This window comes from Aliamphritea spongicola, assembly GCF_017051665.1.
GTDB lineage: Bacteria > Pseudomonadota > Gammaproteobacteria > Pseudomonadales > Balneatricaceae > Amphritea > Amphritea spongicola.
Genome location: NZ_JAFIDL010000006.1, coordinates 169540 through 226006 on the forward strand (window position 1 = coordinate 169540; position 56467 = coordinate 226006).

58 protein-coding genes (1 of these 58 cut by a window edge) are annotated in these 56467 nt (G+C 52.0%); 29 read left to right on the forward strand and 29 right to left on the reverse strand.

The features are described from left to right. Window positions 1-128 precede the first annotated feature (128 nt). From pdxR to JYB63_RS17165, 4 genes are all read right to left on the reverse strand, one after another. Window positions 129-1607, reverse strand: a complete 1479-nt coding sequence (gene pdxR, locus JYB63_RS17150; protein ID WP_243432036.1) for a MocR-like pyridoxine biosynthesis transcription factor PdxR — start codon at window positions 1605-1607, stop codon at window positions 129-131. A 187-nt stretch (window positions 1608-1794) separates the two neighbouring features. Beyond that, a complete protein-coding gene (locus JYB63_RS17155) occupies window positions 1795-3186 on the reverse strand; it encodes a cryptochrome/photolyase family protein (protein ID WP_205659131.1) in 1392 nt (463 codons plus the stop codon). Window positions 3187-3205: 19 nt separating this feature from the next. Continuing rightward, complete coding sequence (locus tag JYB63_RS17160; protein WP_205659132.1) at window positions 3206-4201, reverse strand: YbgA family protein; 996 nt, start codon at window positions 4199-4201, stop codon at window positions 3206-3208. A gap of 43 nt (window positions 4202-4244) precedes the next feature. Then, window positions 4245-5207 (reverse strand): NAD(P)/FAD-dependent oxidoreductase, encoded by a 963-nt coding sequence (locus JYB63_RS17165; RefSeq protein ID WP_205659133.1) that lies wholly within the window; start codon window positions 5205-5207, stop codon window positions 4245-4247. A gap of 180 nt (window positions 5208-5387) precedes the next feature. Between JYB63_RS17165 and JYB63_RS17170 the strand changes: the two genes are divergently transcribed. The 5 genes from JYB63_RS17170 (at window position 5388) to JYB63_RS17190 (ending at window position 8359) form a co-directional block, all read left to right on the forward strand. Continuing rightward, window positions 5388-5615, forward strand: coding sequence for a DUF2970 domain-containing protein (locus JYB63_RS17170; RefSeq protein ID WP_205659134.1), 228 nt, complete (start codon window positions 5388-5390; stop codon window positions 5613-5615). 95 nt (window positions 5616-5710) lie between these two features. Further along, window positions 5711-6436 carry a TSUP family transporter gene (locus tag JYB63_RS17175; protein ID WP_205659135.1) on the forward strand — a complete coding sequence of 242 codons (726 nt, stop codon included), beginning with the start codon at window positions 5711-5713 and terminating at the stop codon, window positions 6434-6436. A 22-nt stretch (window positions 6437-6458) separates the two neighbouring features. After that, a complete protein-coding gene (locus JYB63_RS17180) occupies window positions 6459-6914 on the forward strand; it encodes a GNAT family N-acetyltransferase (protein ID WP_205659136.1) in 456 nt (151 codons plus the stop codon). A gap of 192 nt (window positions 6915-7106) precedes the next feature. Beyond that, complete coding sequence (locus JYB63_RS17185; RefSeq protein ID WP_205659137.1) at window positions 7107-7973, forward strand: phytanoyl-CoA dioxygenase family protein; 867 nt, start codon at window positions 7107-7109, stop codon at window positions 7971-7973. Between the two features lie 44 nt (window positions 7974-8017). Next, the gene (locus tag JYB63_RS17190; RefSeq protein WP_205659138.1) at window positions 8018-8359 is read left to right on the forward strand and encodes a Fis family transcriptional regulator; all 342 of its coding nucleotides are present in this window, start codon (window positions 8018-8020) and stop codon (window positions 8357-8359) included. A gap of 117 nt (window positions 8360-8476) precedes the next feature. On the opposite strand, the gene JYB63_RS17195 is transcribed toward JYB63_RS17190, so the two are convergent. Next, the gene (locus JYB63_RS17195) at window positions 8477-8899 is read right to left on the reverse strand and encodes an Lrp/AsnC family transcriptional regulator (protein ID WP_205659139.1); all 423 of its coding nucleotides are present in this window, start codon (window positions 8897-8899) and stop codon (window positions 8477-8479) included. Between the two features lie 398 nt (window positions 8900-9297). On the opposite strand from JYB63_RS17195, the gene JYB63_RS17200 reads away from it, so the two are divergent. Further along, entirely contained in the window at window positions 9298-9735 is a 438-nt protein-coding gene (locus tag JYB63_RS17200) for a universal stress protein (protein ID WP_205659140.1), read from the forward strand. Window positions 9736-9744: 9 nt separating this feature from the next. Beyond that, a complete protein-coding gene (locus JYB63_RS17205; RefSeq protein WP_205659141.1) occupies window positions 9745-11301 on the forward strand; it encodes an alanine/glycine:cation symporter family protein in 1557 nt (518 codons plus the stop codon). Between the two features lie 86 nt (window positions 11302-11387). Here JYB63_RS17205 and JYB63_RS17210 read toward each other — a convergent pair whose 3' ends face one another. Continuing rightward, complete coding sequence (locus JYB63_RS17210) at window positions 11388-13004, reverse strand: ABC-F family ATPase (RefSeq protein ID WP_205659142.1); 1617 nt, start codon at window positions 13002-13004, stop codon at window positions 11388-11390. 185 nt (window positions 13005-13189) lie between these two features. On the opposite strand from JYB63_RS17210, the gene JYB63_RS17215 reads away from it, so the two are divergent. Next, complete coding sequence (locus JYB63_RS17215; protein WP_205659143.1) at window positions 13190-13687, forward strand: DTW domain-containing protein; 498 nt, start codon at window positions 13190-13192, stop codon at window positions 13685-13687. A gap of 137 nt (window positions 13688-13824) precedes the next feature. On the opposite strand, the gene JYB63_RS17220 is transcribed toward JYB63_RS17215, so the two are convergent. After that, complete coding sequence (locus JYB63_RS17220; RefSeq protein WP_205659144.1) at window positions 13825-14211, reverse strand: DUF1425 domain-containing protein; 387 nt, start codon at window positions 14209-14211, stop codon at window positions 13825-13827. A gap of 68 nt (window positions 14212-14279) precedes the next feature. Between JYB63_RS17220 and JYB63_RS23530 the strand changes: the two genes are divergently transcribed. After that, the gene (locus JYB63_RS23530; RefSeq protein ID WP_272873591.1) at window positions 14280-14402 is read left to right on the forward strand and encodes a hypothetical protein; all 123 of its coding nucleotides are present in this window, start codon (window positions 14280-14282) and stop codon (window positions 14400-14402) included. 216 nt (window positions 14403-14618) lie between these two features. Further along, window positions 14619-15548, forward strand: coding sequence for an exopolyphosphatase (locus tag JYB63_RS17225; RefSeq protein WP_205659145.1), 930 nt, complete (start codon window positions 14619-14621; stop codon window positions 15546-15548). 116 nt (window positions 15549-15664) lie between these two features. On the opposite strand, the gene JYB63_RS17230 is transcribed toward JYB63_RS17225, so the two are convergent. The 4 genes from JYB63_RS17230 to JYB63_RS17245 all read right to left on the reverse strand — a co-directional run bounded on the left by JYB63_RS17230 (window position 15665) and on the right by JYB63_RS17245 (window position 19400). Further along, complete coding sequence (locus JYB63_RS17230) at window positions 15665-16738, reverse strand: hypothetical protein (protein ID WP_205659146.1); 1074 nt, start codon at window positions 16736-16738, stop codon at window positions 15665-15667. Window positions 16739-16924: 186 nt separating this feature from the next. Beyond that, window positions 16925-17359 (reverse strand): helix-turn-helix domain-containing protein, encoded by a 435-nt coding sequence (locus JYB63_RS17235; RefSeq protein ID WP_205659147.1) that lies wholly within the window; start codon window positions 17357-17359, stop codon window positions 16925-16927. Between the two features lie 10 nt (window positions 17360-17369). Then, the gene (locus tag JYB63_RS17240; RefSeq protein ID WP_205659148.1) at window positions 17370-17681 is read right to left on the reverse strand and encodes a type II toxin-antitoxin system HigB family toxin; all 312 of its coding nucleotides are present in this window, start codon (window positions 17679-17681) and stop codon (window positions 17370-17372) included. Between the two features lie 162 nt (window positions 17682-17843). Continuing rightward, the gene (locus JYB63_RS17245) at window positions 17844-19400 is read right to left on the reverse strand and encodes a trimethylamine methyltransferase family protein (protein WP_205659149.1); all 1557 of its coding nucleotides are present in this window, start codon (window positions 19398-19400) and stop codon (window positions 17844-17846) included. Between the two features lie 188 nt (window positions 19401-19588). Between JYB63_RS17245 and JYB63_RS17250 the strand changes: the two genes are divergently transcribed. Together JYB63_RS17250 and JYB63_RS17255 are read left to right on the forward strand one after the other, a co-directional pair. Further along, window positions 19589-20446: a LysR family transcriptional regulator gene (locus tag JYB63_RS17250; protein WP_205659150.1), complete on the forward strand. Its 858-nt coding sequence runs from the start codon at window positions 19589-19591 to the stop codon at window positions 20444-20446. Window positions 20447-20592: 146 nt separating this feature from the next. Beyond that, window positions 20593-21231, forward strand: coding sequence for a LysE family translocator (locus JYB63_RS17255; RefSeq protein ID WP_205659151.1), 639 nt, complete (start codon window positions 20593-20595; stop codon window positions 21229-21231). Window positions 21232-21267: 36 nt separating this feature from the next. Here the strand turns inward: JYB63_RS17255 and JYB63_RS17260 are convergent, their stop codons facing one another. Then, complete coding sequence (locus tag JYB63_RS17260; protein ID WP_205659152.1) at window positions 21268-21540, reverse strand: hypothetical protein; 273 nt, start codon at window positions 21538-21540, stop codon at window positions 21268-21270. Between the two features lie 399 nt (window positions 21541-21939). Here JYB63_RS17260 and JYB63_RS17265 point away from each other — a divergent pair, with 399 nt between their 5' ends. Continuing rightward, window positions 21940-23145: a BCCT family transporter gene (locus JYB63_RS17265; protein ID WP_205659153.1), complete on the forward strand. Its 1206-nt coding sequence runs from the start codon at window positions 21940-21942 to the stop codon at window positions 23143-23145. Window positions 23146-23454: 309 nt separating this feature from the next. Here JYB63_RS17265 and JYB63_RS17270 read toward each other — a convergent pair whose 3' ends face one another. Next, on the reverse strand, window positions 23455-24435 hold the full coding sequence (locus JYB63_RS17270) for an NAD(P)H-binding protein (RefSeq protein WP_205659154.1): 981 nt from the start codon (window positions 24433-24435) through the stop codon (window positions 23455-23457). A gap of 275 nt (window positions 24436-24710) precedes the next feature. Here JYB63_RS17270 and JYB63_RS17275 point away from each other — a divergent pair, with 275 nt between their 5' ends. From JYB63_RS17275 to JYB63_RS17285, 3 genes are all read left to right on the forward strand, one after another. Then, window positions 24711-25094, forward strand: a complete 384-nt coding sequence (locus tag JYB63_RS17275) for a VOC family protein (RefSeq protein WP_205659155.1) — start codon at window positions 24711-24713, stop codon at window positions 25092-25094. Between the two features lie 116 nt (window positions 25095-25210). Further along, on the forward strand, window positions 25211-25528 hold the full coding sequence (locus JYB63_RS17280; RefSeq protein WP_205659156.1) for a helix-turn-helix domain-containing protein: 318 nt from the start codon (window positions 25211-25213) through the stop codon (window positions 25526-25528). Window positions 25529-25700: 172 nt separating this feature from the next. Continuing rightward, window positions 25701-26051: a DUF4870 domain-containing protein gene (locus JYB63_RS17285; RefSeq protein ID WP_205659157.1), complete on the forward strand. Its 351-nt coding sequence runs from the start codon at window positions 25701-25703 to the stop codon at window positions 26049-26051. A gap of 58 nt (window positions 26052-26109) precedes the next feature. Here the strand turns inward: JYB63_RS17285 and JYB63_RS17290 are convergent, their stop codons facing one another. The 3 genes from JYB63_RS17290 to JYB63_RS17300 form a co-directional block, all read right to left on the reverse strand. Beyond that, window positions 26110-26571, reverse strand: coding sequence for a hypothetical protein (locus tag JYB63_RS17290; RefSeq protein ID WP_205659158.1), 462 nt, complete (start codon window positions 26569-26571; stop codon window positions 26110-26112). A gap of 95 nt (window positions 26572-26666) precedes the next feature. Continuing rightward, window positions 26667-26960: a type II toxin-antitoxin system RelE/ParE family toxin gene (locus JYB63_RS17295; RefSeq protein ID WP_205659159.1), complete on the reverse strand. Its 294-nt coding sequence runs from the start codon at window positions 26958-26960 to the stop codon at window positions 26667-26669. Window positions 26961-26963: 3 nt separating this feature from the next. Continuing rightward, window positions 26964-27224, reverse strand: coding sequence for a type II toxin-antitoxin system Phd/YefM family antitoxin (locus JYB63_RS17300; protein ID WP_205659160.1), 261 nt, complete (start codon window positions 27222-27224; stop codon window positions 26964-26966). Between the two features lie 398 nt (window positions 27225-27622). Between JYB63_RS17300 and JYB63_RS17305 the strand changes: the two genes are divergently transcribed. From JYB63_RS17305 to JYB63_RS17315, 3 genes are all read left to right on the forward strand, one after another. Beyond that, window positions 27623-29659, forward strand: coding sequence for a HAMP domain-containing methyl-accepting chemotaxis protein (locus JYB63_RS17305; protein ID WP_205659161.1), 2037 nt, complete (start codon window positions 27623-27625; stop codon window positions 29657-29659). A gap of 223 nt (window positions 29660-29882) precedes the next feature. Continuing rightward, entirely contained in the window at window positions 29883-30605 is a 723-nt protein-coding gene (locus JYB63_RS17310; protein ID WP_205659162.1) for a polyamine aminopropyltransferase, read from the forward strand. Between the two features lie 60 nt (window positions 30606-30665). Beyond that, window positions 30666-31274 (forward strand): hypothetical protein, encoded by a 609-nt coding sequence (locus JYB63_RS17315; protein ID WP_205659163.1) that lies wholly within the window; start codon window positions 30666-30668, stop codon window positions 31272-31274. Between the two features lie 384 nt (window positions 31275-31658). On the opposite strand, the gene JYB63_RS17320 is transcribed toward JYB63_RS17315, so the two are convergent. From JYB63_RS17320 to JYB63_RS17330, 3 genes are all read right to left on the reverse strand, one after another. Beyond that, window positions 31659-34514, reverse strand: coding sequence for a valine--tRNA ligase (locus tag JYB63_RS17320; RefSeq protein WP_205659164.1), 2856 nt, complete (start codon window positions 34512-34514; stop codon window positions 31659-31661). 238 nt (window positions 34515-34752) lie between these two features. Continuing rightward, on the reverse strand, window positions 34753-35199 hold the full coding sequence (locus JYB63_RS17325; protein WP_205659165.1) for a DNA polymerase III subunit chi: 447 nt from the start codon (window positions 35197-35199) through the stop codon (window positions 34753-34755). A 126-nt stretch (window positions 35200-35325) separates the two neighbouring features. Beyond that, window positions 35326-36846, reverse strand: a complete 1521-nt coding sequence (locus JYB63_RS17330) for a leucyl aminopeptidase (RefSeq protein WP_205659166.1) — start codon at window positions 36844-36846, stop codon at window positions 35326-35328. Window positions 36847-37134: 288 nt separating this feature from the next. On the opposite strand from JYB63_RS17330, the gene lptF reads away from it, so the two are divergent. Both lptF and lptG read left to right on the forward strand, forming a co-directional pair. Then, window positions 37135-38268, forward strand: a complete 1134-nt coding sequence (gene lptF, locus JYB63_RS17335) for an LPS export ABC transporter permease LptF (RefSeq protein WP_205659167.1) — start codon at window positions 37135-37137, stop codon at window positions 38266-38268. Next, complete coding sequence (gene lptG / locus JYB63_RS17340; RefSeq protein WP_243432038.1) at window positions 38261-39334, forward strand: LPS export ABC transporter permease LptG; 1074 nt, start codon at window positions 38261-38263, stop codon at window positions 39332-39334. Before lptF ends, lptG begins: the two co-directional genes overlap by 8 nt. Before the next feature lie 76 nt (window positions 39335-39410). Here the strand turns inward: lptG and JYB63_RS17345 are convergent, their stop codons facing one another. From JYB63_RS17345 to JYB63_RS17355, 3 genes are all read right to left on the reverse strand, one after another. Beyond that, complete coding sequence (locus JYB63_RS17345) at window positions 39411-39860, reverse strand: RDD family protein (protein ID WP_205659168.1); 450 nt, start codon at window positions 39858-39860, stop codon at window positions 39411-39413. A 48-nt stretch (window positions 39861-39908) separates the two neighbouring features. Beyond that, window positions 39909-41111 (reverse strand): YeeE/YedE family protein, encoded by a 1203-nt coding sequence (locus JYB63_RS17350; protein ID WP_205659169.1) that lies wholly within the window; start codon window positions 41109-41111, stop codon window positions 39909-39911. A 166-nt stretch (window positions 41112-41277) separates the two neighbouring features. Continuing rightward, on the reverse strand, window positions 41278-42081 hold the full coding sequence (locus JYB63_RS17355) for a tetratricopeptide repeat protein (RefSeq protein WP_205659170.1): 804 nt from the start codon (window positions 42079-42081) through the stop codon (window positions 41278-41280). A 507-nt stretch (window positions 42082-42588) separates the two neighbouring features. Between JYB63_RS17355 and JYB63_RS17360 the strand changes: the two genes are divergently transcribed. Together JYB63_RS17360 and fldB are read left to right on the forward strand one after the other, a co-directional pair. Then, window positions 42589-42918 carry a phasin family protein gene (locus JYB63_RS17360; protein WP_205659171.1) on the forward strand — a complete coding sequence of 110 codons (330 nt, stop codon included), beginning with the start codon at window positions 42589-42591 and terminating at the stop codon, window positions 42916-42918. Between the two features lie 78 nt (window positions 42919-42996). Continuing rightward, the gene (gene fldB / locus JYB63_RS17365; protein WP_205659172.1) at window positions 42997-43515 is read left to right on the forward strand and encodes a flavodoxin FldB; all 519 of its coding nucleotides are present in this window, start codon (window positions 42997-42999) and stop codon (window positions 43513-43515) included. Between the two features lie 17 nt (window positions 43516-43532). Here fldB and JYB63_RS17370 read toward each other — a convergent pair whose 3' ends face one another. Further along, window positions 43533-44291 (reverse strand): sulfite exporter TauE/SafE family protein, encoded by a 759-nt coding sequence (locus JYB63_RS17370; RefSeq protein WP_205659173.1) that lies wholly within the window; start codon window positions 44289-44291, stop codon window positions 43533-43535. Window positions 44292-44496: 205 nt separating this feature from the next. Here JYB63_RS17370 and prfB point away from each other — a divergent pair, with 205 nt between their 5' ends. The 6 genes from prfB (at window position 44497) to JYB63_RS17400 (ending at window position 50267) form a co-directional block, all read left to right on the forward strand. Further along, window positions 44497-45591, forward strand: coding sequence for a peptide chain release factor 2 (gene prfB / locus JYB63_RS17375; protein ID WP_205659174.1), 1095 nt, complete (start codon window positions 44497-44499; stop codon window positions 45589-45591). 116 nt (window positions 45592-45707) lie between these two features. Then, entirely contained in the window at window positions 45708-47180 is a 1473-nt protein-coding gene (gene lysS, locus JYB63_RS17380) for a lysine--tRNA ligase (protein ID WP_205659175.1), read from the forward strand. A gap of 165 nt (window positions 47181-47345) precedes the next feature. After that, entirely contained in the window at window positions 47346-47798 is a 453-nt protein-coding gene (locus JYB63_RS17385) for a hypothetical protein (protein WP_205659176.1), read from the forward strand. Then, window positions 47795-48529: a uracil-DNA glycosylase gene (ung, locus tag JYB63_RS17390; RefSeq protein ID WP_205659177.1), complete on the forward strand. Its 735-nt coding sequence runs from the start codon at window positions 47795-47797 to the stop codon at window positions 48527-48529. Before JYB63_RS17385 ends, ung begins: the two co-directional genes overlap by 4 nt. Next, window positions 48530-49408, forward strand: coding sequence for an EamA family transporter (locus JYB63_RS17395; RefSeq protein WP_205659178.1), 879 nt, complete (start codon window positions 48530-48532; stop codon window positions 49406-49408). A gap of 115 nt (window positions 49409-49523) precedes the next feature. Next, a complete protein-coding gene (locus tag JYB63_RS17400; protein WP_205659179.1) occupies window positions 49524-50267 on the forward strand; it encodes a Cif family virulence factor in 744 nt (247 codons plus the stop codon). A gap of 72 nt (window positions 50268-50339) precedes the next feature. On the opposite strand, the gene JYB63_RS17405 is transcribed toward JYB63_RS17400, so the two are convergent. The 6 genes from JYB63_RS17405 to rsgA all read right to left on the reverse strand — a co-directional run. Then, window positions 50340-50906, reverse strand: coding sequence for a hypothetical protein (locus JYB63_RS17405; protein ID WP_205659180.1), 567 nt, complete (start codon window positions 50904-50906; stop codon window positions 50340-50342). Beyond that, on the reverse strand, window positions 50903-51937 hold the full coding sequence (gene ygfZ / locus JYB63_RS17410) for a CAF17-like 4Fe-4S cluster assembly/insertion protein YgfZ (protein WP_205659181.1): 1035 nt from the start codon (window positions 51935-51937) through the stop codon (window positions 50903-50905). The genes JYB63_RS17405 and ygfZ overlap by 4 nt, the downstream gene beginning before the upstream one ends. Window positions 51938-52038: 101 nt before the next feature. Further along, complete coding sequence (gene asd / locus JYB63_RS17415) at window positions 52039-52890, reverse strand: archaetidylserine decarboxylase (protein ID WP_205659182.1); 852 nt, start codon at window positions 52888-52890, stop codon at window positions 52039-52041. Window positions 52891-52983: 93 nt separating this feature from the next. Further along, window positions 52984-53802, reverse strand: coding sequence for a sulfurtransferase (locus tag JYB63_RS17420; protein WP_205659183.1), 819 nt, complete (start codon window positions 53800-53802; stop codon window positions 52984-52986). Window positions 53803-53832: 30 nt separating this feature from the next. Beyond that, window positions 53833-55428 (reverse strand): HDOD domain-containing protein, encoded by a 1596-nt coding sequence (locus JYB63_RS17425; RefSeq protein ID WP_205659184.1) that lies wholly within the window; start codon window positions 55426-55428, stop codon window positions 53833-53835. 101 nt (window positions 55429-55529) lie between these two features. Continuing rightward, a protein-coding gene (gene rsgA / locus JYB63_RS17430; RefSeq protein ID WP_205659185.1) for a small ribosomal subunit biogenesis GTPase RsgA crosses the window boundary here: on the reverse strand, window positions 55530-56467 show its 3' portion. It continues 85 nt past the right edge of the window; 938 of the gene's 1023 nt are visible here — the last part of the coding sequence; its start codon lies beyond the right edge, outside the window; it ends in the stop codon at window positions 55530-55532.

The following is a 56467-nucleotide window of genomic DNA, read 5'->3' on the forward strand; positions in this document are numbered from 1 at the left end:
AGGATTGGCGTGCTTTACAGCGAATCTGAATAAAACTAATAAGGGGTAGAAGAGGGGAAAATCAGCGGGTTTGGTACCAGCAGGCTTCCAGCAGGCAGCCTGCCGGTACCAGACTTGTTAGTAAGTCATTACTCCCCGAGCTGATGGATGATAGCTGCCAGCCGGTCAATGCCGGGGCGGATCCGCTCGGTGGCAATGGATGAATACCCCAGCCGGAAATAATTCAGTGGCGGGTTTTCGGCGTAGTAGTAAATATCACCGGATTCAATGACCACCCCTTTTTGCAGGGCCAGCCGTTTCAGTTCCCGGGCATCCAAATGATCCGGGCCCTTAACCCAGTAGGCCGAGCCGCCGAACACTGGTGGAATTGCTGATTCCGGCAGGCAGTCCTGCAGGGCATCCCCTACCGCCTGCCAGCGGGCTTCATAGGCCTGAATCAGGTTGCGAACCAGTGAGTCGTGATAACCACGGGCCAGAAACAGCCCGATGGAGCGCTGGTTATTCATGGGCGGGTGGCGCAGCATCATACGGCGGAATTCCCGGATTTCCCGGATCAGCTCTTTTGGCCCCACGATGTAACCGACCCGCAACCCCGGCGACAGAGTTTTGGACAGGCTGCCCAGGTAGATCACCCGGTCGTTCTTATCCAGGCTTTTCAGTGCCGGGGTGGGGGTATCCGCAAAGGTAACTTCGCATTCGTAGTCATCTTCGATGATCAGGAAGTCATCCCGTGAGGCCTGTTCCAGTAACTGTCGCCGCCGTTCCAGCGGCATGGTGACTGTGGTCGGGAACTGGTGGCTGGGGGTGGTGAACAGCAGGTTACAGTCACTCAGCTGTTCGCCGACGATCAGGCCGTCACCGTCCACCGCCAGGGGCTTTATACGGGCTTCAGTACTGGCGGCCATCTTGGTGAGATCCGGATAACCCGGTTCTTCAAGGCCAAAGCAGGCGTCACGGTTGAGCAGCAGCCGCAGGATCATGTAAAGGGCATGCTGGGCACCCACGGTAATGAGAATTTCTTCCGGATCAGCCCAGACCCCGCGACGGGGTAGCAGGCGTGAGTGAATCTGTTCGATGAGCAACGGATCATCTTCATCATACCGGTCACCGGACCAGTCACTGATAGCCTGTACCGAAACTGATTCCCGGCAGCATTCCCGCCAGTGGTTGGTGGGAAACATTTTCGGATCCAGCTGGCCGTAGATAAACGGGTAGGGATAATCCTGCCAGCGGTTGACCTTGTTGAGCTTGTGCTCGGTAGGGCGAAATTTCAGAAAGTTCTGCCATTGCGGCGGGTTGCCCTGAATTTCTTCGTTGTCGCTTTGCGGGTTGCCGTTACCGTTGACACTGGCGCGGAGAATTTCTTCGTTGACGTAAAACCCGGCCCGTTCCCGGGAGATCAGGTAGCCGTCATCGATCAGGTGCTCATAGGCCAGAATGACGGTGTTACGGGAAACATGGAGCATTTCTGCCAGTTTACGGGTTGAGGGCAGGGGCACATTACTGGGGATGTGGCCGTCCATAATGGCGGTACTGATCTGCTCCCGGATCTGCTGCTGCAAGCTGGCATCGCTGTCCGGCGATAAGTGAAACAAGTGGTTCAGCATAAGGTTGTTGCTTCCTGATCCGGGTGATACGGCACGTCTTTAAGGCGAACAAATAAGCATAAATATCAGTTTTGTTGCAACTTCCGGTTTTATCCAGATAAGCAGCATAGCAGGTGGATTAGACTTAAGAGGGAAATTTTATCCCTCTTCTGTCAGCCAGGTTGGATGGGGCTGCCGGCAGGTAAAATCAGAGCTGCTTGAAAGCGTCAATGGCATACTGCCGGGCGGACGAATAGTCGATGATCGCCTCAGGATAGCCGCAATTTTGCCGCTGTTCGCGACTCGGGTTGTGAATGGTCTTGTCATCCAGTGATGCCAGTTCCGGTAAAAAACGGCGGATAAACAGGCCTTCAGGATCAAACTTTTCTGACTGCCGCAGTGGGTTGAAGACCCTGAAATAGGGAGCAGCATCGCAGCCAACGGATGCACTCCATTGCCAGCCGCCGTTATTAGCAGCGAAATCACCGTCCACCAGATGTTGCATGAAAAAGGCTTCGCCTCTGCGCCAGTCCTGAAACAGCAACTTGGTGAGGAAGCTGGCGGTGAGCATGCGCAGGCGGTTATGCATCCAGCCGGTTTGCAGTAACTGGCGCATGGCAGCGTCAATGATCGGAAAACCGGTACGGCCGGTACACCAGGCCTGCCAGTGAGCATCATTCTGTTGCCAGCGGATCTGATCAGTGTCGGCTTTAAACGGTTTATGTTTGTTGATTGCCGGAAACTGAATCAGCAACTGCCGGTAGAAGTCACGCCAGGCCAGTTCACGTAACCAGTCGGATTCCAGCCAGTAATCGGCGCCCCATTCAGCGCTGCGCATAGCACTTACAATTTCCCGCGGGCCGATCGCACCCAGAGCAAGATAGGGGGAAATCTGGCTGGTGGCTGGTTCCGAGGGGATGTCCCGTTTGTCACCGTAACCGGCCAGTTTATGCTGGCAAAAATGCATTAACCGCCGGTGGATACTGGCCTGATCCGCAGGCCACAGGTCATCCCGGTATGTGCCGGCCCAGCTGGCCAGAGGGAAAGCTTGTGCTTCTGAATGGCTGACCGTGGGGAAGGTTGTAATAGGTGTCAGATCCTGTTGCTGCAGTATCTGTAACCAGCGTTTGTAAAAGGGTGTAAATACTTTATAAGGCTGGTCCTGCTGGTTGAGTACCACAGTGCTGACTAGCTGATCAACCGGCTGTATATGGCACTGGATATCCTGACTTTGCAGCTGTGTCCGGGTGTGAATGTCACGCAGATTTTCATCCAGCGGGCTTTCTGTCAGCCAATGAATGTTGCGGCAGTTCAGTTCACCGCACAGTTGAGTCAGTAATTCCGGACAACCGGAAAAATCATCGGTTTCCAGCAGGTAAAGTTTTACCCCGTGGGCGTTGAGTTGCTGCTGCAGGTCCTGCAGTAGGGCGGCCCTTAAACCGAGTTTCGCCGGTGATTCATTGTGCTGTTGCCACTGTGCTGGGGTGGCGATGTGCACCGCCGCAACCGGGCTGTCCGGGGTACTCCGTGCCAACGCCAGCTGAAAAGCCGGATGGTCGGTGGTACGTAAGTCATTGCGAAGCCAGGCCAGTTGCGTCATGCAGTTTTATCTCCTTTTTTCATACCTGGTTACGTAGGCCAAGTGCTTTCGGATAGGGGCTCAGGTAGCGTTGGGCCTGCACGTAATGGCTGCCAAACAGGCGCAGGTAATGGTGCAGCAGTGTCAATGCGGTTGCCAGATTGACATAACCCTGCAGGTAATTTTTGAAGGTTTCGAGAATATCCTGCTTTACGTCACCTTCCAGATGGGGTTTCAGGTAACCGAACAGGTGCAGCAGTACATTGTAGTGGTTACCCCGGCTGGCAGGTTTGCTTATGGCCTTCATGAACCGTTGCAGGTAAAGATCACACAGTTCATCAATTGTGTACTGCTGGTGTTCCTGACCTAACAGCCGTCCCAGGCCACGGTACTCAGTCTGGGAGTGTGCCATCAGAATGTATTTGTACTGGCTGTGAAAGGCCAGCAGGTTTTTAACAGAGGGTTCTGCCAGTACCTGCTGACGGAAGGTGTGGTGTGCAAATACCCGCTGCACAAAGTTTTCCCGCAGGTGAGCGTCGTTCAGACGGCCATCTTCTTCAACCGGCAAGTGAGGGTAGCGGGCCATCAGGGCTTTGGCGAACAGGCCGGCCGATTTAATATCGTGTGGATGGCTGTTTGGCTGATATACCTTGACCCGTTCCATGCCGCAGCTTGGGGAGTTCTTTGCCAGAATGTAACCGTCCAGGTGGGCCAGTTTTTCAAGACGGGCTTCATAGCCGGCATGAAACTGTTCGGTAACATCGGTTTCCTGATCACGGGTATAGACCATCCGGGGATTATGGGGATCGCCAATTAAGCGCAGGGTTGCCCGGGGAATACCAAAGCCGGCGGCCACTTCCGGGCAGAACTTTTCAAACCGGAAGTAATCCTGCAGTGGGCCACAGCAATATTTCGACCGGCTGTGTCCTCCATTAAAGCGGACTTCATCCCCCAGCAGGCAGGCGCTGATGCCCACCACGATGCCGGAATCCTGTTGTGCATTTGAGCTGGCAATCAGTTGGCTTGTATTTTTCATGTTGTTCTCCTCTGCCAACTGATGCGGTGATGGGGCGTTTGCGTCAGCTGCGTATCAGTTCACATAATGTTCTGGCGCTGAGGAGAGCACTGTTGATATTTGCTTCTCCGAGCCAGTCGGCAGCGATACCCAGTTTCAGTTCGCTGTCCCACAGGGCGATTTCCCCCGCGGTACGCTCATGCTTTGCCAGATTCCAGCGGTGTGGTGTCTGGCTGGTAATGTCCTGCGGATCAATTTGCATGATGCGGCAGAACTCCTGTTCCAGCTCCTGCTGAACCTGAGCATGATGGGAGTCTGCATACTGTATACTCCATTCGGTGTCTGCCTGGATCATCCAAAGGTGAAAATTATTTGCCCGGCCCGGTTTATGGCTGTCATTAACGATGCGGGTAATGATGCTGTGATCCGGTGCAATATAGCCCGGAGCTGGCAGTTCACGGTTCACTTCAATTGCCATACACCACTGGGCCCGGCTGGTCTGGCTGGAGTTGTGGCTGCGGGTCAGCCAGTCCACTGAACAGGGAGTGCCGGCTAGCAGGGCGCCGGTTTGTCTTGCCGGTGCACAGATAATCAGGCCGCGGGTATAGCAGATGGTTTGTTCGTCGGCATCTTTCAGCTGCCAGCTGTCGCCTAGGTATTCGAGTCGCTCTACCCGTGTCAGGGTATGCATTTCCGCGTCACCGATCAGATGCCGAGTCAGGCTGCTCATTCTGGGGCGGCCCACATACGCAAGAAACGGATCATGATCTGCTTCCGGCCAGCGTTTCAGTACTCCGGCGTTCTGCCATTGCATCAGTTGATCGCCGAACTGCTCAGGATCAAGGTGCAGGCAGGGGGAGCCAAGGTCGTAACTTAGGCTTTGGTAACGTCTGCTGCTGAGTCGGCCGCCGCTGCCGCGGCTTTTTTCCAGTACACAGAGTTTCGGATAATCGGTTCGTAGCAGACTGGCACAAAAACTGCCTGCCAGGCCTGCACCTATGATTGCAAAGTCGTATGAGTCAGACATGATTCCAGCCCCTGTTTTGTATTTCCTTCGCGAAATGCTCTATTGATCTTAGCTGTTATACGAAGAATTTGCTCTTAAGATCAAGGAGTTAAGCGTGAAAAAATCTAATGGCTGGGTTCTGGGAAAAGCTGTTTTTGTCTGAGCGTCTATACTTTCAGACAGGTGGAAAGCAGGAATTTAATGATGCAGAAAGAACAGCAAACTCCCCGGGATATTACCTTCTGGGACATTTTTAAAAGTGTACTGGCTGCATTCTTCGGGGTGCAGAGTAACCGTAACCGTGAACGGGATTTCAGCCAGGGTAAACCTCACCATTTTATTCTGATCGGATTACTGGTGGCAGCGATCTTTGTCATGCTGGTCTATGCGGTCGTCAAACTGGTGTTACTGGCTGCAGCTGCCGCGTAAGTTATTGACGGTTTAACACTTCTTCCGGTTCTCCATAGCCGTCCGGCTGTGGAATAATAGCGGCTCTGAATTTTCATTTCTTAACGGGCTGCTCAGTGACCTTCACCCTGATTGATTTTCTGGCTCTGGCAATTGCGATTGTCGGCAGTACGCTGCAAGGCATGGTTGGTATTGGCTTCGGTTTGCTGGCCGCTCCCTTACTGTTTCTGATTGATCCTGCTTATGTGCCGGTGCCGGTTATTTTCGGCGGTTTCATGCTGTCCGTGCTGGTGGTGTCGTCCCAGCGGCATGAACTGCACTGGCGACGGGTGATGCCGGCAATTCTGGCCAGGATCCCGGGTTCTTATATCGGTGTATTACTGCTGCTGGCGATGCCGCCACACATACTGGCGATCGTGTTTGGCAGCAGTTTACTGGTGGCGGTGTATGTCAGTTGCCGGCGTTTTAATATTACCGCCACGCCTCTGAGTCTGGGGATTGGCGGGTTTATCTCCGGCATCGTGGGCACGGCGACTTCTGTGGGTGGGCCGCCCATTGCACTGGTGTATCAGAATGAAACCCGGATTACCGCCCGTAATGAGCTGGCGGCGTTTTTCCTGATAGGCTCGCCACTGTCACTGGTGTTGCTGTTCCTGCAGGGTACGGTGACCGATGAGCATATAATGCTGAGCCTTAAACTGTTGCCCGGTATGTTTATTGGCTGGCTGTTGTCCCGTTATCTGGGGGGCAAGCTGAAACAGCAGTCTGCCCGGCCGGCGTTGCTCATTATTTCAGCCGTGTCAGCGGTGATGGTACTGAGTAAAGGCTTGATGGCGTTATAACTGAGGGGGAGGTGCTTTGAGCATGGTTACAACTGAATGGCGCTGGCAGACATTCACGCAGTTAAGTAATACCGAGTTGTATGAAATTCTGGCGCTACGTCAGCAGGTTTTTGTATTGGAGCAAACCTGCCTTTATGCGGATATGGATCATAAGGATCAGCAGTGCCATCACCTCAGTGGCTGGTGTGAAGGTAAGCTGCAGGGGTATTTGCGGGTGGTACCACCGGGGCTGGTTTATCCGGAGGTTGCGCTGGGTCGTATTCTGACCGCTGAATCTGCCCGGGGTAGCGGGCTGGGCAGGCAGTTGGTCAGCCGGGCGCTGGATGAAGTGTCTTTACTGTATCCCGGACAGTCGGTGCGGATTTCTGCACAGCTGTATCTGGAACGTTTTTATGCCGGTTTTGGTTTCAGGACGGTGTCTGATCCCTACGATGAAGATGGCATTCCTCATATTGAAATGTTGTTGCAGTCCCCCTGAATAAGGCTGCCCGACAGTCGTTAACAAGTTTGGTTTGTTTATTTACGACGCTTTTTGTATTTACGACCTCTTGTTCATTTACGACAAACTGGCCTGTCTCTATCAAAATTCCCCGCTCTGTTCCCTTGAGCAGAGCTTTTGTGCTGCGCTAAGCTGCGGCCAGTTATTACGGTTAACAGCAGGGTTTCAGGTGTGGATATTATTCAGTTAGATCAGCCTATCAGTGATGCTGAGCGGGCGGCGCTTTTATTTGCCGGTCATTTACTGGTGTATCGCCAGCGTCCTGCTATGCAGCGGATGATTGCCTATACCCGGGAGTTACTGGAAGACGAATTGCAGGGGCTTGATCCGGTGACGGTGCAGAAACATTTATCCCGGGAAGAATTTCTCGAACGGGTTGGCGCCGTGCAAACCCGCTTTCGCACCAGTGAAGATGCCAAGCTGATTTTCTTTGATGTGTTACGTGAGTGTGGTGTGACGACCGAAGAGTGTTATTACGATCATTTTCCGCTGAGGGTGGTCCCGTTTGATGCCACTCATAATGGTGCGCACCGGGCGGCTATCGGCCATCACCGGGATACCTGGGGCAGCAATGTTCAGTGTCAGCAGAACTGGTGGGCACCGGTGTTCAGCCTGGAAGCGGAGCGCACTATCGCCTTTTATCCGGATTACTGGGAAAAACCGTTGGCGAATAACACCGCCACCTGGAGTTTTGAAGAATATCTGGCGACCCGCAAAACCGCACAGCCGGAACGGGGCATTGCCTATCCGTCGGCCCCCCGTCCGTCTGAAACGGTGGATGAATCCGGGGTGGTGAAGGTAGTTATTCAGCCGGGAGATGTGCTGGCATTTTCCAGTGCCCATTTACATGCCAGTGTGCCAAATACCACGGATGCGATCCGTTACAGTGTGGAGATGCGGACTATTCATCAGAGTGATTTAGATGCAGGCCGGGTCGCACCCAATGTGGATAATGCGGCGACTGTACCTATGTATCGCTGGTTCCGGCACGTGGAAAGCCGTCAGCCTCTCAGTCAGTCTTTTAGTGTTGAGCGCTGAACCGGAGTACACTGCCGGTTTTTCTGCGGGTGTAGTGGGTGAGTATGCGTAAAACTGACAAAAAGCTGGATAATCAGATCTGTAAAACCCTGACAGTGGTGTGCGAAACAGCGCTGGAGCATATCTATGGTTTTCAGTGGCTGACCCACCGGGTTAACTATCAGCGTTTTCCTGCCTCTTTAAAGATTGCCTGTGTATTCAGTGATGAGTCTGACCTTGAGCGGATTCGCATGCAGCATGAAGATACCAGCCTGCGTAACCTGATTTGTGATGCCCTGGCGGATATCGGTATTCAGCTGGCACATCCTGAAGAACAGATCTACTTTGACAGCGAAGAGGCCTGTGAGGCATCCCATCAGGGTAACTGGGCCCGGCGGCTGGGCTGAGCTGGATACAGGGCTTACACTAGCCAGCACTATTATTCTTTGATTCGGGAGAATATACCTGAGTACCGGTCAGTAGCTTAAGTTTGTGGCGGGTTATCAGTGAGTTTGTCGGTTATTTCATAAGCACGATTTCAGATCTTTAAGCACCGGGTGGGTAACAAGATAAGACATCTTCGGTAACTCACTCAGCCGAATTCTCACGGTATCCAGCTGTTCCATGGTGTCGGCTTCGGCATAGACAATCAGATCAATGTCTCCGGTAATGGAGCGGCAGTCTTTCACTTCTTCTATCTGGCTGATCAGTGGCAGCAGTTTGTCGTAATCAAGGTGGGTGAAGTTCATCTGGAAATAGGCGGCGACCTGTTTTCCGGGGTTACGCAGTTCTATTTTATAACCGCTGACAATGCCTTTGTCTTCCAGCCGTTTCAGCCGGCCGGCCACGGCTGTTCTTGATAAACCAATTTTACGGGCCACTTCGGCGTTGGATTGCCGCGCGTCTTCGCTCAGGTGCTGGATGATCAGCTGATCAAACTTATCCATATGCTTACTCAGGATTCAGATTGTTCTGACAAACTTTACCATATAAAAAATCATCCTTGGGCGCTGGGCCGTCCGATTGCTGAAATTTGGTAAACCTTGCTAAATCGGCGTGTTTACTGGTGAATTGGTGAATTTTTATTCTCTGATTAAGGCAATTGTAAGGAGGTTTTTTCCGGTATGTAGCTCATAAGCTGCGGTTGATACAGCAGAGCCTGAGCGTAGAAAAATTTGTGCCGCGTCGATTCGAAGGCCAAAAAGATCGTTTCGGGTTTTTAATACGACGAATCGCGCTGTAAAACATCTGTTTGTCAGGGGATCATTGACCGGTCGTGTCTGAGACCGGTCGCAACAGATCGCCGGATACGATGCATCCATACAAAAACAATAAAGGTGCATACATGTCTAATACACTTATCGTTGGCCTTGATGGCAGTGAATCCGGTTCCCGGGCACTGGCTTACGCAAAACGGCTCGCCTCCCTTATCCCTGACTGTACCCTGGAACTTGTCTACGTCATTGAGTGGACACCCTACAGTTTTCAGACCCCTGAAGAGAACGCCTCGCGGCATAAACGCCGTGAACAGGAAATCGCTGTGGCTACGTCGCGGGTGATCGATCCTGCGGTGAATACGCTGAACACAGAAGGTTTTACCGCGAATGGCCGGGTGATGCATGGCGATGCTGCAGAGCTGCTGAATCTGGTGGCGGTTGAAGAAAAAGCCGATCAGATTGTAGTGGCCCGTTCATCCAGAGGTGGACTGACGTCACGTCTGTTTGGCAGTGTGACAGCCAATCTGGTGATGAACGCAAGCGTACCTGTAACTGTGGTTAACTGAGGCAAGGTCATGAATAATAAAAACAAAATCTTCTATGCTCTGAGCGCGCTGGTGCTGTTAATGCACAGTAAAATGGCAATGGCCAGCGTTGATGAAACCGTAAACGAAGCATTCTCCTGGGCGACCGGCTGGTTTGTCGGGCTGATTTTTGCGCCTTTACCGGGCACAAGTTTCCCATGGATCGTACTGTGGCTGGTAATTGGTGCCTCAGTATTTACGCTGTATTTCGGCTTTATTCAGTTCCGGGCGGTGGGTCATTCCATTGCGCTGGTAAAAGGCGAGTATACCAACCCCCGGGATGCCGGTGAGGTAAGCCACTTTCAGGCGCTGGCCACTGCACTGTCCGGTACGGTCGGTCTGGGTAATATCGCCGGTGTGGCAGTTGCTGTCAGCATTGGTGGTGCCGGTGCGACGTTCTGGATGATTCTGGCCGGTTTATTGGGCATGGCGTCCAAGTTTGCCGAGTGTACTCTGGGTGTTAAATACCGGAATGAATACAGCGACGGCACGGTTTCCGGCGGCCCTATGTATTACATTTCCAAAGGTTTTAAAGAACGTGGCCTGCCAGGCGGCAAGATACTGGCGGCGATGTTTGCTGTGTTCTGTATCCTCGGTTCCCTGGGGGGCGGTAACATGTTCCAGGCTAACCAGGCCCATGCACAGATCAGCGGCATCGTCGGTGACTATCCGGGCTGGATTACCGGTCTGGTATTCGCGGCAATCGTGTTTGCTGTGATTGTTGGCGGTATCAAGTCGATTGCCCGGGTGACGGAGAAAGTGGTTCCGTTCATGGGGGTTATGTATGTTCTGGCGGCGCTGGTTATTCTGCTGATGAATGCGGATAAAATCGGCTGGGCGTTCGGTCAGATTATTGAAGGTGCTTTCACCGGTCTGGGCATTGCCGGCGGTTTTGTCGGGGCGCTGATTCAGGGCTTTAAACGGGCAGCGTTTTCGAACGAAGCGGGTGTCGGTTCTGCCGCCATTGCGCATTCTGCGGTTAAGACCAATGAGCCGGTTACCGAAGGCTTTGTGTCTCTGTTAGAGCCATTCATTGATACCGTGCTGATCTGCACCATGACTGCGCTGGTGATCATCATTACCGGGCAGTTAATGACTGATCCTGCCACCGGTCTGTACATGCTGGGTGAGAATGGCCGTATTCTGACGGCTGACGGCTCTTCAGGGGTGGCACTGACATCTGCAGCCTTTGGTTCTGCATTCAGCTGGTTCCCTTATATTCTGGCGGTAGCGGTTGTACTGTTTGCTTTCTCCACAATGATCAGCTGGTCTTACTACGGCCTGAAAGCCTGGACGTATCTGTTCGGTGAAGGCCAGTCCAAAGAGCTGGCGTACAAGCTTATGTTCTGCGTATTCATTGTGATCGGTGCTGCGGCTAACCTTGGCCCGGTGATCGACTTTTCTGACGCCGCGATCTTTGCCATGGCGGTGGTGAACATCATTGGTCTGTACTTCTTACTGCCAGTGATCAAGCGGGAGCTGAATTCTTATCTGTCCCGTCTGAAAACCGGTGAGATCGTGAAGTTCAAAGGGGCTACTGCGAAGTAATCTCTGATTGCCTGAGTTATCAGGTGAAATAAAAAAGGCCGCGACTTTCGTCAGCGGCCTTTTTTGTGGGGGGTTAAAGAACAGAGCTACTTCTTCGATTTAGCCGCTTTTTCTTTGGCGTCCATGTGGGCCAGATATTCTTCATAGGTGCCCTGGAAGCTGAACAGCTTCTGGTCACGGATATCGATGATCTGGGTCGCCAGCGAGGATACGAATTCACGGTCGTGGCTGACAAAGATCAGCGTGCCTTCGTAGTTTTCCAGCGCCAGGTTAAGGGCTTCGATGGATTCCATGTCCAGGTGGTTGGTTGGCTCGTCCATGACCAGCACGTTGGTATCGCTCATCATCAGCTTGCCGAACAGCAGGCGGTTTTTCTCACCACCGGAGCAGACTTTTACTTTCTTCTTGAAGTCGTCTGCGCTGAACAGCAGGCGGCCCAGAGTGGAGCGGACGATCTGGTCGTCGTGGCTCGGTTTACGCCACTGGCTCATCCAGTCGAACAGGTTCAGTTCGGTTTCAAATTCGGCATTGGTATCCTGCGGGCAGTAGCCCAGTGTGGCACTTTCAGCCCACTGGATGGTGCCATGTTCCGGTTGAAGTTCGTCCATCAGACAGCGCAGCAGGGTGGTTTTACCTACACCGTTCTCGCCGATAACTGCCAGCCGGCTGCCGGCTTCCAGAATCAGGTTACCGTCGCTGAATAACTGCTCACCTTCAAAGCCGTGACCCAGTTCTTCCAGTACCACAGCCTGACGGTGCAATTTCTTTTCCTGATTAAAGCGGATGTACGGGTTAGAACGGCTGGACGGTTTGATTTCTTCCAGCTTGATCTTGTCGATCTGACGGGCCCGTGAAGTGGCCTGTTTTGCCTTGGAGGCGTTCGCAGAGAAACGGCTGACGAACTGTTTCAGATCGGCGATCTGGGCGCTTTTCTTCGCGTTGTCGGCCAGCTGACGTTCACGGATCTGGGTAGATGCAAACATGAAGTCATCATAGTTACCCGGGTAGACACGCAGCTCACCGTAGTCGATGTCAGCCATGTGGGTACATACCGCGTTTAAAAAGTGACGGTCGTGAGAGATGATGATCATGGTGCTGTTACGTTCGTTCAGCACGCCTTCCAGCCAGCGGATGGTGTGGATGTCCAGGTTGTTGGTTGGTTCGTCGAGAAGCAGGATATCCGGATCAGAGAACAGGGCCTGTGCCAGCAGTACCCGCAGTTTCCAACCCGGTGCCACTTCACTCATCGGACCAAAGTGTAGGCCCAGTTCGATACCGGCGCCCAGCAGGATTTCACCGGCACGGCTTTCCGCGCTGTAGCCGTCCATTTCTGCGAACAGGGTTTCCAGCTCAGCGACTTTCATGCCGTCTTCTTCAGACATTTCCGGCAGGCTATAAATGCGGTCACGTTCCTGCTTTACTTCCCACAGTTCTTTGTGGCCCATGATTACAGTGTCGATAACACTGTATTCTTCAAAAGCGAACTGATCCTGGTGCAGCTTACCCACCCGCTCGTTCGGGGTGATGCTGACGTTACCTGAAGTCGGCGTCAGGCTACCGTCCAGAATCTTCATGAAGGTTGATTTGCCGCAACCGTTGGCGCCGATCAGACCGTAACGGTTTCCGTCACCGAATTTGACCGAGATGTTTTCGAAAAGAGGTTTGGCACCAAACTGCATGGTGATATTGGCGGTAGAGATCAAGAGAGTTGTCCTGCTGTAAACCGGTGGATTCTGGCCTCAGGCGGGGTATTATCCCGGTGGGCCGCAAAAGCCCGACACTATAGAGTTTTGGCCGCCTGAGGTCGAGTGAATTTGTGTGAAATTTGTACACAGAAGCCGTCTGTAAGCGCCTGCCTGTGTATTCCCTTTAAAAGAACTGAAATATTGTGAAAATTTATCTGCTAACACATCCGCGGGAACTGCCAAAACCGACCAATACCGGCAGGCTGGTGACTGAGGTTTTAGGGGAGTCAGCACGGCTGGTGGAATGGTCCAGAGTTGAGCCGGATGAAGAGCTGCTCAGGCTGGCTGAAAAAGGCGCTCTGGCGCTGATTTATCCCGGAGAGGGCAGTACAGAGCTTTCGACGGCGCTGGCTGACGCCGGTTTATCTGCCCGGCTTAAAGGGCTGGTGGTGCTGGATGGTACCTGGCAGGAGGCCCGCAAAATGTTTAATAAAAGCCCGTATCTGCAAAATCTGCCGCGTATTGCTTTGGAGGCTAGTGAAGCGTCCCGCTATAACCTGCGGCGTAATCAGAAAGCGGAAGGTTTATGCACAGCGGAATGTGTTGTTTATGTATTACAGGTGTTGGGGCAGGAGGTTGAAGCAGACAGGCTTAATGGCAGGCTGGAAGAATTTATTGAGGGTTATGCGAGCCGGAAATAACTGTTCGGAAAAGCCTTTTCTGTTAATTGAGTGTAGGTTGAGTATTGTGGGATCGAACGTTCCTTGCATACGTAACAGGCCCGCCTGGCGAGCCTGTTGTCATTCACAGGGCATTAGATGTGCTGCTATGGAGCTGCTTACATACCTGGCTTATCAGAAATTAATAACCGGTAATCCACTGCGTCAGGGTTGCTGGCAATACGGCTGATCACAAGGGCATCATCCACGCCGGTTGCTACCAGTGTTTCCCAGCGCGATGACAGGCCCTTAACCTGATTACCGTCCTTGTCCAGCCAGATGAAGCGGAAGTAATAGCTGTCTGTCATAACCCTTGAGCTGTGAACGAGTACTGCTACCCGCAGTAAATCACCCTCGGTACGGCCCTGGGTAATATTACGGACCTTCATATGTGTGGCTGTTCCCGGAGAGAACTCAATGTGTGAATAGTCGACCGGCTGAGTTTGCAGCATATGGCAGCCAGTCAGTAGCAGTCCGGCAAGAAGGGTTAAAAAAAGTTTGTTCATGTAGTCTTCCTCAGGCTTTGATGCCAATCCTCTTAAGACAAGTGTGTAATTTGTACCGGTGCCTGTATATGCACAATGGTGAAGCCGGTTTAAGAGATCAGATGGTCAGTCTGCTGCCTGTTTATCGCTATCTGAAACAGCAGTTAATCAATTCTTCTGAACGTCTGAGCGAAACGCGCTTATCCATGTAACAGGTTGTTTCTAAAGTGGCTAGGTTAACTCACTTTGTGTATCGGTTACATCTGTCTGAAGGTTTTTTAATCAGGCATTGTTAGATATTCGAATTGTCTGATTTCAAATACCTGTTTGAACAGGAGTCCACGGGATGGGTATAGGGGTGATTGTACTTTAAGAGGGCTTTCATATACTCGGATGATTACTCTATGACCTGGTAAGGGATGTTACAGATGGAAGATACCCAATATCGACTCGTTACCCGCAGTGATTTTGATGGTTTGGTCTGCGCTGTATTGTTGAAGCATATTAATCTGGTTGATGATATTAAGTTTGTACATCCCAAAGATATGCAGGACGGCACCGTAGATACGTCTGACCGGGATATAACAACGAACCTGCCTTACGTGGATGGTGTGCACCTGGCCTTCGACCATCACCTTTCTGAAACCCTGCGTAATGAAGCCCGCGAAAATCATATTATCGATCCGGATGCCCCTTCAGCGGCCCGGGTGGTGTTCGATTACTACGGCGGTTTCGATACTTTCCCCCGTGCCTGGGACGACATGATGAAGGCGGTGGATAAAGGTGATTCTGCTGATTTTAATATGCAGGAAGTACTGGAGCCCTCTAACTGGGAGCTGCTGAACTTCCTGATGGATGCCCGGACCGGTCTGGGACGTTTCCGGGAATTCCGCATTTCTAACTATGCGCTGATGATGGATCTGATTGATTACTGCCGTCACCACAGCATCGAAGACATTATTCAGTTGCCGGATGTTCAGGAACGGGTAGAGCTGTACTTTGAACAGCAGCATAAGTTCAAGGAGCAGATTGAGCGCTGTTCAACGGTACATGGCAACCTGGTGGTACTGGATCTGCGTAACGAAGAGACCATCTATGCCGGTAACCGGTTTATGATTTATGCGATGTTCCCGCAGTGCAATATGTCGATTCACGTACTTTGGGGCCTGAAGCAGCAGAACACGGTATTTGCTACCGGTAAGTCGATCTTTGATCGCAGTGCCAAAACCGTGGTTGGTACTCTGATGCTGAAATACGGTGGCGGTGGTCATGACGCGGCCGGTACCTGCCAGGTGGCAAACGATCAGGCTTCTGAGGTGCTGGGTGAACTGATTGCCCAGATTAATGCCGACGGCTGACCTCTTTCAGTAAACAGACAGCACAGGCAGGCTTTCTGCTCTTGCTGTCTGTTGATGGCTTTCTTACCCTTTCACCGCTTGCCGGTTTCATCCACACGGGCTGTGCATTGTTCGGCTTACTGTATTCTCAGACCTGCCCGTTCCGCATCTTCCAGTAAATGGCCGACGCATTTTTCCAGGGTGTGGCTGGTGTTAATAAAGCTGAATATCGGTGATGGGCGGTGAACGTACATGGTCAGACAGGCTTCCCGATAGGTATCGATATCCTCTGCACTGAGTTCGTTTTTACGGCTCAGAATTACATCGGCAGGAGCATCTAGCTGAATAAACCAGTGTGTGTTAGGCGAAACGTTCAGCAGTTTTTGCCAGTGACTGCGCAGCGCGGCGGGCTTATCTTCAAAGCGTAAGTTTTCAATGATGTAATCATGGAAGAAGCGGTCACTGAAATAGTAGCTGCCGGCTTTGCGGGCCTGTTTCAGTAAGCCCGGATAACGCCGTCGGGCGATCGCCATCATTTTCAGCCCGTGCTGATCATTATGCTGGTTTTTATCATAGCCTTTCCCTTCGCGCAGCTGCGTCAGAAAGTGGTTCAGCTGATAGCCCAGGCTTCCCCGGAACAGTTTTTTAAACCGGTAATAGTGGCTGTTACCGGCAATCTTTTTTTGTACGGCAGTGATCAGGGTGGTTTTGCCGACGCCGTCCGGGCCTATCACCGGGATGATGTCTGCACTGATTGCCGAGAGCTGTTCACTGTTATCTGCAGCATGCAGCTCAACCCCGGGCAACTGGCTGAACAGGTTTTCTGTTTCCCTGTCAGGCGCTGTTTCGAGTGAGCCCTGCTGAATCAGCGCGGCTATTAGAGGAAGGTTTTTCTGGTCCAGCAACGCCAGATCAATGATGGCTATCTGGCCGTCAGACAGAGGGATTTCCGTATGGATATTCAGGGTTTCTTCTGGCCCTTCAGCAGGTCTGCAACGGATGGTTACCTTGCCGGTGGTACGGGAGTCTATGCAGAAGCTGAAGCCGTTTTGGCTCAGGCAGCGTAGCAGCGACGCCAGAAAATCTGTATAGGCGCTGCTTGCAAGCAGCAGTTCAGTGCTGTGAGGTGCTGTATCAGCTTGCGGCAAAATAATTGCCGTCAGGTGTTGCTGCTGGGAGATATTACGGATGTATTGCTGGATGACCGACATAATAAAAAAATCTGCTAAGAAACTGAGCCCGGCAGCATTTTATCAGGGGGATGTTAAGACGGGTACTTAAAAGCGAGCTTACCGGCCGGGATTTTTTGATATGACGATATGCAAAGTAGTCCCTGTTTTCACAGAGCGCTTCAGGAGTGCACCTTGTCTCTCAGATAAGCACAGGTGCAGGTTTTATCAGCGTTCGAAGAACATTGCTGGCCGGAGTCCAAACCGTGCAGATAGCTTCTCGATAGCCTGACGGCTGAGCACCCGCTTACCATTCAATACTTTGGAAACCATTGTCTTATCGCCGATTTCCGGCAGGTCGCTGCCTGTCAGGTTGTACTGACTCATTAAAGTACGGAGCAGGGCAATATCTGCGGGTATCGCTTCAGCTTCTTCAATAAAAGCGGTGAGTTCATCATCCTTTGCTTCGTATTGCTCAATAGCGTGGCTGATCATATCGATCAGGGGATTCATAGAATCGTCCGGGGTATCAGCAGCGGTCTCCATTATTTGTTCCAGAGTTTCCAGTGCTGCTTCGTACTGTTCGTCTGAATCAATGTTAATGAAAGGATGGGCTGTAGCCATAAATTGCTGGTATGCATCTACAATTGCTAACTGTGCCATAACATTGCCTTTAATCTTTTTCTTTCATGTATTTCCGGGTTAGCTTGTCATAGTCCGCATGATTCACGATATGTTTGATATACATGCGTTTATTCACAAACTGGATAAATGCAACTACCCGCAGGTTGTTGCCTCCCACATCTAATACCCACCATTTATCTTTATATTTAAAGTTGTCTAATGACGGGAAAACAGCTTTCAGTTCTTCAGGGCTGTGGAAATCCGTTTTATGCAGCACTCTGAACATTTCCAGTAATGCTGCCCGGTCATTTGGGTATTTCTTTGCAGCATCATTGAAAGGCTTTTTGGAGATAACATTCATGAGTCGTTCCTTGTTGACTATATGTCAACTGTGAACTCTGGTTGACTTATTGTCAACTTTTGTCTTTTCTACTTGCTATAACCAGCGGGGAACTAATAGAGGTGAGGGCCTGTTTAGCCCGGCGTATTTGCCGGGCTTTTAGCAGGAGGGGAGATAGCTGCTTTAGTGGGTTTCGTTCAGGGCGTCAGCAGCTGGGATTTCTGATTCACGGCGGGCAATGAAGTCCTGTAGTTCGTCATTCTTGGCGTCATCCAGTTTCGGTTCCTGATATTCGCTGAGCAGTTTCTTCGCGTAGTTCAGTGCACGCTCGGTGATTTCCTTGGCGCCTTCTGCTTCCCATTGTTCATAGGAGTTGTTGTCGAACAGTTTCGGCATGTAGAAGGCCCGTTCGAAATTTTCCATGGTGTGGGAGTGGCCCAGGTAGTGGCCAGCTGGGCCTACATCACGGACAGCCGCCAGCGCTTCGTCGAAGTCATCCCAGCGCAGGCCTTCGGCCATGCGGTAACCCATGCCACAGACATCGGCATCAACTACAAACTTGGCCATGGAGCAGTGCATACCTGCTTCGTTCCAGCCGGCGGAGTGCCAGATGTAGTTAGCACCGGACATCAGTACTGCATTCATAGTCATGGCGCTTTCGTAGCCTGACTGGGCATCAAAGGTTTTTGCACCGCCCAGGGTGTTGGAGGTCCGCCACGGGACATCGTAGAAGCGTGCCATCTGGCCGATCATGAAGTTCATCAGGCTGATTTCCGGGGTGCCGGCCATTGGTGCACCGGATGCCATGGATACGGTGGACAGGTAATGTCCGTAGATTGCCGGCGTGCCCTTACGGACCAACTGGGTATAGGCCAGTGCGGAAAGGGCTTCAGCATTCAGCTGGACCACCGTTGGTACAGTGGATGCCGGGGTGTTTGCACCGCCCAGTACGAACGGTGAACAGAGGACCGGCTGGTTATATTTGGCGAAGGCCCGCATGGCACCCAGCATGGTTTCATCCCATACCAGCGGTGAGTTACCGTTGATGTTACCGGTGGTCACCGGGTGGGTTTGCATGAATTCTTCGCCGAAGAGGATGGCACACATCTTCATTACATCTTCAGCATTCTTACCGGAGGTAGTCATGCCCATGAAGGTTTTATCGGAGTGCTTCATGGATGAGTAAGTGATGCGCAGGTGCCGGTGGGAAACCGGGTGGTCCATCGGCTCGACGATGTGGTGTGCGGTGGAGTGCAGCGCTGGCAGCATATGGGCCAGCTTGTGGAAATCCCCCAGGTCGTTCAGGGTTGGCCAGCGGCGTTTGTCTTCCAGATCCCGCAGGAAAGGTGCACCGGTCATGGGAACAAAGATCGAGTTGTTGCCGCCCAGATCGACATTCTTCTCCGGGTTACGGGCGTGGTAGGTGATTTCTGACGGGATGGAGGAGATCAGCTCGCGGATCATACCCCGGTCAAACTTAACCAGTTCACCTTCAACGTGGGCACCGGCATCTTTCCACTGTTGCAGGGCAATCGGGTCGCGGAACATCACACCGACTTCTTCCAGAATCCGCATGGATTCATGGTCAATGCGTCTGATCTGATCATCGTCCAGAGGTTCGGTCAGTGGCAGGCCACGGCTCAGACCCGGCAGCATGGTATCAGGGGTTCTGGAACGTAATTCACGCAATGAGGTGCGGGCGCTGCCGCGACGGCGACGGGGTTTTTCTGCAACAGACATAAGGGCTGGCTCCGGTATTTTTATGCTGAGACTCTGACATGATGGCTGGCCGGAGAGGCCCCGGCGTGGGCAGTTTCATGGACAGGTTTCACGTTAGTTGGACAGCTAAGCTGTGATGCAGAAAACTTTACAGAGCGGCCACCTACCCGTAAATTGAGTAATTTCTATAGTTGCTATGAGGATTTCTGGTGGCCAGTGTAATCAATATGGACATCGCTGCGTTGCGCAGCTTTGTTCTGGCAGAGAATCTCGGATCGTTTTCAGCGGCAGCGGTTGGTCTGCACTGCTCGCAGTCGGCGTTGTCACTGCGCATCAAGAAACTGGAAGAGCAGTTAGGCTGTGAACTGTTTCACCGTAATTACCATACGCTGAAGCTGACTGCTGACGGCGCAATGTTGCTGCCGGAAGCGGTTAAGGTGCTGGCCGGTCATGATGCGATGATTCAGGTGGCGCAGAATAATGGCAGCAGTGACACCATCCGGCTGGGCATTCCGGAGGATATGACCGCGGGTTTTTTCCATAACTTTCTCGCTAATCACGATGAATATGTGGATAAGATCGAGCTGAGCATGCACCTCTGTCGGGATCTGGTGCAGATGCTGTGTGAAGGGGAGCTGGATATTGCCCTGATCAATGCCATGCCGGATTATCAGGGCGGTGAGGCCATTGCGTCCCGTGAACTGAAGTGGGTATGTGCGCCGGGGTTTGAGTATCAGCCGGATCAGCCATTGCCGCTGGCGCTGCATCCTGAGGGGTGTATTTTCCGGGAACATGTTTTTAAAACCCTGAACGCTCTGGGCCGTCCGCACCGGGTGATGTTTTCTGCCCAGGGGTCTATCAGTGTGCAGGCGGCTGTGGGTACGGGGATGGGGTTATCCGTTATGGCTGAGGGGATCATTCCTGATTCTCTGAAGGAAGCACCGGAAGAGTGGCGTTTGCCGGCGCTTGGGCAGGCGGATATCCGTATTTATCAGATGGGGCATGGCTCACCGTTTCTGGCAGAGTTTATTGAAACCCTGCGCCGTGAACTGCCTAAGGTGATGTAAGCATTGGGTATAAATTCAGACTGAAACTGGCGTAATCCAAAATCACTGCTATTGTTTTGTGTCGGCCTGAATTCTTGTCCTGAACTGATCGTCCGGATTCTCAGCCTGACATAACTGACAGCGATGTTAACAATGCAGGAGTGCGTATGAGTCTGGAAATTTGGTTGGCCTTTGTTCTGGCGACAGTGGTGTTCTGTATAATTCCCGGCCCCACGGTGATTCTGGTGGTGGGGCAGGCAATTGCCCATGGGAAGAAGTCTGTTGTGCCTTTGGTTGCCGGCGTACTGGCCGGTGATTTTACTGCCATGACCTTATCCGTAATCGGCCTGGGAGCGATTCTGGCAGCGTCTGCCAGTCTGTTTCTGGTGCTGAAATGGTTCGGTGTGGGGTATCTGATTTATCTGGGGATAAAAACCTGGCGGCAGACACCGCAACAGTTTGCCGACGCGGATTTTGAAGGGGCGCAGGACGTTGGAAAGAAACAGGGCCGGAGTATGTTCCGTTCAGCATTTCTGGTTACCGCGCTGAACCCTAAGGATATTATTTTCTTTGTGGCATTCCTGCCGCAGTTTATTGATCCGCACACCGCTGTATTTCCGCAATGGCTGATTTTGATGGCCACTCTGCTGTGTCTGGTAGGGATAAATATCAGTGTGTATACGTACTTTGCCGGTACGGTACGTCAGCGGATTCAGAGCTATCAGGCCCGCAAGCGGCTGAACCGGGTGGGTGGCACTGCGCTGGTCAGTGCCGGGCTGATTACTGCAACCTTACAGCGCAGTTAGCAATGTGCTGAAGAGGGGGGAAGAAGGTCAGCCTGTTCAGGGTTGATCTTTTTTCTCAGTAGCCTGTTCAGTTTCTTCTGTTTGCTCTTCTACTTTCTGCTGCTCAGCAGCGTCTTCTTTAATATCCATCCTGCGGATAATGATGAACGAGATACCTTTCAGGGAAATGTAGTAGAAGGCTGCAAATGCGATTCGCAGGGTGGAGTCGACGTCACGGGAAACCAGCATTTCATTCATGATGATCAGCGGAATCAGACCGACGATCAGAATAACCCAGCTAACCTTGGTGGTTTTTTTCATTTTAAACATGTCGACTCCAGGGGGATTACAGTGCTCTGTTCCCCTTACGGCGGGGCGATAAATATTTCTGAAGCGGGATTCTGCCACATTTACCTGCCTTTTGCCTGTTCTTCCTGAGATGAGTTTTAGCCCTTTGGTTGGCGCTTTATCTGCTCGCTTCTCTGTTTTTGTTAACTGACCGAAAACGACCTGAAAGGCCCGTCTGGCCTGCGCCGGTTGACTTTCTTATAGGGGCATGAGATTTTTATTAAATGACTATTTAATTAAATGGTCATTTAAAATAAAAATTGCAGTTATTTCAGTTGTTTATCCCGTTTTATGGAAGAAAACAGATTTTATGTCTGCGCAGTGAGTGTGCAAATCGGGGGCTGTTTCTGCAAACAATAACAACAACCGCAAGGAGTGTTTATGAACACTTTACTGAGTGCAGGGATCATTTTTACCCTGCTCGCAATCGTGTTTTGTCTCTATCGCTGGGGTAATCTGAAATGCGTCGGGGTGACGCCGGTAAAAACCTTTACCTTCATCGCCATTCTGTTTACATCCGGTCTGGATGTGGGGCTGATCATGTTCCCGCTGACCGAGTTTGCAGGATATGCCGACACCGCAACCAGCCCTGAATATGCCTTCAGTAACCCGCTGGCAATTGAGTTTGCCTACTGGGGATTCCTGATCTGGGGCTTCTATTTCCTGACCAGCTTTTATTTCTGCGTGATCGAACCACGGGTGGGCTTCTTTGAAATCCCGCTGGTGAAGTGGATCAATAACGTGGTCATTATCGGTACCTGCGCATTTACCGCGTATCTGTTGTTGACGAACCTGCCCTGGTATCTGCCACAGCTCAGTGAAGAGGGCAGCATTGTTGCCACCTTCTATGTGATTGTATTTGCAGTGATTATGGCGGCAGTTTTTTCGAGCACAGATATTAAATACGTGCGTATTCTGAGTCTGGCGTCGACCTGGCTGTTCCTGGCGCTGATCGCAGTGATGTGGATTCTGGCAGCGATGGGCCCGAACGAGATGCTGGATGCAGCAAATCTGATCGGCAACTACTTCGTAAATATCCATAAGTTCGTGCTGCCGCTGAATGATTACCATGCCTTCTACCTGTTCTGGTGGTTTGCCTGGAGCATCATGATTGGCCAGTTCACGTCACGTTTTGTGGGCGGTCTGCGTACCTGGCAGGTGCTGGCGGCGCTGCTGATCTTCCCGTCTATTCCTCTGGCGATCTGGTTCAGCGTACTGTACTTCTACCATAACAACGGTCTGGACAGTTCCGGCTTCGTGGGTATCTCGATGGTAATTGTGGGAATTACATTTGTAATCAACTCACTGGATTCCCTGATCCGTCTGTATACCGATAACCTGAACCTGACCACCTCACGGGTGGGCCGTTCCAAGTACATCATCGGTAACCTGGTGGCGCTGTGTGCCCTGACCATGCTGTTCAAACTGAATTTCCTGGAAATTCAGTGGGTAGGTGCGCTGGTAATCGGTCTGTACTTCAGCTGTTTCGCTTACATTTTGCTGAAAAAACGCAAAGAAGTGGCGGCTATTCAGAGTTCTCCGGAAGGGCGTGAGCTTAATTTCGAGAAGATTGAATCCGTGCACTAAAGGAAAAATCCCGCTCAGAAACCGATGTTTCTGATTAAAAACCGCGGTGCTCTCAGTCAGATGGGAGACTGCGGTTTTTTTATATCTGCAGTTTGTCGCCGCAGCTGTTATGTGAACTGTATTGATGAGTGTCCGGATATTCTTAACCCGGGTAAGCGTGGTATTACGTTTTTAGATAAGTGGACTGCCGGGCTTATTGCCAACAGGAGGCGGTAGTATGGGTAAGAGAAGTATTATTCAGGGGGAAACGATGTGGGGTCAGACCTTTGGAAAAAATCCCCGGCTGATTGCCAGCCGGGGATCTGTGTATCAGCTCTTAACCGCAGCTGCTTCTTTCATGGCGTCTTCGCCTTTTTTCCACAGGTTACCCTGCCACAGTTCTTCCAGACCTGTTTCGCCGGACGCACCTTTGGTGGTCAGGTAGTCGTAGTAAGACGTAGGTTTGTGGCCGGTCAGGTTGTAGAAGTCCGGGCTGCAACGGCAGTAGAAGCCATTTACCAGGTATTCGAAGAATTCCGCACGGGTCGCACCGAAGTCTGCTTCGAAGCTTTCCATTGACTGCGGACGATACTCGATTTCTTTATCCATCGCACGGCCCAGATCCGCGGCGATTTCAGCCATGGTCTGTGGCTGCGGGCCGGTGATGTCGTAGAACTTGTTACCGTGGCGCTCAGGGCCTTCGCTCAGTACAACCGCTGCTGCTTCTGCAATGTCACGGGTCGCAACGAAAGAGTTACGGGCATTGCCCAGCGGGTTGGTGAACCAGCCTTCCTGTGCAATGTTGTCGCAGTCGGTTTTCAGCAGGTGGTTCATGAAGAAGTTGTTACGCAGCACGGTCAGGTTCAGACCGGCATCGATCAGGGCTTTCTCACCCCACCAGTAGTGTTGCAGCATCAGCGGGATTGACGCACCTTCACGGGAAGAGTGCTGGTCGGCTTCGTAAGACGCTGTATTGGTATCCGCGCCCATGCAGCTTACACGAACAACGTGTTTGATGCTGTCGGTACGGTTACCCAGTTCTTTACAGAAGTTCAGGTGGCCTTCCAGCATTGGATCCAGTGACGCAGAGTAAATCGCGCTGACGCCTTCCAGTGCAGCATCCCAGGTAGCGGCATCATTCAGGTCAAAGAAGACGGTTTCATCAGCACCCACGGCTTTCAGGTCGGCAACTTTGGATTCGCTGTGATAGCAGGCACGGACAGTAAATTCACCAGCCTGGGACAGGCGGGCAACCAGTTCTTTACCGATACGGCCGGTAGCAGAAGTAACCAGAACAACAGGTTTGGTCATGGGATGTATCTCCGGGTGTAAGTGTGAAATCAGTGTGTGCGGTATGGGTTCGTCAGCAGATCTTAATTGCTCTGAACCTGATATGTGCATGTACCCTATGCAGCCATGATCCTAAGGGATTGGGCTTTGGTGTAGGGCCAGTTTGCTCGCTGTCGTAGAGCCTGTCGTAAAGGGGCATATGAGATGCAGGCGGTGTACCTTCCAGTTACTATAAATTCATGTAATTGGGAATTATTATTATTTAAGATGAGGTAAATATCCTGACGGAGAATTGTATGGGTACTCTATCGCCTGAAGCACTGCAGGTAACTGAAATTAAGGCCTTTGTGCCGGCAAAAGACTTTGCGCTTGCGAAGCAGTTTTATACTGACCTTGGCTTTACGCTAGCGTCTGACGGAGGCGGTATCGCGTATTTTTATTATGGCAACAGCAGTTTTTTGCTGCAGGATTTCTATGAGCCGAAACATTGTGAAAACTTCATGATGCATTTATTGGTGAGTGATGCTGCCGCCTGGCACAGCCATGTTGTCAGCAGCGGTATTGTGGAAAAGTATGGTGTGAAGGTGTCGGATGTGACTGAGCAACCGTGGAAGATGCTTGATTTTGTGCTGACTGATCCAAGCGGGGTGCTGTGGCGAATTGGGCAAAATATTGAGTGAAGGTTGCAGTTTTGGTGACCAAAGGCTGTTCGGTGCGTGACTACTCATATTGTTGGTCTACATTATGAGTAGGGGCACCGGTAATGTGCCGGTGCAGGTTATCCAGGAAGGACTCCATGAGTAGCCAGAGTTTGTTAGATGAATTAAGCAGTGCCTTAAGCGAGGCTTGTCAGTTTATTCAGGGAAAAGAGGTGTTAGAGTCCGCTGAGCCGGACGGGCAGCACGTCCCTGAAATTACTGCCGAAGATATTCTTCAGCTTCGGCAGGCATTACACCTTTCACAGTTAGAATTTGCCGCCTTATTACACACGACCGTCACTACCCTGGAATCATGGGAACATGATCTGGCGAAGCCGAATGATCAGGCTGTGACGTTAATTCGTTTGATTAAGGACCATCCGGATACGCTGGCGTATATCGCCGAACAGGGGTAACCGGGGCTTTATTGCTGACTGTAATGAGGCGTTTGTTCTTCGTGTCAGGCATTTCAGCCTGGCAGAGGTCGCCTGTTTCTTTGTAAAAAACGCTGCAGATACTTGAGTCACTGAGCTGTGCCGGATAGATTGATAACCTTCTCTTTCAGTTATCGGCTTGTGAGGCAATAGAATGGATAATGGTTCGGCTCAGGATGTAAACGAAGTGTCTCAGGATGCTAAAAACATGGCATTACTGTCGTGGATAGGCACTTTTTTTCTGGGATTCATTCCCGGTTTACTTTTGTATCTTCTTAAGACTGACAGCCCCTATGTGCAGGATCAGTCGAAAGAATCCCTGAACTGGTCGATTACCGCGATGATTGCCTATTTTGTCGCCTTCCTGCTCAGCTTTATTGTCATCGGCGTTATCCTTATTCCGCTGATCGGCCTGTGTCACCTGATCTTTTGCATCATGGGGGCGGTGGCTTCTTCTAAGGGCAAGCCGTTCCGGGTACCGTTTGCAATCCGCCTGATCAAATAAGAATTCAGCTTACTGGCAGACAGCCTTGCAGGAGTCTGTCTGCTTGTATGACTGACGGTTATTTTGCCGCAAGAATGCCTTCAATTTCTTCGATAAAACCTTTCAGCATATTCAGACATGTAACTGCATCTTCTTCCGCCATATCGTTGCCTTCGCGCAGAACGTAACGGGCATCATCCAGATCGGTACGGTGTGAGAAGTAGAAAGTTTCTTTCCAGAATTTAGCGGCAACCGCTTCTTCTGTTTTCAGGTACTCACAGGCAACGGCAGCGTTATTCACACTTGGCAGGGCAGCCAGTGCCTTGTGTTTGTATACTTTCACAACAACCCCTTCCGGCCAGTGTTGCAGGCGTACATCCAGATCATATTTGATATCTGCATTGTCTTTTTTGACGCAGACCTTCTTCACCTCGAAAGATCCCTGCCACTGAGCGAACATATCGCCGTTGAAAATTTGGGTTTCAATGTGAGTAAAATAGTTTTCGATTTGCTGGTTAATCAGGGAGATTTCGGCAGACACGGCAGTGCACTCGTAACAGTTAAAAGGGGAATAAGGTTACTGGTTTGGCGGTGACTGTTCGACTGATAAATACTTATCGGGTGATTAGTGCTTTTTTATGTATCGATATGATGATGAGGGTCCATCGAGTGGTGCAGAACTCTTAAGATAGTGAGGGTATCTTCGCTGATGACGAAATAAATAAGATGGCGCTGAAACGGGAAACTGTAAATGCCGTTTCCAAGTTCCGGGCGATGTTTAGCTGTTTTCGGAAAGACAGAAACATGCGTCAGTGTTTGCTGTAGCCGGGTAATATAAGCATCTGCCTGAATCCTTCCCCAGCGATACACTGTAAAATCTATGATTCCTTCCAGATCTTTCTCAGCTTTATCCGTAAAGCTGTACTGCATGGTTTAATCCCCCAGGCGGTTTCTGAGCCGGTTGATGACTTCTGTGCCGTCACTGATGCGGCCGGCTTTTATATCCTCTAATCCTTCTTCAAGTTCAGCCTGCAGCGTTTCCATATGTAGCTGATGAAGGCGTTTATATTCTTTTGCGGATAACACAACGGCGACGGGCTTGCCGTTTTTATTGATTCCAACCGGGCCGCTCTGAGCTTTGAGAATCAGTTCTCCGAATTCCCGTTTGGCATCACTGGCGTTGAGCGTTTCCATTCGTACTCCAGAGTAATTAAATTGATCATTTTAATCAGTATAAGTTGAAAACAGACTCTGTGCCATCGGGGGGAAGATTGCAGATTTCTTTGTTATTCCTGCGGGAGATATGCCTTTGTACTCCGATTGAGTTAAACCGAACTGATGAGTTTTGTTCGGAAGTACAATTGTGATGCGGTGTGTGAACAGGGTGACGAAGTTGCTTTGTATAATCACCGTTCTGAGGGTTGGATTCTATAGGGAAGAACGACGTTATCAGGCGAGGAGAGTCTGCTTAATCAGCGTGTGAATAAAACGTATCACAATGGTATCCCAAAATGGTTTGTATCGGGATGGCAGTCATCAGTTGGACTCATTATATTAGCGAACAAAAATATAATCATAAACAAGGATTACATATGGTTTCGCTGTCAGGGTTAAAGGTCAGATCGACGCTTTTTCTGGGGTTTGGAATTCTGATCGTTATAGCGATCATCAGTTCTGTTTCTGTCTATGTACAGTTGGGTAACACGCTTAAAGCGCAGGAGTCATTACTGAATGTCCGGGCCCCTACGGTGGAGTCTGGCATTAAGCTTTCCGGTGCGATTAATCAGACCTTATCCGGGTTGCGGGGCTATCTGATTCTGGGGGCTGATCCAACGAAAGCTGAGCTGTTTAAAAATGAACGGGTTGCAGGTTGGCAGGTACTGGATACTTCACTACAGGAGCTTGAAGCTTTTTCTCAGAACTGGACCGTGCCCGACAACATTGAAAAGCTTAACCAGATGAAAGCGCTGGTTGACGAATTCCGGGTTGCCCAGCAGGAAATTGAAGATATCGCCCATACCGGTGCGAACATCCCTTCCTATGACATCCTGCTGACACAGGCCGCGCCTACCGCGGCTAAAACCATTGAAGTGCTGACAGCACTTATTGAAGATGAAATGGACGCCTTTGCAGGCCTGGAACGTAAACGCCTGTTAAAGAGCTTTGCCGACAGCCGGGCCTCTTTTGCCCTGAGCCTGGCGAATATCCGTGCTTACCTGTTATCCGGTGATGAAAAGTTCAAAGCTAACTTTGAGACCCTGTGGGATAAAAACAGCCAGCAAGTTAAAGCCCTGGAAGGACGTACCGATTTTTTCACCAACAAACAGCTGTCTCTGTGGAAAGAATATAAGTCGCTGCGTGATGAGTTTTACCCCTATGTGACGGAAATGTTTGCTTCGCGCGGTAACCCTGACTGGAATAAAGCCAATGCATGGTTAGGCACCAAGGCTGCGCCAAAAGCGAAAGAGATTCAGCAAATACTGGTGGATATGCGCGCCTCACAGAAGAAACTCTATGAGACCGATCAGGCAGTATTAGCGGATGCTGTCAGCTTCTTACACAGTGTATTGATCGGCAGTTTACTGCTAACCGTCGTGTTAGGCGCCAGCCTTGCGTTCATCATTAGCAGAGCCGTAACCAAGCCATTAGGCGGTGAGCCGAAAGACATGGCTGAACTGGCTGACCGGATCTCGAACGGAGATTTAACCACTCAGTTTGAAGCGGGTCATAAAGCTGAAGGCCTTTATCTTTCAATGATCAAAATGAATGACAATCTGAAGAATCTGGTTGGCAACATTCATGACCTGTCCGGTGCGATTGCTCAGTCCAGCCAGGCAACGACGAGCATTGCCGGGCAGACTAACGACAATGTTCAGTCCCAGTATCAGCAAACCGAACTGGTGGCGACCGCTGTTGAAGAGATGACACTGACTGTGGGCGAAGTGGCGCAGAACGCTGCCGGCTGTGCACAGATAACCGATGATGCTGAAGTGATCACGCAGAAAGGTCAGCGGAATGTGGAACAAACCATCGTTACGATTGAAAAGCTGTGTTCTGAAATTACCCGGGCATCAGAATCGATCACCGCGGTGCAGGAACAGAGTCAGGCGATCAACTCCATATCTGAAGTCATTGGCGGCATTGCCGACCAGACAAACCTGCTGGCACTGAACGCGGCGATTGAAGCTGCACGGGCAGGTGAGCAGGGCCGTGGCTTCGCAGTAGTGGCCGATGAAGTCCGCTCTCTGGCCTCCAAGACTCAGGACTCCATTACCAGTATCAACGACATCATTAACTCGTTGCAGCAGGGCGCTGACAAAGCCGTTGATGTGATGGGCTTGAGCCAGAATATTGCGGTTGAAACCAGCGAACAGGCCCGGGTCTCCGGCGAATCCTTACAGCAGATTTCTGAGTCGGTTAAACAGATTCAGGACATGGCCAGCCAGATTGCTGTGGCATCGGAAGAACAGGCCAGTGTGACTGAGGATATCAGCCAGAACATACAAACCATCAGTGACATCTCCCGGGAAACCGCCACCCATGCGAATGACACTGTTGAAGCCGGCCACGACATGACCGCTAAACTGGAACAGTTAAAGAATGTGGTAGCGACGTTTAAGGTTTCTTAAACAGGAACCTTGTAAATAAGCCAGTATAAGATGCTCAAAAGAGTAGCTAGGCTGGCTTAATTTATTAGCTATGGAAGAGTTTATGTTTGCTCCTGATTAGCTAATTTATAGCTTAGAGACTTTGTACTGGTATATTCGTGCCGCTAAAGCAGTTTTCCCTTTAGTGGCAAAAATCTATTAGGTATGATCGTGAAACCTAAAGATCTTCAGGATAACCCTGCTCATGTCTCTACTCTTCAAAGAAATCGATTGCCAGCCATCACCACTGGGTAATATCTCCCTGCGTCGGCGGCGTTTACCGGCTTTCAGTGACAGAGACATTTATGAAGTGAAGCTCGGTGATGAGTTTCTGATGTCCAGCATGTTTGTTGAGGCTGAAGAAGCGCTGTCTGATCTGGGCCTTGCCGCTGTTCAGGGGGATGACCTTTCTGTAGTCGTCGGTGGTCTGGGCTTAGGTTATACCGCCGTGGCTGCTCTAAAAGATGAACGTATATCAGAACAGCTGGTTGTGGATGCACTGGATACGGTGATCGGCTGGCATCAGGATGAGCTGGTGCCGCTGGGTAAGATTCTAAATGCTGATACCCGCAATCGCTATGTACACAGCAGCTTCTTTGATTTGGCCACTGATCCTGCTAACGGCTTCGACCCACAAAACCCGGGCCGAAAGTTCGATGCCATTCTGCTGGATATCGACCACTCCCCGACAGAATATCTGAACGCGTCCAACGCCAGTTTCTACACCACCGAAAACCTGTCACTCATGGCTGAACAGCTAAAGCCGAAAGGCGTGTTTGCCATGTGGTCCCAAAACCTCCCAGAAGAAAGCTTTATCGAACTGCTAAAAACCGTATTCGACAGTGTCGAATCCCACATCGTACCTTTCTACAACCCGTTCCTCGGCAACGAATCGACGAACTCGGTGTATGTTTGCGTTAAGGAATAATTACTAACTGTCGAACATATCAGAGCTGCTTATGAACAGCTTTGATTCGAGATTACCTCTATGAATTGGCTAACGACGTTTACAGATTTTTTTGGTGCAGATAGCTGGCAGGTGCTGGCGCTAGCTTGTGTAATAGGCTTTCTTACGTTTGCCAGCTCTTTTGTTAAGTTAGTCTGGAGAGCTAAAGATCAAAGAATTAGTCATTTAAAAAGCATATTAGAAGTAGAAACTCTTTCTCCAGAAGTGAAGTTTGTTCTAGTTGAGGACTTTAACAGGTCGCTTTTTTTACAAGCTACGGGCATTGCTGGTGATAAATATATGCGTGAAAAATACCGGGAACTCTTAGAAAAAAGTGAAGGCGATCTTACAATTAACCAGCTTCGCCGAGCGAGTCGGTTTTTAGAGTTTGAAGAAAAAGTGATAGTGGCCAATAAAGATAGATCAAGACGTATGGGGTATATGTTTGATAAGTGGTATCCGCTGATTCTGCTGTGTGGAGCGATAGCTCAGTTACTGACGATTATCTTTATTGATTCCACTGAAGTATCTCTATTTGTGCAGTGGGGATTAGTTAGTATATCTCTTGTGATGGCGATATTCCTTAGACGTCAGGCTGTAAATTACGAAGTTGCTCTCATGATTGAAGAGTTTCAAAGCAAACTACAATAATTGAGTTGGGCACCAAGCTTCCCCTTCTGCGCAGCCGAGCGTTGCAGCTGACAACAGATAAGCCTGAGAAACTGTTTGAAGGAGCGAAGCGACTGAGTTTTGCGAAGGCCTGTTGGCAGTGAAACGCGCAGGGTATCCGGCGAAGCCGGACAAGCAGTGGGGCGGCCTTTAGATTGTTAAGACCTTTAGCCGTTTAAAGGTCTTGACTCGCGTTAGCGAAAAAGACCATCCCAAACAATGAATTAGCACAGTAATGAACAAGCAGAAAAACCATCAGCCTATCTGCTCTTAGCTTTGATATTGCGTAAGCAATAAAAAACAACCAAAAAAAAATCCCGGCTCAATGGCCGGGATTTTTATCAGACAAAGAAAATGGAGGGCTGATTACAGCGCCTCAATCTTCCCATATTGCTCAGTCAGCTGCGTCAGCGAAGCCTTAAACTCCCCTAACTTCTCACGCTCTTTAGCAACCACCGCTTCAGGCGCATTGGCAACGAACTTCTCGTTGTTTAGCTTGCCTTCCAGACGGCCGGCTTCCTTCTGCAGTTTGTCCATTTCTTTCTTCAAACGAGCCAGCTCGGCATCTTTGTCGATCAGGCCAGCCATCGGTACCAGTACCTGCATGTCGCCAACCAGTTGTACCGCAGACATCGGCGCTTCGTCGCCCGGGTTCAGCCAGGTGATGGAGCTCAGGGCGGCCAGCTTGGACAGGAAGGTCTGGTTTGCTTCCAGACGGGTCTTGTCGGCTTCGCTGCCGTTGTTGAACAGAACATCCAGATCTTTACCCGGAGAGATACCCATCTCACCACGGATGTTACGGATACCGGTGATCACACCTTTCAGCCATTCAATGTTGGCTTCTGCTTCTGCATCCAGCTTGGCGTCGTCGCCCTGCGGGAAAGGTTGCAGCATGATGGTGTCACCTTCGGTGCCGGCTTCAGCCTTGATGGACTGCCAGATCTCTTCGGTGATGTACGGCATGATCGGGTGCGCCAGACGCAGGATCTGTTCCAGTACCTGTACCAGTGTCTGACGGGTGCCACGCTTGGCTTCAGCGGAGGCGTTGTCGTCCCACAGTACCGGCTTGGACAGTTCCAGATACCAGCTGCAGTATTCGTTCCAGATGAAGTCATACAGTGACTGAGAAGCCATGTCGAAACGGTATTCGTCCATGTGCTTCTGTACTTCGGTTTCTACGCGCTGCAGCTGGCTGATGATCCAGCGGTCTGCCAGTGACAGTTCAACATCTGCTCCGTTCTGGCCGCAATCTTCGCCTTCGGTGTTCATCTGAACATAACGGGCAGCGTTCCAGATCTTGTTACAGAAGTTACGGTAACCTTCCAGACGCTTCATGTCCCAGTTGATGTCACGGCCGGTGGAGGCCAGTGCTGCCAGGGTGAAACGCAGGGCGTCGGTACCGTGTGCAGAGATGCCTTCCGGGAACTGTTTTTCAGTACGCTTGCCGATTTTTTCGGCCAGCTGCGGCTGCATCATGTTGCCGGTACGTTTTTCCAGCAGGTCTGGCAGGGCGATGCCATCGATCATGTCCAGCGGGTCCAGTACGTTACCCTTGGATTTTGACATCTTGTCGCCGTTTTCATCACGGATCAGACCGGTCACGTAAACGGTTTTGAACGGTACCTGCGGCTTGCCGTCTTCGTCTTTCATGAAGTGCATGGTCATCATGATCATCCGGGCAACCCAGAAAAAGATGATGTCGAAACCGGTAACCAGTACGTCGGTCGGGTGGAATGTCTGCAGGCGCTGGGTGTTTTCAGGCCAGCCCAGAGTACCGAAGGTCCACAGGCCGGAACTGAACCAGGTGTCCAGTACGTCGTTGTCCTGGGTCAGTTCTACGCTGTCGTCCAGGCTGTATTTTTCACGGGCGGCTGCAGCACTGTTGGCTACATAGACATTGCCTTCAGCATCGTAGAAGGCGGGAATACGGTGGCCCCACCACAGCTGACGGGAGATACACCAGTCCTGAATGTCGCGCATCCAGGCGTAGTACATGTTTTCGTACTGCTTAGGCACGAACTGGATGTCACCGTTTTCAACCGCTTCAACCGCTGGCTTGGCCAGGGTCTTGGCATCGGCGAACCACTGGTCAGTCAGCATCGGTTCGATAACTACACCGCCACGGTCACCGTAAGGGATGGTCATGTCGTTTTCTTCGATCTTCACCAGCAGGCCGGCAGCTTCGAAGTCTGCAACCACTTCACGGCGGGCTGCGAAACGTTCCATACCACGGTATTTTTCCGGAATGAAGGTGTCCATTTCGGTGTTTGGTGTGCCGTCGGTGTTGAAGCATTCGGCTTCTTCACGGATGTCTGCGTTCAGGGTGAGGATGTTGACCATTGGCAGACCACAGCGCTTTCCGACTTCGTTATCGTTGAAGTCGTGAGCCGGGGTGATTTTCACACAGCCGGTGCCTTTTTCCATGTCGGCGTGTTCGTCGGCAACGATCGGGATACGGCGGCCAACCAGCGGCAGGATGATTTCTTTGCCGATCAGGGCTTTGTAACGCTCGTCTTCCGGGTTAACCGCAACACCGGTGTCGCCCAGCATGGTTTCCGGACGGGTAGTCGCCACTACCAGGAAGTCATCGCCGTCAGCGGTTTTAGCGCCGTCGGCCAGCGGGTAGCGCAGGTACCACATCTTGCCTTTAACGTCGCGGTTTTCCACTTCCAGATCGGAGATAGCGGTGTGCAGTTTCGGGTCCCAGTTTACCAGGCGCTTACCGCGGTAGATCAGGCCTTCGTCATACAGGCGGATGAAAACTTCCTGTACGGCATTGTAGAAGCCGTCGTCCATGGTGAAACGTTCAGTTGGCCAGTCGACAGAGTTACCCAGACGGCGCATCTGACCGGTAATGGTGCCACCGGATTCTTCTTTCCATTCCCAGATCTTGTTGATGAAGTTTTCACGGCCCAGATCGTGGCGGGTTTTCTGTTCTTCAGCGGCCAGTTTACGTTCTACAACCATCTGGGTTGCGATACCGGCGTGGTCAGTACCTACCTGCCACAGGGTGTTTTTACCCTGCATACGCTGGTAACGGGTCAGGGCGTCCATGATGGTGTGCTGGAAAGCGTGACCCATGTGCAGGCTGCCGGTGACGTTCGGTGGCGGAATCATGATGCAGTATGAATCGCCTTCGCCGGATGGGGCGAAGTAGCCGTTGTCTTCCCAGGTTTTATACCAGGATTTTTCGATCTCGTGGGGCTGGTAGGTCTTATCCATTATGCTCGTCCAAAACGCAGATGTTCACACTTGCCGGTTACAGCCCGGAGGCGGGCTTGCAGCTAAAAGCAGCGAGGGTGATAAATTGGCAAAAAATTGGTGTCGATTATACCGGCAGACGGGGCCAGAAAACATAGAGCAGGGCACAAATATAGGATGAATTCGCTTCAGTTAGCGGTATGCCCGGTCAGGGGAGTTGTAAAGCGCAGTGGTGGAGCTGGTTACTGAGTGTGATCGCTCAGGATTTTGGCCGCATGTCGTGCATTTTGATTTCGATGCCGGCGTCTTTGTAGGTGGCGTAGTTTTTACGGGTGGCGGTCAGGATGTCATCCTGCTGGACGACGATTTCCAGAATCCGTTCGAACTTTAGTGTTTCCCCGGCGGTGTCCAGATGCAGGTTGATGAAAACGTCACGGTGTTCCGGCAGGGTATCGCCCCAGCCTATCTGCACCGGTGCAGGGGTATCAGCCCCTGAACTGGCATTGCTGATAATGCCATGGGGAATAAAGGCTTCCGGGCGGTAGTCCCAGAGGAGCTGATCAAGCCGTTCGGCTTCCTGTTCACTGGCCACTGAGATGAATACCTGACGGCCTTTGCCCAGCACTTTGTCTGCCAGCCGGCAGAGGAAGGTGTAGCGGCTGTCGTTGTGGGTATCGGTAAGGACGTAAAAGTCGGCCTGGCTCAATGGTTTGTCTCAGGAAAGTGAATCGGGCTGTGGTTCAGTGTGCAGCTAATGTAAGAAGAAACGGCGGTTATTTCAACCGCCGTTGTATTCTTCAGAACTTAGCGTTCAGAGCTTAGAGTTCAGGGCTTAGTGGTCGTGGCCACAGCCTTCCTGTTCTTCTTCACCTTCGTCAACCTGATTCAGCAGGTGCTGGCACAGTAACGGTACGCAGCGGCCTGTAGAGCCTTTGGCCTTGCCGTTGCTGTTCCAGGCAACACCGGCGATGTCCAGGTGGGCCCAGGCAAACTTCTCGGTGAAACGTGCCAGGAAGCAAGCGGCAGTAATAGTACCTGCTGCCGGGCCGCCAATGTTGGCGATGTCGGCAAAGTTGCTGTCCAGCTGTTCCTGGTACTCTTCACCGATTGGCAGGCGCCATGCGCGGTCAGCGGCGAAGTCACCGGCGGCCAGCAGGCTGTCAGCCAGTTCGTCGTTGTTACTCAGCAGGCCGGCAGTGTGGTGGCCCAGTGCCACGATGCAGGCGCCGGTCAGGGTGGCAACGTCAACCACAGTGGCTGGTTCAAAACGCTCGGCATAGGTCAGCGCATCGCACAGTACCAGACGGCCTTCGGCATCGGTGTTGAGGATTTCAACGGTCTGGCCGGACATGGTTGTAACAATGTCACCCGGCTTGGTTGCCTTGCTTGAAGGCATGTTCTCAGCGCTGGCAACAATGGCAACCACGTTGATTGGCAGGGCCATTTCAGTCAGGGATTCCATTGCACCGATGACGCTGGCGGCACCGCACATGTCGAACTTCATTTCGTCCATTTTCGCGCCCGGCTTCAGGCTGATACCGCCGGTATCGAAGGTGATACCTTTACCGACCAGTACGTGTGGCTTGTCGCCTTCTTCACCGCCTTTGTATTCCATGACGATCAGCTTGGATGGCTGAATAGAACCTTCACCCACAGACAACAGGGAGAACATGCCCAGCTCGGCCATTTCGTCTTCTTCCAGCACGGTGGTGGTCAGCTTGTCGCATTCCGCATCCAGGGCGATGGCAATTTCAGACAGGTAAGTAGGGGTACAGATGTTACCCGGCAGGTTGCCCAGTTCACGGGCGGTGGTCACACCGTTGGCAATTGCGCTGCCGTCAGCGATGGAGTATTCCGCCAGTTCAGCGTCCGCTTCGTCCACGCGGAATGCCAGTGATTCCAGAGCCAGTTCGTCGGCTTTTTTGCTCTTGGTGGTGTCGTACTGATACAGCTCAGCGCTGGCCCATTCGGTGTTATGACGGATCTGACGGTACAGGTCTTCGTCATTGCTTTCCATGTGGTCCAGTGCAAATACGGCATTGCTCAGTTTCAGAGCTTTGATCTGGCCCATGCCGGCAACAATTACTTTACGCTGAGTACGGTCGGTACGGTCTTCCTGTTTGCCAACCCCCATCAGTACCACACGCTTGGCTTTGATGCCCGGAACCTTGTGTAACAGCAGGGTTTCACCGGCTTTACCGTTGTGGTCTGCAGCGATATCGCTCAGGTAACCGCCGGATTTGGCGTCAACCTCTAACGCGGACGGGCTGAGTTTTCCCTCCGGGGCAATGGCCAGAATAAGACATTCGGTTTCAAGGTCGGTGACCGCATCAGTAAAGATTTCAAATTGCATGGTTACTCCAGAGAAGACATCGTGTCAGCTTTGTAAGATAATGCCGGCGGTGTTTTGCCGGTAAAAACAGTTGGCCTGGCACTGTACCGCTGTGCTGACCGGAAAGGTTCAGGCGGTAGTGGAAGCCGTTTGCTGAAGTGTATATGAATGTGTGGCATCTGCCCAACCGGATCAGCCACATCTGAAATGTTTTTACCGCGTTGTGGCCAGCTGCCCCGGGAACATCAGGGGCTTTGCAGAGTCAGTATGTTGAATGTGTTATATCTCAAGCCATCGAGAGATTAAAAGTTGATTATCTTCCGTTATATCAGTCGTGAAGTTTTGCTCAGTATGAGTGCCGTTAGCGGCGTTCTGTTGCTGATTATTATGAGCGGCCGCTTTATCCGTTACCTGACCAATGCGGCGGCCGGTAAGTATTCTGTGGATACTGTCTTTCAGTTCATGCTGTACCGGATGCCGGGCTTTCTTGAACTTATTCTTCCGCTGGGGCTGTTTCTGGGAATTTTGCTGGCCTACGGCCGCCTGTATCTGGAAAGTGAAATGGCGGTGCTGAAAGCCACCGGCATGAGCCAGCGCCGTTTATCCCTGTACACGTTGGGGCCGGCATCACTGGTAGCTGTTGTAGTGGCGGTGATGAGTCTGTGGCTGACCCCAGCAGGTGTGCAGAAAACCGAAACCGTGTTTCAGCAGAGCCAGCAAAGTACGCTGGACAGTGTGGTACCAGGGCGTTTTCAGGAACAGCCGGACGGTTTCCGCTCTACTTATATTGAAAAACTGAACACTGAAACCCGCCGGATGGAGGGTATTTTTGTCTCCGAAACGATTCCTGGCCAGCCGCTGGCGGTGGTGGCTGCTGAGGGTGGCCGGCAGGTGACTGATCCGGAAACTGGCGTCCGTTATCTGGTACTGGAAAACGGCTTCCGCTACGAAGGCCAGCCCGGTGAGGCAAAGTACCGGGAAATTCAGTTTGAAGAGTACGGGATCCGCTTACCTGAAGCGGATGATGAGCCGGAGGTGTCCGGTGCGGATATGGCCACCACTGAGAACTTATTCGGCGGTACGCCTGAAGAAATTGCTCAGTTGCACTGGCGTATTTCGTTGCCGGTGATGTGTCTGATTGTTGCCCTGTTAGCAGTGCCTCTGAGCAAGACCAATCCGCGGCAGGGACGGTTTGCCAAACTGATTCCTTCTATCCTCTTATATCTGCTGTATTTACTGCTGCTGACCAACACCCGCACATTAGCGGAAGACGGAGATGCCCCGGTTGTTGTTATGTGGGTGGTTCATCTGGCGTTTTTCGGCTTTGCCATGAGTTTGCTGTTTGCCGGGAGGTTCTGGGAAAAGCTGGGTGACAGACTGGGCATCGTGACTGAAAAAGTGTCGGTTAAACATTTACTGAAAGGGAAGTCCGGTGATGCCTGATATTCTGATGAACCGGCTGGACCGTTATATAAGCACGGCGGTGTTATCTTCTTTGGCGGTGGTGCTGGCTATTGTTATTGGTCTGGATGTTCTGTTTGCCATGCTGGATCAGTTGGAAGATGTAAATGAGCGTTTCACCATGGGCGCCTTGCTGGAATATCTGGCGCTAACCACTCCGAAACGTTTTTATGACTTTATTCCACTGAGCTGTCTGGTGGGCTGCCTGATCGGCCTGGGCAGTCTGGCGTCCGGCAGTGAATTAACGGTGATGCGGGCTGCTGGTATTTCCATTGGCCGGATTGTGCTGGCGGTACTGAAACCGATCATTGCGCTGGGCATTGTCACCGTGTTGCTGGGTGAATATGTGGTGCCGTATACCGAGACACTGGCGGACAGCCGGCGGGCGGTGAAGGTCAGTAACGGGGCGATTACTTCCGGCTACGGTATCTGGCACCGGGAACGGGATGAATATATCCATATTAATGCGGTATTACCGGACGGTTCCCTGAAAGGCGTCACCCGTTATAAGTTTGATCAGGATGACAGCCTGATTTCCAGCAGTTATGCCGCCAGTGGTCGCTATGCGGAAGATAAGTGGCTGCTGAGCAACGTGCGCGAAACCCTGTTCAGTGACGACCGCACGCAGGCGAACACTTATGACACCCAGAGCTGGGATGTGAAGCTGACGCCGCAGCGGTTGTCGGTGATCATTGTAGAACCGGATGAACTGCCGATTTCCGGTTTGCTGAACTATAGCAATTACCTGCGTGAGCAGGGGCTGGAATCGACCACCTATATGCTGGCGTTCTGGAGCAAGCTGTTTCAGCCATTATCCATGATTGCACTGGTGCTGGTGGCCATCTCGTTTATTTTCGGACCGTTGCGCAGTGTAACCACCGGTCAGCGGGTGATATCCGGTGTGGTGGTCGGGGTGATGTTTAAGTTCGCGCAGGATCTGCTGGCACCGGTCAGCACGCTGTACAGCATTGCGCCATTCTGGGCAGCATTGATGCCGATTCTGATTTGCGGATTAATCGGCAGCTGGTTGTTGCGCCGGGCAGGATAGGAAAGGAAAGGGTTAATCTCAGAATTAAAAAAGCCGCTGTCTCCCGGGGAGGCAGCGGCTTTTTTGTAACTGTGTCTTATGACTTCTGCTTTTTAGGCAGCAGTACGATCTGAGTTTCAGAGAAGCTGTCATGCCAGGTGGCTTTGCTCGGTGAAAACAGCATCCACAGGAAGCCCAGGCCGCCACAGGCGAAAGAAACGATTGCCATCATAAACCGCAGCAGGGCCTGCTTCAGATTAATGTGACGGTTATCGATGGTCTGTACGCGTAATTGCCAGGCCTGCATACCCAGTGTCTGGCCCAGACGGATCCAGAAGTAGGCGAAAAAGCCGAAGGTGATCAGGAACAGGGCGCTCTGGAATAACGGGCCGGAGACGGATTCGCCACCGTTCAGGCCAACCGCAACAAAGCCTGTACACATCCAGATAGCAACAACCAGCAGGCCGTCATACACCATTGCAGCCAGGCGGCGTAACAGGGATGGCTGGCGGAGTTCGCCGTCTAATTCCGGGAAAGGTTTATTCATTACAGTCTCGTATACAGGTAAAAACAGTCTGCTATCAGTGGCTGGTGTTCAGGTCCGGCTGAGTTTAAATACAGGCCGTATCCAGATGCCCAGATAACTGCCGATGATCGCACCGACCAGCCATAACCAGCCGTGCATACTACCGGAAACTATGCCGCCAAAGAAGGCTCCGATATTACAGCCAAAGGAAATTGTTGCTCCGTAGCCCAGCATTAAGCCCCCCAGTGCGGAAGCCAGCCAGTGCAACGGCGGGATACGCCACTGCCAGCTGAAACGTCCGGCCAGAGAGGCCGCCAGCAGGGCGCCGAGCATGATGCCGATGTTCATAACGGACACGGTATCTTCCCAGATACTTTCCAGCAGGGCGTCATCCCGGCCGGGCTGTAGCCAGTAAGTCCAGAAGTCCGGTTCCAGTTCGTAACCCAGTTGCAGGCTAGTGTCCAGCCAGAGGGCCAGCTTGGTTCCCCACAGGGGATAAGACAGGGCAACTGACCATGGGCGTCCGGTGACGATCACCACAATATAGTTCAGTATCGCCAGCGCAATTGCGCCCCAGATCAGTGGCCAGGGGCCGCGAAGTAATCGCTTACTCAGGGGGAGGCCCTGGCCGGCGTTATCTGCCTGCAGTGTGCCGTGCCGGCGTTTTTCCAGCCAGATGGTACCAAGAGCGATCAGGGCAAAGGCAGCCAGATTAATTGCCAGCGCAGTCATCAGCCCCAGGCTCTGTAAGCTGGACACCGGGGCCAGTTGGGGCAGGGTGGTCCACCATTCGTAATCGGCGGTTGCCCAGAAGCCGCCCGCCATAAAGCCGATAATTGATGGGACTGCCCGCAGCTGACCTCCGCCGACCTGAAACAGGTTGCCTGAACCACAGCCGCCGGCGATCTGCATGCCAATACCAAACAAGGCAGCACCAAAGAACACAGAGAAACCCAGTGGCCGGTTAAAACCGTTAACGTCGTTGCCAAATGCGCTGCCGGCATCGAGGATGGGAAATATCAGACAGACCGCGACGGCCAGCATCAGCATCTGGGCACGCAGGCCACGGCCGCGGCGTTCTGTAATCAGATTTCGCCAGGCTGCGGTAAAACCGAAAGAGGCCTGATACAGCGCCAGCCCCAGCGCACCACCGAGGATCAGTAAGAGTGCTGCGTGGGCGCTGATATCGCGATAAAGTAATCCTGCCAGCAGGACAAAAAGCCCCAGCGAGATGAATAGAGGCCGGCTGATCAGTGGCGCAGTCTGGCTCATGGTTGGTCCCTGTACGTTGAGCGGTTAGCTGTGAACGGTTAATAACGAACGTTTAGTTGCGAGCGGGGAGTATAGGGGATGTCGCTGGAGAGGCCAATTTTGTGGCACATTTTTATGATATGGAAAAGCCGGCATGGGCGCCGGCTTTCGGTGTAAGCAGATACGTTTATTGGAACGGTGTTACAAATTTGTTTTTGTAATCTTCAGCCAGACGCTTGGCTTCTTCCAGTTCCTTGTCAGACAGTTTCATAACAATACGGGACTGAATGGCACGGGCGGTCGGGTTGCCCAGTTCCATGGCATTCTGCAACCAGGCATATGCTGAGATGTTCGTGCTGTGGCTGGCATCACCGCCGTGGGCGTTAGAGTACAGCGCACCAAGGAAGAACATCGCATCTGTGTGGCCCTGTTCAGCAGCCTTGCGGTACCAGCGTTCTGCCTGAGTAAAATCCTGCTGTACGCCGGTGCCGAAGTTGTAGCTGCGGCCAATGTTGTGCTGTGCAACGACCAGCCCCTGGTCAGCGGCGCGCTTGTACCATTCAATGGCTTTTGCCGGATCGCGTTTAACGCCGTAGCCGAATTCGTACATTTCACCCAGGCGGTTCTGGGCTGTTGCATCTCCGCCTTCAGCAGCAGGCTGTACACTTTCCAGCTCTACTTTATAACCTTTGTTTTTATAGGCGCGACGGGAATCAACACATCCCAGGTTGCCCAGATCCGCACAGCGGTTATACAGTTTCAGAGCTTCCTGTTCGTCGGCGTCTACCCCCAGGCCGAATTCATACATCTGACCCAGATAGTTCATGGCTTCCAGATTATTTTCTTTAGCCAGTGGTGCCAGCTCAGACAGGGCAATCGCGTAGTCCTTGTTTTCAAAGGCCTGAATACCCTTAGCCAGATTGGCTGCCAGGGCGGCAGAAGTATGCAGGCTTAACAGCAGGCCGGTAGCGATCAGAAGTTTTTTGCTCATTGGCGGACGCTCGTATATGACGGATATTATTTAAACTGGGCGCATTATAACGCCCGATTGTTCAGTATCGAAAGGTACAGTTAAATTCATTTTTACCGGAACTCATGGATGATGGTGCTTAACTCCAGAGTCGGTGATAACCGTTGTGACCCATTTTTTGCCAGCAGGTTGCAATCGGGTTTAATATTAACTGTGTCTAATATAGCGGTGAATTCTAACGGATATGGTGAAAAAAAACAGGCCGGTGCGACAATTGGTCTGTGGAATCTTCGCTGGAATGATCAGGATCAAGGGTGTTTTTACCTGGCGGACTGAACCGCAGGCCATACTGGCAGGTCAATGTATAACGGCTTGCGGGTTTCTGCGTCGTGCAATAGAGTGTCAGAAAGACATTCGGATAGTACTCAAACTGAGGCTGTTCTATTGGTATCTGTTTGATATCGTTATTAATATTGTTGTGTATTGTCGGCAGGATGCTGGCGGATAACCGGGGTTGCGGAGGTGTGTATGTTTCAGGATATGTCGAAGACGTTGAATCAGTCGATGAGCCCGTTTAAGGAGCTGGTGGATATACAGACAAAAATGCTGGAGCAGCTTACCCAGCAGCAGATGGCCTGTACCAAGGCCTGTATAGACGCAACCATGCAGCAAACCCAGGCGCTGCAGGGCTGTTCATCTGCTGAACAGTTAGTTGAACTGCAAAAAGCCTACGCCAGCCAGCTGGAAGCGAATCTGACGGCGGCCAATGAAAGTAATCTTAAAGCACTGGCAGATGCCCAGGCTTCGGTGGAAAAACTGGCGCAGGATTCCTTCGAGGCATTTGCTTCCAAACCCTGAGTCGCGCAGGTAATATGCGTGCCAATCTTATACGGTCCTGTTTAAGGGCCGTTTTTATTTGTCTATCGGAATGAATATATGTCCCAGACGATCGGTTTATTTTACGGTTCCACAACCGGTAATACGGAAGATGTTGCAGAGCGCATTGCTGCGCAGCTAGGGTCTGACAATGTTTGCCTACATGATGTGGCGGATAATGGTCTGGCGGGGTTTGATAAATACAGCGGTCTGATTTTTGGTATTTCCACCTGGGATTTCGGTGAGCTGCAGGAAGACTGGGATGATATCTGGTCGGAAGTGGATGATCTGGATTTTAGCAGCAAAACCTGTGCACTGTTTGGATTAGGTGATCAGATTGGCTACCCGGAGTGGTTTCTGGATGCCATGGGCATGTTGCACGAGAAGCTTCAGAATGGCGGTGCCCGTATCGTGGGTTACTGGCCTAATGAGGGGTATGATTTTGAAGCCTCTAAAGCATTAACGGCTGATGAGTCCCAGTTTGTCGGGCTGGCGCTGGATGATGACGGGCAGGCCGGTGAAACCGATGAACGGATTGCCGCCTGGTGTGAACAGGTTAAACCGGAATTCGGGCTGTAAAAGCCTACGGTACGTCATTAAAACAGCAGCGCCGCGGCGCAGCCGCACAGGGTCATGATAAACAGGAACCATTTCAGGGTCTGCTGTTTAACACTGATTGCAAAGTGCACGCCGATTCTGGCGCCGATCATGGCGCCTGCGCCCAGTATCAGGCCGGGCAGCCAGAGCACCTGACTCTGCGAGATAAATATGCCCAGCGCGACCGCCGTAAAGGCCAGTGAGCAGATGAGTTTCAGGGCATTGGCTCGCACCAGATCATAACGCAGGCTTCCTGCCAATGCGCCCAGCAGAATAAATCCAACCCCGGCCTGAACAAATCCGCCGTAAAATCCGGCAATGCCCAGCCACCACCAGGATGAAGGTTTTTCACTGACTTTATATGCCTGAGTGCCTTCCGGCGGGCAGACCACCGACGGACGTATCAGAATAATCAGTGCCATGGTCAGCATGGTGCCGAGCAGCAGAGGTTTCAGTATCCAGCCGGGGGCGAAGGCAGCGGCAATTGCACCCAGCAGGCCGCCGGCAAGTGTGGGTATCAGAATCGGGCCGATATCATCCGTCGGGAGTTTGCCTTTATGTTTAAAGCCGAGTACCCCGGTAACCGATTGCAGGAAGATGCCTAACCGGTTGGTGGCGTTGGCAATTTCCGCCGGCATCCCCATGACCATCAGTACCGGAAGGGTAAGGTTAGAACCGCCGCCTGCGAGGACATTGATAATGCCGGAGGCGATGCCAACGGCGATCAGTAACAGGATGGTGACAAGTGACAGTTCCATGAATGCGGTCCGTTCTGTTCCATATACAGGCTGTGCATCATAACGAATCGGCAGGATAAGCGGAAATTGCCGGGTTTCATGCCGCGAAACGTTTTCACTGGCCCTTACTTCGGGTAAAATACTGTGCCTTTTTATTTGGCTTGGCAGGCGGTGTTTATTCCCGCTTTACAGCCGTTCATTTAACTGTCGAGTGTGATCATCAACGATGGAAGTTAATCCAATCATTACCAGCCTGAAGGATATCAGTGAGCGTACCGAAGTACTGCGCGGATATCTGGAGTATGCCGAGAAACAGGATCGCCTGGAAGAAGTGACCCGTGAACTGGAAGATCCAGCGGTGTGGAACGAACCTGAACGTGCACAGGCACTGGGTAAAGAACGTTCTACTCTGGAAGGGGTGGTAAAGACCATTGATGATCTGACCAACGGTGTTACCGAAGCAGAAGAGCTGCTGGAAATGGCCGTTGAGGAAGACGACGAAGATACCGTTGAAGAAGTACGCAGCGAAGTGGCCGCGCTTGAAGCCCTGCTGGGTCAGCTGGAATTCCGCCGTATGTTCTCCGGTGAAGCTGATGGTAACAACGCGTACCTGGATATTCAGGCCGGTTCCGGCGGTACTGAGGCACAGGACTGGGCAGAAATGATGCTGCGTATGTACCTGCGCTGGGGTGAAGATAAAGGCTTTAAAACCGAGTTGCTGGAATGTTCTGCCGGTGATGTGGCAGGTATCAAGTCTGCGACGATCAGCTTCCAGGGCGAGTATGCGTTTGGTTGGTTGCGAACTGAAACCGGCGTACACCGTCTGGTACGTAAGTCACCGTTCGATTCCGGTGGCCGCCGTCATACTTCATTCTCTTCTGTATTCGTATCCCCTGAGATCGATGACAACATTGAGATCGAAATTAACCCGGCGGATCTGCGGGTGGATGTATACCGTGCATCCGGTGCCGGTGGTCAGCACGTAAACAGAACTGAATCTGCGGTACGTATTACCCACGGCCCGTCTGGCATTGTGGTACAGAGCCAGAGCCAGCGTTCCCAGCACCAGAACAAAGACACCTGTATGAAGCAGCTGCGGGCAAAACTCTACGAGATGGAGATGCTCAAGCGCAGCGAAGCGGCACAGGAAACTGAAGATAACAAAGCGGATATTGGCTGGGGCAGCCAGATCCGTTCCTATGTACTGGACGACCAGCGCATTAAAGATTTGCGTACCAATGTTCAGAGCAGCAACTGTGACCGTGTACTGGACGGCGATCTGGATCTGTTCATTGAGGCTAGCCTCAAAGCAGGTCTGTAAGCAGATCTGTAAGCCGGCCTTAAAACGCCGTTACCGAAAAATATAATTGTCAGCGCTGCCGCAAGAGCGGCGCTGAGATACTGACAAGATTTCACCATTTAAAGGTTCCGAACACCATGTCTGATAATACTCAGCAACAAGATGAAAACCGTTTGATTGCCGAGCGCCGTGAAAAACTGAATGCCCTGCGTGAGGCGGGTCAGGCGTTTCCGAATGCGTTCCGTCGCGACAGTTACGCGCAGGATCTGCAGGAAACCTATGGCGAAAAATCTAAAGAAGAGCTGGAAGAGCTGGCAATTACAGTAAGCATTGCCGGCCGTGTAATGCTGAACCGTGGTGCCTTCGGTGTTGTTCAGGATATGACTGGCCGTATTCAGTTCTACGTGAACAAAGAAGCCCGTAAATTTGCCAAGAGCCTGGATCTGGGTGACATCATCGGTGTGACCGGTGTGCTGCATAAGTCCGGTAAGGGTGACCTGTATGTGGATCTGGGTGAATACCAGCTGCTGACCAAGAACCTGCGCCCACTGCCGGATAAGCACAAAGGCCTGCAGGACACTGAAATGCGCTACCGTCAGCGCTACGTGGACCTGATCACTAACGATAAGTCCCGCCGGGTATTCGAAATCCGTTCCAAAATTGTTTCCGGTATCCGTAACTACCTGACTGAGCGCCGCTACGTTGAAGCGGAAACGCCGATGCTGCAGGTGATTCCGGGTGGTGCAACGGCCCGTCCGTTTGTGACTCATCACAACGCGCTGGACCGTGATATGTACCTGCGTATCGCGCCGGAACTGTACCTGAAGCGTCTGGTTGTGGGTGGTTTTGAGCGGGTGTTCGAAATTAACCGTAACTTCCGTAACGAAGGGCTTTCAACCCGTCACAACCCTGAATTCACCATGTTGGAGTTCTATCAGGCATACGCGGATTACAATGACCTGATGGACCTGACCGAAGACATGCTGCGTACTCTGGCGAAGGATGTTCTGGGTTCAACCACCATGACTTATCAGGAACAGGAATACGACCTGGGTGCGCCGTTCCGCCGCATCAGCGTGTTTGATTCCATTCTGCATTACAACCCGGATCTGACTGCATCGGACATCGATAACATCGAATCTGCCCGTGCGGTTGCCGACAAGCTGGGTATCCCGCTGAAAGACGGTTACGGTCTGGGTAAAGTGCAGATCGAGATCTTCGAGAAAACTGTTGAAGATCGTCTGGATCAGCCGACCTTCATTACTGAGTATCCGGCTGAAGTATCTCCGCTGGCGCGCCGCAACGATGAAAACCCGTTCATTACCGACCGTTTTGAATTCTTCATCGGTGGCCGTGAAGTGGCGAACGGCTTCTCGGAGCTTAACGACTCTGAAGATCAGGCTGAGCGTTTCCGTGCACAGGTTGAAGAGAAAGATGCCGGTGATGACGAAGCAATGCACTTCGATGATGATTACATCAGCGCACTGGAGTACGGCCTGCCGCCGACTGCCGGTGAAGGTATCGGTATCGACCGTCTGGTGATGTTCTTCGCCGATTGCGACTCGATCCGTGATGTTATTCTGTTCCCGGCGATGCGCCCGCGGGCATAATTGCCGGAACAGGGGAAAAGCTGCCGCGAGAAGTCGCCGCAGCTTTTTTGCTTTAAGCCCGCCGTAAACTGATACAGGACAGCTGCAGCCGGAATTGTGGCTGGAAAATCTGTAACAGCCGGTGTGAAATAGCGGTTGCTGATAACCGCAGTACAGGTGTGATGAATGAGTTGGTTAATTCCTGAAAAGAAACGCAATATTCCCGGTAAACGCTGGCTGAGTATTTGTTTACGTACCCTGCACCTGATTGGCATTGCCGGTTTGTCCGGGGCGTTTCTGTTTGACCTGCCAATGTCTGCCTGGCACAGCTATCTGGTGCTGACGCTACTCAGCGGCGGCCTGATGGTATTGAAAGAGCTGTACAGTGACGGGATCTGGCTGATGCAGTTGCGCGGTCAGATTATCATGCTGAAGATCGTTCTGCTGGCGCTGGCCTGGTTTTACTGGGAAGCCTACGACCTGTGGATTTATATGTTGTCGATCGTCCTGTCGGGCATCATTTCACACGGACCGGGTAAGCTGCGTTATTACTCCCTGTGGCATGGCAAGGTGTATACCCGGGATGTGATGCAGGGAAGGCCTCTTGGGAAAGTAAAGGACAGCGGAGAGAGCGAATGACTGTGATTGCAGCGCTTAAAGAGCAGTTATCGGCAACTGCAGGCTGGCAAACCCATCTCGAAGGGGAGCTTGAGCAGGAGTATATGCAGCGGCTGGCTGCGTTTCTGGATGGAGAAATGGCCGCAGGTAAAGCGGTTTATCCACAGACCGCTGACTGGCTGCAGGCACTGCAAAGCACACCGCTGGATGCTGTAAAAGTTGTGATTCTGGGGCAGGACCCCTATCACCAGCCAGGCCAGGCCCACGGGCTGAGCTTTTCCGTACAGCCAGGGGTAAAAGTGCCGCCTTCCCTGAAAAATATGTACAAAGAACTGGCGACGGATCTGCAGGTGTCTGAGCCTGATCATGGTTTTTTACAGCGCTGGGCGGAGCAGGGGGTGCTGTTACTGAACACCGTGCTGACGGTTGAATATAACAAAGCCGGCTCTCATCAGAAAAAAGGCTGGGAGCCGTTTACCGACCGGATTATTGAAACAGTAAACAGCCAGTGCAGCGGTGTGGTTTTCGTGCTTTGGGGCAGTCATGCCCAGAAGAAGGCGGCGATGATCGACGACAGCAAGCACCTGATACTTGAATCTGTGCATCCGTCTCCGCTGTCAGCATTTCGCGGCTTCTTTGGCAGCCGGCCGTTCAGTCAGATTAATGAATATCTCGAAGCCAGTGGCCGCACGCCCGTGAACTGGCAACTGGAAAGCCTTGAGGCCAAACCTGATCAGGGAGCGCTGTTCTGAGTGTTTGCTGATAACCCCAATATGCGCGGCGCAATGCTGATGATGGCCAGTATGGCCGGCTTTGTGTTTAACGACAGCATTATGAAATTTATGTCGGCGGATATCAGCCTGTATCAGTCGATCTTTATCCGTGGTCTGATCGTGACCGCTCTGATTGCTGCACTGGCCTGGCGTTATGGTGTGTTGCGGCAGAGTCTGCAACGCCGGGACCGGATCTGGATGGGCTGGCGGGCGCTGGGGGAAAGCGGCTCGACCCTCTGTTATCTGACCGGGCTGATGCATATTCCGATTGCTGCAGCAGCGTCGATTCAGCAAGCAGTCCCTTTGGTGATTACCTTTATTGGTGCCATATGGTTGGGTGAGCAGGTCGGCTGGCGGCGTTATACGGCGATCATTATTGGCTTTATCGGCGTGCTGCTGATTGTTCGTCCGGGAGCAGACAGCTTCAATGTGTATGTTATGTTCTCGGTGGCCGGGGTGATGTTTCTGGTGCTTCGTGACCTTTCTACCCGGCAGTTTTCGGCGGATGTTTCATCACTGTTTGTGGCGCTAGTTGGTTCGCTTCTGGTGACGGTGAGCAGCGGTGTGCTGTCTTTATTTGAAACCTGGCAGCCGCTTACCTGGCCGCTGATGGCGGGGCTGGCTGCGGCAGCAGGGTTTATCTTTTTCGGTTACCTGTGTGGGGTGATGACCATGCGGGTAGGTGAAATCGCCTTTGTATCTCCTTTCCGGTATACGGTGCTGATCTGGGCTGCGTTGCTGGGGTATCTGGTATTCGATGAAGTGCCTGATAACTATATGTTGCTGGGCGGTCTGGTGATTGCAATGGCAGGTGTTTACAGTTTTTACCGGGAGTCCCGTCTGGCAGCAAAGCCCTGAAGGATTGTGTAATTAATCTGACGGGAACCGGACAATATTTATTGTGTCTGAGTATGGCGAATTTTGCCTGCCGGACAGGTGAAACGTTTTATTTCAAACTACAAGGAATCAGGGAATGAAAAAATGGATGGGTAAGCTGGCGGCGCCGGCAGTTGCGATCAGCGTGTTAATGTCAGCCGGTGTGCAGGCTGCTGCACCTGAGGAGCTGGTGGCACTGAATAACCAGTGGCAACCGCTGATGAACGCTAAAGATATCGACGGGTTGAATAAGTTTTACGATGCCGATTCGTTGCTGGGGCAGTTTCCGTATGACAGCAGCAAAAATCTGCAGGGGCTGGAGGCGATCAGCCAGATGTTTGCCGGCGGGCCATTTGGCTTACCGGAGCTGAAAGCACAGGTGGATACGCTGGCGCTGGATGCTAAGGATGATACAGCTCTGCTGGTGAAAAACTGGGATATCAGTTTTAAGGATGGTGGCTTTAAGGGACTGGCGGTCGAGGTTCTGAGCAATACCTCTGATGGCTGGAAGCGTCGTATTGATATCGGTGCCGGCGGGTTAACCTCAGCAGCAGGTTTTGCCGATACTGATACAGAGATTGATAACACCGCCTTTAACAGCCTGGCAGATGATTATGCCGTCCGTTCTGCGGGGGCTGCCCGGGTAAGTCTGGATGATGCTGAGCTGCCGGATTTTACGGAAGGTTTTGAAGTGGATAATCTGCTCAGTGTAGAGCAGGGTAGCAATGGGCTACTGATCAGTCGTCTGACCGGCAAAGGTCAGAGCTTTTTGCTGTTAAATGCCGTAGAGAAAACCGCTGAAGGCTGGCAGGTTAAGGTGCAGATGAGCGCTGTACTCTAAGTCGTAACGGCTATAAAAAAACGGCATACCTGAAAGGGGATGCCGTTTTTTTGTCTGCCAGAGACCGGTGGTTTAGTTGAGATCTTCCCGGCCGTTAAACTGGCGGCGCAGTTGCAGGTTCTCACTGATCTGGCTGTCCGGGTCGTCACTGAGTAGGACCACCAGTTCACCGTCAATAAAGTCCTGCTCAATGCCGATCATCAGTCCCGGGCCCTGATCAAAGCGCAGCAGAATCAGGGCGTCGTAGTTGAACGCTTCTGACGGCATCTGCAGTTTGCTGGCGACGATGTCGAACCGTTCCTGTTGCTGATAAATTTCGATCTTTTGCAGGTAGCTGTCAGTGGGCAATTCCAGCCAACAGCTGGTGTCTTCGTCCGGCGTGACGTCATTGCGCAACTGACAGTCGAGCCGGCCAAAGCTGAAGCCGTCCTGGAATGCCTGCCGCAGAGTACCGACTTCCAGCCACTGGGTATCGCCACAGCTGAAACGCAGCTGCCGGGCACGGTACAGTTCACTGCCAAAGCCACTGCTCATACCCTCAATCCAGATACGCCGTACAGAATGACTGAACAGTTCCTGGAGCGCGTCCTGCGCCTGTTTATCCAGATGCAGGACTTTTAGCAGAATAGGATCACTCATCGTTTGGCTTCAAACAGTTCCGGATCAAGGGTGTAAGGCAGGTCCAGACGTTCCAGTTGCGGGCCTTCCTGGGTTTCCAGATGCAGGCTCTGAGAGGCGTCATCGAAGACGTCTTTCAGCATGACCGCCAGCAGCTGATATTCGCCATCACCGGACGGTGCACTGCACACCACGTTGCCAACACTGGCGCGGGCGGCAGTGGCCAGTACGGTGCCGGCAGCCGGTGCGGTATCCGCCTGTACACTTAGACGGAACATCGGGCGCTTCAGTTTGCCGCGGTGCTGCAGCCGGGTGATGATTTCCTGACCGGTGTAGCAGCCCTTGCGGAAGCTGACGCCCTCAAAGGCCTGCAGGTTAGTCATTTGTGGAATGAAGGTCTCCAGCGTGTCTGGTGTCAGAGACGGGATACCCTGCTGGATTTCGCTGAGTAACCAGCTTTCACTGCCGGTCAGTGAGCCGCTTTTAAGCAGCTGTTCCAGTGCGGCTTCTGCCTGTGCCTGTTCCAGCCACAATTCGTAGCGTTCGCCGGCAACTTTAACCAGCACGCCGCCGTCCAGTGTTACAAACTGATCGGCTTCGGCCGGCAGTTCGTTGCCCAGTGCTGCCAGTGCAGATGCCGCATCGCTGCCCTGTATACCCAGGCCAACTACAGTGTCGCTGATGTCTTTGCCGTCGGCTTTGGAGAACATCATGTACTTGTTCAGTGCCGTCAGTGCGTTGCTGAGGATCTGGCGGTTGGTACGCAGCCAGAATCCGCCTTCGGCGGGTATTACCCTGCTCAGGCTGATCATGCTGCCTTTGACGTTGTTGTGTGATGCCAGGCGGCTGAAGCCATTGCTGATATCGCGCATGTCGCAGGAAATCTGCCCCTGAAGGAATTTTTCTGCATCCGGGCCGATGACGCTGAACAGGCCTAAATGTGTCAGGGGAGTAATACTGAGTGCCGGGTTAACCGGGGCAGGGCTGTAGCTGTAGCCCTGTTCATCAATGCTGATCTGCTGCGTTTCTAAGATGCTGTGCCAGGTGCTCATAGCATGACCTTCTTGCCGTAAAGCAGCCACGGTACCGGTTTATTCCGGAGGTGACTGCTTTGTTAAGTATGTGCCTGTTATATGGTGGCAAATTGCGGGAATTAAACCCGGTTGCCGAAAGCGTGGCCCATGTTTACCGGGCTGCCTGCCTGCAGGTTTTCCTGCCATTCAATGACGTCTTTGCCGAACAGCAGAATGACAGTTGAACCCAGTTTAAAGCGGCCCATTTCTGCGCCTTTTTCCAGTACAACCGGTTCCTGCGGTTGAGGTGAATGTTCAATCCGCCAGGTTTTGCGTTGCTGTGGTGCAACCTGACCGGCCCAGACAGTTTCAATGCCGGCGACGATCATTGCGCCAACCAGAATCATTGCCATCGGGCCGTATTCGGTATCAAAGATTGCCACCAGGCGTTCGTTACGGGCGAACAGGTTTTCCACACCTTCAGCGGTTGTCTGGTTTACGGAGTACAGATCTCCCGGTACATAAATGGTGTCCCGCAGGGTGCCGGTTACCGGCATGTGTACCCGGTGGTAATCTTTCGGTGACAGGTAAACAGTGGCGAACTGGCCATCAATGAACTGTTCGGCCAGGTCGTTATAGCCGCCCAGCAGGGTGGTTAATGCATAGCCGCGGCCTTTTGCCTGAAAAACACGGCCGTGATCAATCGGCCCGAGCTGGCTGATGGCACCGTCTGCCGGGCTGATGATATCTGTGTCGGCCAGTGGGCGGCGGTCTAACTTAATTTCCCGGGTAAAGAAGCTGTTAAAGTCCGGGTATGCATTCAGTGATTCCTGGACGGCTTCACTCATGTTGACGTTGTAGCGTTTGGCGAACCAGCTGATAAAGGTGCTTTTTACCCAGTTGATCCGGCAGTCAGCCAGCTTACCCACTAAGCGCGATAACAGGTGTTGTGGCAGGAGGTGTTGTAACAGAATGAAGATTTTATCTTTCACTTAAATAATCCAGGTCGTTTAACAAAGTTTACCCGCCGACAGCGATGGCTGACGGCGGGTAAGCGAAAATTATTTTAACGGTGTTGTAAGGAGTTACTGCTCAACCGGTGTACTTGGATGATTGCCCCACTCAAACCAGGAGCCATCGTAGCAGCGGACATTTTCAAAGCCAAGGTGCTTCGTGAACAGATAGCTCAGACCGGATCGCCGGTGGGTCTGGCAGTGGGTGATCACTGTTTTGTCAGGCGTAACGCCCAGGGCAGCAAGTTCTTCAAGAATGTCTGCTGCCGGTCGCAGGCGGGTGTCCTGTTCAGAGATCAGGGCGTTGGTCCAGTTGTAGTTAACCGCCCCGGGTATATGCCCGCCTTTTGCGGCGTTTACCACTTTTTCGCCCCGGTATTCAGCAGGGGAGCGGACGTCGAGAATGCAGTGCTCAGGGTTGTTTAAGTGGGTGAGGATATATTCCATGTCGGCCAGGTTATGGGTGTCTAGGCTGGCCGGGTATTCGGTTGGCTCATAGTGCGGTACCTCGGCCGTGGTTGCAAAGCCGGCGTCTTCCCAGGCTTTGAGGTGGCCGTCGAGAAATGAGCAGGCGCTGTGACCAGCAGCGTGCAGGGTCCAGATCATCCGGCCGGCCTGCGGGCCCATCTGATCGTCATAGACCACGACGTGGCTGTCCGGTGTGATACCCAGTGAGGCAAGCAGTGCACTGAACTGGGCGTCTGATGGCCGTTTGTTCGGTATTGGCTGTTCACCGCAAAGCAGCCCTGCCGGGGCCATGTGACGGGCGCCGGGCAGATGTTTAGTGGCGTAATTTTCAGCAGATGAAAGGTCAATGATGACAATCTGACCCGGATCGCGGTCAAGCTGTTCGGCAAGCTGTGCAGGAGAAACCAGTAAAGGCAGTGACATAGACTGTATCCCGGAATAGGCGGATTAAAGTTAATTCTTGGACAGTGCCGCCAGGCAGTTGGTTGCTGCCGTACAGAGTTGCTTGAACTGTTTGTGCTGTACGGTTTCTATCAGGCTGGCGTCTTCGCCCATATCTGCATAGACAATAGCAACTGGTTTGCTGTTCATAAAGACTGACATCAGTAAGTAGTTAGAATCATTAATGTGTTGCTTATAGCTGTCGGGCAGCATCTTGCTGATCCGGTGAGTATTGTCCTGATTCACCAGAATGCAGGCCACTTTATCATACAGGCGGCTGAACAGGCTCTGAGAATCGATCTGATGCATGGACTGGTTCAGCGGATTGTCTTTGCTGAAGCCAATACTGTGAATCACTTTAACGATCTGGCTTTTGGTATTGACGGTATTGAGGCTGACCCGTTCCAGGCCGACACCCTGAATCAGTACTTTAAGCAGGTCTTTCAGTACTTCAGTGGGGTGCTGGTAATCTTCAGGATACTGAAGGAAACGTTCGTTCACTGTAGCAATCAGGGCCGGGTCTTTCAGGCTGGAGTCTGACGTGACCGCTGTCTGAATTTTGCGAGGCCGTGGGATCGGGAAGTGCTTGCTGCAGTATTTGTATTCCGTTTCCGATAATTTATAGCCGCCCTGGTTATTTCTGGAAGGAATAAACAGCATTTCTGCAGCTGGCGTCAGGGTACCGACCACGAAGTAATCGCGGGATGACTGGGCACAGTTCTGATGCAGGAGTGCCATGGTGGCGCCCAGTTCGCTTTTCAGATAGTCACTGACAATATCAATGATGTGCAGGGTGTTGGGTTTGTGCCAGCCAAAGGTGGCTGTGCCTGCCAGCCAGTTGGCCAGTTTCACCGGGAAAAAACGCTGCTGGACAAGATGGTTCAGTTCCCGCAGTTCTTCACCGCGCAGGCGGGGATCTTCCAGTGAACGCTGATGGAGTTTCATCAGAGTGCGTTTATTCAGTGGCAGGTCTTCAGCCAGCGAGGATTGTACCAGTTCCGGAAGGTTCCAGGAGACCGCCAGGCCGTGGGAAATGTCCTTGATGGTGCAGCCAAAAAGCTCACGCTCGACGGTTTCGCTGTCTTTACCCTGTTCACGGATTTTGACCTGCATCTGGGACATATGCAGCGGTGCATGATGCCAGAGAGCCCAGTGACCGATGCCGTAAAACAGTGCGGCCAAATAGCTTTCTTCGGTAAACATACCTTTGCGGGCCCGTTCCAGCCAGGAGCGTACCTGAACCGCTGCATGGTGACTGTTGGCGGTTGCCCGGAAATACATTTTGTCAGCGGTGCTGTGGGCGTTCAGGCGGGTGCCTTTCATGCCATTGATCAGGTTTTCGAGGTTATCGGTGCCTAATGAGCTGATGGCATGTTCGACGCCGGTGACCACGGAGCCTTTTTCTGCGTGCAGGATGCTGGCTGCTTTTACAACATGCAGACAGAGTAACGGATCTGCTTTAATCAGCCGGTTCAGATCCTTCATGGATGTTTTATCCGACTGCAATGCCTTCTGAATGCGGCGCAGACTGCTGGCCCGGACGGAAAAATCTTTATCCGTCAGGTATTGCGTCCATTCTTCTGCGTCGTATGGCTGGATCGTGCTCATTAATGGTCCTGATGCCGGTCACTTATCAAACGAAAACCACTCTGGTTAAGTCTTTGTTAAGAGAGGTTTTCGGCACATTAAACCTTTTATTTACAAGATAGTTAAGTTTCTTCCCTCGAAGTGAGTATATGTTTGTAACTATTTACTCTTTGAGCACTGATTTTTTGGTCTTCAATTGCTTGCTTTATGGCGCAGTGAGGTTCCTGTTCATGCTGGCAGTCACGGAACTTGCAAAGGCCAAGAAAAGGCGCAAATTCTGTGAAGCCTTCGATGATGCGATCTTTTTCAATGTGCCACAGTGCAAATTCCCGGATGCCCGGTGAGTCGATCAGGTCGCCGCCGTCCGGGAAGTGGAACAGGCGGGCGGTTGTGGTGGTGTGTGTGCCCTTGCGGGTAGCTTCAGATAATGCGCCGACTTTAAGGTCAACGCCGGGAAGCAATGCATTGATCAGAGAAGATTTACCGACACCGGACTGACCGACAAAGACGCTGATACGGCCGTTGAGTATGGCCTTAAGTTCATCCAGACCGTCTTCACGGGTTGTGGATACCTGCAGTACCTTGTAACCGATGTCGGTATAAAGGCGGATCATGCCTTCGATGTATTCGCGGTTATCGTCGTTCAGCAGGTCCTGTTTATTCACCAGCAGAACCGGTTCAATGCCGCTGACTTCTGCTGCCACCAGATAACGGTCGATCAGGTTGTAATGGGGCATCGGTTCGACGGCAATGGTGATAACAATGTGATCAATATTGGCCGCGACCGGTTTCAGTTCACCGTGGTTATTTGGTCGCTGGAGGACTGACTGGCGTTCTTCCGTAGCGACCACCACGCCATGTTCTGCACCGGCACGCCAGATGACTCTGTCGCCGGTGACCAGGCTGCTCAGGTTGGTGCGCATGTGGCAGCGGAAAATCTCCCCGCGGTGTTCACCTTCCAGTGCTTCAACATCCACCTGGCGGCCGAAATGAGAAATGATCTGGCCATGCTGTTCCGGGCCGAGTTCTCCGCCTTCCAGTTGCTGATCAATGTTGGAGT

Coding starts and splice junctions, on each gene's coding strand:
- JYB63_RS17425 (WP_205659184.1), bottom strand. CDS start 55,428: ATGAGCACGATCCAGCCATACGACGCAGAAGAATGGACGCAATACCTG.
- JYB63_RS17195 (WP_205659139.1), bottom strand. CDS start 8,899: ATGGATAAGTTTGATCAGCTGATCATCCAGCACCTGAGCGAAGACGCG.
- prfB (WP_205659174.1), top strand. CDS start 44,497: ATGGAAGTTAATCCAATCATTACCAGCCTGAAGGATATCAGTGAGCGT.
- JYB63_RS17385 (WP_205659176.1), top strand. CDS start 47,346: ATGAGTTGGTTAATTCCTGAAAAGAAACGCAATATTCCCGGTAAACGC.
- ygfZ (WP_205659181.1), bottom strand. CDS start 51,937: ATGAGCACCTGGCACAGCATCTTAGAAACGCAGCAGATCAGCATTGAT.
- JYB63_RS17260 (WP_205659152.1), bottom strand. CDS start 21,540: ATGTTTAAAATGAAAAAAACCACCAAGGTTAGCTGGGTTATTCTGATC.
- JYB63_RS17270 (WP_205659154.1), bottom strand. CDS start 24,435: ATGACCAAACCTGTTGTTCTGGTTACTTCTGCTACCGGCCGTATCGGT.
- JYB63_RS23530 (WP_272873591.1), top strand. CDS start 14,280: ATGCACAATGGTGAAGCCGGTTTAAGAGATCAGATGGTCAGTCTGCTG.
- JYB63_RS17360 (WP_205659171.1), top strand. CDS start 42,589: ATGTTTCAGGATATGTCGAAGACGTTGAATCAGTCGATGAGCCCGTTT.
- lysS (WP_205659175.1), top strand. CDS start 45,708: ATGTCTGATAATACTCAGCAACAAGATGAAAACCGTTTGATTGCCGAG.
- JYB63_RS17420 (WP_205659183.1), bottom strand. CDS start 53,802: ATGTCACTGCCTTTACTGGTTTCTCCTGCACAGCTTGCCGAACAGCTT.
- JYB63_RS17200 (WP_205659140.1), top strand. CDS start 9,298: ATGTCTAATACACTTATCGTTGGCCTTGATGGCAGTGAATCCGGTTCC.
- JYB63_RS17305 (WP_205659161.1), top strand. CDS start 27,623: ATGGTTTCGCTGTCAGGGTTAAAGGTCAGATCGACGCTTTTTCTGGGG.
- JYB63_RS17230 (WP_205659146.1), bottom strand. CDS start 16,738: ATGTCGGTCATCCAGCAATACATCCGTAATATCTCCCAGCAGCAACAC.
- JYB63_RS17315 (WP_205659163.1), top strand. CDS start 30,666: ATGAATTGGCTAACGACGTTTACAGATTTTTTTGGTGCAGATAGCTGG.
- JYB63_RS17350 (WP_205659169.1), bottom strand. CDS start 41,111: ATGAGCCAGACTGCGCCACTGATCAGCCGGCCTCTATTCATCTCGCTG.
- JYB63_RS17345 (WP_205659168.1), bottom strand. CDS start 39,860: ATGAATAAACCTTTCCCGGAATTAGACGGCGAACTCCGCCAGCCATCC.
- JYB63_RS17330 (WP_205659166.1), bottom strand. CDS start 36,846: ATGCAATTTGAAATCTTTACTGATGCGGTCACCGACCTTGAAACCGAA.
- fldB (WP_205659172.1), top strand. CDS start 42,997: ATGTCCCAGACGATCGGTTTATTTTACGGTTCCACAACCGGTAATACG.
- JYB63_RS17160 (WP_205659132.1), bottom strand. CDS start 4,201: ATGAAAAATACAAGCCAACTGATTGCCAGCTCAAATGCACAACAGGAT.
- JYB63_RS17205 (WP_205659141.1), top strand. CDS start 9,745: ATGAATAATAAAAACAAAATCTTCTATGCTCTGAGCGCGCTGGTGCTG.
- JYB63_RS17295 (WP_205659159.1), bottom strand. CDS start 26,960: ATGCAGTACAGCTTTACGGATAAAGCTGAGAAAGATCTGGAAGGAATC.
- JYB63_RS17225 (WP_205659145.1), top strand. CDS start 14,619: ATGGAAGATACCCAATATCGACTCGTTACCCGCAGTGATTTTGATGGT.
- lptG (WP_243432038.1), top strand. CDS start 38,261: ATGCCTGATATTCTGATGAACCGGCTGGACCGTTATATAAGCACGGCG.
- JYB63_RS17265 (WP_205659153.1), top strand. CDS start 21,940: ATGAACACTTTACTGAGTGCAGGGATCATTTTTACCCTGCTCGCAATC.
- JYB63_RS17400 (WP_205659179.1), top strand. CDS start 49,524: ATGAAAAAATGGATGGGTAAGCTGGCGGCGCCGGCAGTTGCGATCAGC.
- JYB63_RS17320 (WP_205659164.1), bottom strand. CDS start 34,514: ATGGATAAGACCTACCAGCCCCACGAGATCGAAAAATCCTGGTATAAA.
- JYB63_RS17190 (WP_205659138.1), top strand. CDS start 8,018: ATGCGTAAAACTGACAAAAAGCTGGATAATCAGATCTGTAAAACCCTG.
- JYB63_RS17285 (WP_205659157.1), top strand. CDS start 25,701: ATGGATAATGGTTCGGCTCAGGATGTAAACGAAGTGTCTCAGGATGCT.
- JYB63_RS17155 (WP_205659131.1), bottom strand. CDS start 3,186: ATGACGCAACTGGCCTGGCTTCGCAATGACTTACGTACCACCGACCAT.
- JYB63_RS17300 (WP_205659160.1), bottom strand. CDS start 27,224: ATGGAAACGCTCAACGCCAGTGATGCCAAACGGGAATTCGGAGAACTG.
- JYB63_RS17355 (WP_205659170.1), bottom strand. CDS start 42,081: ATGAGCAAAAAACTTCTGATCGCTACCGGCCTGCTGTTAAGCCTGCAT.
- JYB63_RS17220 (WP_205659144.1), bottom strand. CDS start 14,211: ATGAACAAACTTTTTTTAACCCTTCTTGCCGGACTGCTACTGACTGGC.
- JYB63_RS17245 (WP_205659149.1), bottom strand. CDS start 19,400: ATGTCTGTTGCAGAAAAACCCCGTCGCCGTCGCGGCAGCGCCCGCACC.
- JYB63_RS17170 (WP_205659134.1), top strand. CDS start 5,388: ATGATGCAGAAAGAACAGCAAACTCCCCGGGATATTACCTTCTGGGAC.
- JYB63_RS17370 (WP_205659173.1), bottom strand. CDS start 44,291: ATGGAACTGTCACTTGTCACCATCCTGTTACTGATCGCCGTTGGCATC.
- JYB63_RS17165 (WP_205659133.1), bottom strand. CDS start 5,207: ATGTCTGACTCATACGACTTTGCAATCATAGGTGCAGGCCTGGCAGGC.
- JYB63_RS17240 (WP_205659148.1), bottom strand. CDS start 17,681: ATGAATGTTATCTCCAAAAAGCCTTTCAATGATGCTGCAAAGAAATAC.
- JYB63_RS17180 (WP_205659136.1), top strand. CDS start 6,459: ATGGTTACAACTGAATGGCGCTGGCAGACATTCACGCAGTTAAGTAAT.
- pdxR (WP_243432036.1), bottom strand. CDS start 1,607: ATGCTGAACCACTTGTTTCACTTATCGCCGGACAGCGATGCCAGCTTG.
- JYB63_RS17255 (WP_205659151.1), top strand. CDS start 20,593: ATGAGTCTGGAAATTTGGTTGGCCTTTGTTCTGGCGACAGTGGTGTTC.
- JYB63_RS17405 (WP_205659180.1), bottom strand. CDS start 50,906: ATGAGTGATCCTATTCTGCTAAAAGTCCTGCATCTGGATAAACAGGCG.
- JYB63_RS17235 (WP_205659147.1), bottom strand. CDS start 17,359: ATGGCACAGTTAGCAATTGTAGATGCATACCAGCAATTTATGGCTACA.
- ung (WP_205659177.1), top strand. CDS start 47,795: ATGACTGTGATTGCAGCGCTTAAAGAGCAGTTATCGGCAACTGCAGGC.
- JYB63_RS17310 (WP_205659162.1), top strand. CDS start 29,883: ATGTCTCTACTCTTCAAAGAAATCGATTGCCAGCCATCACCACTGGGT.
- JYB63_RS17280 (WP_205659156.1), top strand. CDS start 25,211: ATGAGTAGCCAGAGTTTGTTAGATGAATTAAGCAGTGCCTTAAGCGAG.
- JYB63_RS17275 (WP_205659155.1), top strand. CDS start 24,711: ATGGGTACTCTATCGCCTGAAGCACTGCAGGTAACTGAAATTAAGGCC.